Source organism: Escherichia sp. WS3227_2, from assembly GCF_046486495.1.
Classification (GTDB): Bacteria; Pseudomonadota; Gammaproteobacteria; order Enterobacterales; family Enterobacteriaceae; genus Escherichia; species Escherichia coli.
This window is the reverse complement of sequence record NZ_JBJQLG010000005.1, coordinates 226,609-284,279: the sequence shown is the minus strand read 5'-3', so window position 1 is coordinate 284,279 and position 57,671 is coordinate 226,609. Positions and strand designations below refer to the sequence as shown.

General features: G+C 48.1%; 56 protein-coding genes. 34 read left to right on the top strand and 22 right to left on the bottom strand.

What is annotated here, in order from left to right:
* Nucleotides 1-231: 231 nt before the first annotated feature.
* The 3 genes from pth (at nt 232) to ACJHXB_RS09790 (ending at nt 5,736) form a co-directional block, all read left to right on the top strand.
* The gene (gene pth, locus ACJHXB_RS09800; RefSeq protein ID WP_000152957.1) at nt 232-816 is read left to right on the top strand and encodes an aminoacyl-tRNA hydrolase; all 585 of its coding nucleotides are present in this window, start codon (nt 232-234) and stop codon (nt 814-816) included.
* A gap of 116 nt (nt 817-932) precedes the next feature.
* Nucleotides 933-2,024 (top strand): redox-regulated ATPase YchF, encoded by a 1,092-nt coding sequence (ychF, locus tag ACJHXB_RS09795; protein WP_000505866.1) that lies wholly within the window; start codon nt 933-935, stop codon nt 2,022-2,024.
* Between the two features lie 844 nt (nt 2,025-2,868).
* Nucleotides 2,869-5,736 carry an autotransporter outer membrane beta-barrel domain-containing protein gene (locus ACJHXB_RS09790; protein ID WP_001605299.1) on the top strand — a complete coding sequence of 956 codons (2,868 nt, stop codon included), beginning with the start codon at nt 2,869-2,871 and terminating at the stop codon, nt 5,734-5,736.
* 99 nt (nt 5,737-5,835) lie between these two features.
* On the opposite strand, the gene dhaR is transcribed toward ACJHXB_RS09790, so the two are convergent.
* The gene (dhaR, locus tag ACJHXB_RS09785) at nt 5,836-7,755 is read right to left on the bottom strand and encodes a dihydroxyacetone kinase operon transcriptional regulator DhaR (RefSeq protein ID WP_001469091.1); all 1,920 of its coding nucleotides are present in this window, start codon (nt 7,753-7,755) and stop codon (nt 5,836-5,838) included.
* Nucleotides 7,756-7,982: 227 nt separating this feature from the next.
* On the opposite strand from dhaR, the gene dhaK reads away from it, so the two are divergent.
* The 10 genes from dhaK (at nt 7,983) to ACJHXB_RS09735 (ending at nt 19,898) form a co-directional block, all read left to right on the top strand.
* Nucleotides 7,983-9,053 (top strand): dihydroxyacetone kinase subunit DhaK, encoded by a 1,071-nt coding sequence (dhaK, locus tag ACJHXB_RS09780; protein ID WP_000733737.1) that lies wholly within the window; start codon nt 7,983-7,985, stop codon nt 9,051-9,053.
* A 10-nt stretch (nt 9,054-9,063) separates the two neighbouring features.
* Complete coding sequence (dhaL, locus tag ACJHXB_RS09775; RefSeq protein WP_001307735.1) at nt 9,064-9,696, top strand: dihydroxyacetone kinase subunit DhaL; 633 nt, start codon at nt 9,064-9,066, stop codon at nt 9,694-9,696.
* A 10-nt stretch (nt 9,697-9,706) separates the two neighbouring features.
* Nucleotides 9,707-11,125, top strand: a complete 1,419-nt coding sequence (gene dhaM, locus ACJHXB_RS09770; RefSeq protein ID WP_001309456.1) for a dihydroxyacetone kinase phosphoryl donor subunit DhaM — start codon at nt 9,707-9,709, stop codon at nt 11,123-11,125.
* Between the two features lie 319 nt (nt 11,126-11,444).
* Nucleotides 11,445-13,142, top strand: coding sequence for an alpha,alpha-trehalase (gene treA, locus ACJHXB_RS09765; RefSeq protein WP_000841693.1), 1,698 nt, complete (start codon nt 11,445-11,447; stop codon nt 13,140-13,142).
* A 329-nt stretch (nt 13,143-13,471) separates the two neighbouring features.
* Nucleotides 13,472-14,494: an iron ABC transporter substrate-binding protein gene (locus ACJHXB_RS09760; protein ID WP_000060139.1), complete on the top strand. Its 1,023-nt coding sequence runs from the start codon at nt 13,472-13,474 to the stop codon at nt 14,492-14,494.
* Nucleotides 14,494-15,474: a FecCD family ABC transporter permease gene (locus ACJHXB_RS09755; RefSeq protein WP_001261251.1), complete on the top strand. Its 981-nt coding sequence runs from the start codon at nt 14,494-14,496 to the stop codon at nt 15,472-15,474. Before ACJHXB_RS09760 ends, ACJHXB_RS09755 begins: the two co-directional genes overlap by 1 nt.
* A complete protein-coding gene (locus ACJHXB_RS09750; RefSeq protein WP_000173311.1) occupies nt 15,471-16,229 on the top strand; it encodes an ABC transporter ATP-binding protein in 759 nt (252 codons plus the stop codon). Before ACJHXB_RS09755 ends, ACJHXB_RS09750 begins: the two co-directional genes overlap by 4 nt.
* Nucleotides 16,230-16,238: 9 nt before the next feature.
* Entirely contained in the window at nt 16,239-17,051 is an 813-nt protein-coding gene (locus tag ACJHXB_RS09745; RefSeq protein WP_000903983.1) for a class I SAM-dependent methyltransferase, read from the top strand.
* A complete protein-coding gene (modD, locus tag ACJHXB_RS09740; RefSeq protein ID WP_000576817.1) occupies nt 17,048-17,902 on the top strand; it encodes a ModD protein in 855 nt (284 codons plus the stop codon). Before ACJHXB_RS09745 ends, modD begins: the two co-directional genes overlap by 4 nt.
* Nucleotides 17,903-17,927: 25 nt before the next feature.
* On the top strand, nt 17,928-19,898 hold the full coding sequence (locus ACJHXB_RS09735) for a TonB-dependent receptor plug domain-containing protein (protein ID WP_001469090.1): 1,971 nt from the start codon (nt 17,928-17,930) through the stop codon (nt 19,896-19,898).
* Nucleotides 19,899-19,947: 49 nt separating this feature from the next.
* Here ACJHXB_RS09735 and ACJHXB_RS09730 read toward each other — a convergent pair whose 3' ends face one another.
* Complete coding sequence (locus ACJHXB_RS09730; RefSeq protein ID WP_001330447.1) at nt 19,948-20,202, bottom strand: GlsB/YeaQ/YmgE family stress response membrane protein; 255 nt, start codon at nt 20,200-20,202, stop codon at nt 19,948-19,950.
* Between the two features lie 200 nt (nt 20,203-20,402).
* Between ACJHXB_RS09730 and ACJHXB_RS09725 the strand changes: the two genes are divergently transcribed.
* Nucleotides 20,403-21,137, top strand: coding sequence for a flagellar brake protein (locus tag ACJHXB_RS09725; RefSeq protein WP_000020135.1), 735 nt, complete (start codon nt 20,403-20,405; stop codon nt 21,135-21,137).
* Nucleotide 21,138: 1 nt separating this feature from the next.
* On the opposite strand, the gene emtA is transcribed toward ACJHXB_RS09725, so the two are convergent.
* Nucleotides 21,139-21,750 carry a membrane-bound lytic murein transglycosylase EmtA gene (emtA, locus tag ACJHXB_RS09720; RefSeq protein ID WP_001295616.1) on the bottom strand — a complete coding sequence of 204 codons (612 nt, stop codon included), beginning with the start codon at nt 21,748-21,750 and terminating at the stop codon, nt 21,139-21,141.
* Between the two features lie 99 nt (nt 21,751-21,849).
* On the opposite strand from emtA, the gene ldcA reads away from it, so the two are divergent.
* The 4 genes from ldcA (at nt 21,850) to ACJHXB_RS09700 (ending at nt 26,703) form a co-directional block, all read left to right on the top strand.
* Nucleotides 21,850-22,764: a muramoyltetrapeptide carboxypeptidase gene (gene ldcA / locus ACJHXB_RS09715; RefSeq protein ID WP_000051549.1), complete on the top strand. Its 915-nt coding sequence runs from the start codon at nt 21,850-21,852 to the stop codon at nt 22,762-22,764.
* 94 nt (nt 22,765-22,858) lie between these two features.
* Complete coding sequence (locus tag ACJHXB_RS09710) at nt 22,859-24,595, top strand: potassium/proton antiporter (protein ID WP_000340203.1); 1,737 nt, start codon at nt 22,859-22,861, stop codon at nt 24,593-24,595.
* Nucleotides 24,596-24,715: 120 nt separating this feature from the next.
* Entirely contained in the window at nt 24,716-24,913 is a 198-nt protein-coding gene (locus ACJHXB_RS09705; RefSeq protein ID WP_410233488.1) for a hypothetical protein, read from the top strand.
* A gap of 350 nt (nt 24,914-25,263) precedes the next feature.
* On the top strand, nt 25,264-26,703 hold the full coding sequence (locus ACJHXB_RS09700) for a hypothetical protein (RefSeq protein ID WP_001469089.1): 1,440 nt from the start codon (nt 25,264-25,266) through the stop codon (nt 26,701-26,703).
* A 166-nt stretch (nt 26,704-26,869) separates the two neighbouring features.
* Here the strand turns inward: ACJHXB_RS09700 and dadX are convergent, their stop codons facing one another.
* Together dadX and dadA are read right to left on the bottom strand one after the other, a co-directional pair.
* A complete protein-coding gene (gene dadX / locus ACJHXB_RS09695; RefSeq protein ID WP_000197824.1) occupies nt 26,870-27,940 on the bottom strand; it encodes a catabolic alanine racemase DadX in 1,071 nt (356 codons plus the stop codon).
* Nucleotides 27,941-27,949: 9 nt separating this feature from the next.
* Nucleotides 27,950-29,248 (bottom strand): D-amino acid dehydrogenase, encoded by a 1,299-nt coding sequence (gene dadA / locus ACJHXB_RS09690; protein ID WP_001266908.1) that lies wholly within the window; start codon nt 29,246-29,248, stop codon nt 27,950-27,952.
* 329 nt (nt 29,249-29,577) lie between these two features.
* Between dadA and ACJHXB_RS09685 the strand changes: the two genes are divergently transcribed.
* Nucleotides 29,578-31,110 (top strand): SpoVR family protein, encoded by a 1,533-nt coding sequence (locus ACJHXB_RS09685; RefSeq protein WP_000190855.1) that lies wholly within the window; start codon nt 29,578-29,580, stop codon nt 31,108-31,110.
* Nucleotides 31,111-31,160: 50 nt separating this feature from the next.
* On the opposite strand, the gene fadR is transcribed toward ACJHXB_RS09685, so the two are convergent.
* Nucleotides 31,161-31,880, bottom strand: a complete 720-nt coding sequence (gene fadR, locus ACJHXB_RS09680; protein WP_000234823.1) for a fatty acid metabolism transcriptional regulator FadR — start codon at nt 31,878-31,880, stop codon at nt 31,161-31,163.
* A gap of 221 nt (nt 31,881-32,101) precedes the next feature.
* On the opposite strand from fadR, the gene nhaB reads away from it, so the two are divergent.
* Complete coding sequence (gene nhaB, locus ACJHXB_RS09675) at nt 32,102-33,643, top strand: Na(+)/H(+) antiporter NhaB (RefSeq protein ID WP_000406373.1); 1,542 nt, start codon at nt 32,102-32,104, stop codon at nt 33,641-33,643.
* A 145-nt stretch (nt 33,644-33,788) separates the two neighbouring features.
* The gene (gene dsbB, locus ACJHXB_RS09670; protein WP_000943459.1) at nt 33,789-34,319 is read left to right on the top strand and encodes a disulfide bond formation protein DsbB; all 531 of its coding nucleotides are present in this window, start codon (nt 33,789-33,791) and stop codon (nt 34,317-34,319) included.
* Nucleotides 34,320-34,364: 45 nt separating this feature from the next.
* Here dsbB and umuC read toward each other — a convergent pair whose 3' ends face one another.
* Both umuC and ACJHXB_RS09660 read right to left on the bottom strand, forming a co-directional pair.
* Nucleotides 34,365-35,633 carry a DNA polymerase V catalytic protein gene (gene umuC / locus ACJHXB_RS09665; protein ID WP_000457602.1) on the bottom strand — a complete coding sequence of 423 codons (1,269 nt, stop codon included), beginning with the start codon at nt 35,631-35,633 and terminating at the stop codon, nt 34,365-34,367.
* Nucleotides 35,633-36,052: a translesion error-prone DNA polymerase V autoproteolytic subunit gene (locus ACJHXB_RS09660; RefSeq protein ID WP_000897378.1), complete on the bottom strand. Its 420-nt coding sequence runs from the start codon at nt 36,050-36,052 to the stop codon at nt 35,633-35,635. The genes umuC and ACJHXB_RS09660 overlap by 1 nt, the downstream gene beginning before the upstream one ends.
* A 371-nt stretch (nt 36,053-36,423) precedes the next feature.
* Between ACJHXB_RS09660 and hlyE the strand changes: the two genes are divergently transcribed.
* On the top strand, nt 36,424-37,335 hold the full coding sequence (gene hlyE, locus ACJHXB_RS09655; protein WP_001306826.1) for a hemolysin HlyE: 912 nt from the start codon (nt 36,424-36,426) through the stop codon (nt 37,333-37,335).
* A gap of 206 nt (nt 37,336-37,541) precedes the next feature.
* Here hlyE and ACJHXB_RS09650 read toward each other — a convergent pair whose 3' ends face one another.
* The 3 genes from ACJHXB_RS09650 to ACJHXB_RS09640 form a co-directional block, all read right to left on the bottom strand.
* Nucleotides 37,542-37,988, bottom strand: a complete 447-nt coding sequence (locus tag ACJHXB_RS09650) for a YcgN family cysteine cluster protein (RefSeq protein WP_001306825.1) — start codon at nt 37,986-37,988, stop codon at nt 37,542-37,544.
* A gap of 91 nt (nt 37,989-38,079) precedes the next feature.
* Entirely contained in the window at nt 38,080-38,739 is a 660-nt protein-coding gene (locus ACJHXB_RS09645; protein WP_000284277.1) for a fumarylacetoacetate hydrolase family protein, read from the bottom strand.
* Between the two features lie 71 nt (nt 38,740-38,810).
* Nucleotides 38,811-39,104 (bottom strand): YcgL domain-containing protein, encoded by a 294-nt coding sequence (locus ACJHXB_RS09640; RefSeq protein WP_001295992.1) that lies wholly within the window; start codon nt 39,102-39,104, stop codon nt 38,811-38,813.
* 240 nt (nt 39,105-39,344) lie between these two features.
* Here ACJHXB_RS09640 and pliG point away from each other — a divergent pair, with 240 nt between their 5' ends.
* A complete protein-coding gene (pliG, locus tag ACJHXB_RS09635; RefSeq protein ID WP_000693755.1) occupies nt 39,345-39,746 on the top strand; it encodes a g-type lysoyme inhibitor PliG in 402 nt (133 codons plus the stop codon).
* Between the two features lie 119 nt (nt 39,747-39,865).
* Here the strand turns inward: pliG and ACJHXB_RS09630 are convergent, their stop codons facing one another.
* Complete coding sequence (locus tag ACJHXB_RS09630; RefSeq protein WP_001056841.1) at nt 39,866-40,234, bottom strand: YcgJ family protein; 369 nt, start codon at nt 40,232-40,234, stop codon at nt 39,866-39,868.
* A 519-nt stretch (nt 40,235-40,753) separates the two neighbouring features.
* Between ACJHXB_RS09630 and minC the strand changes: the two genes are divergently transcribed.
* The 3 genes from minC to minE are packed head-to-tail and all read left to right on the top strand — an operon-like array spanning nt 40,754 to nt 42,555.
* Complete coding sequence (minC, locus tag ACJHXB_RS09625; RefSeq protein ID WP_000072536.1) at nt 40,754-41,449, top strand: septum site-determining protein MinC; 696 nt, start codon at nt 40,754-40,756, stop codon at nt 41,447-41,449.
* 23 nt (nt 41,450-41,472) lie between these two features.
* Entirely contained in the window at nt 41,473-42,285 is an 813-nt protein-coding gene (gene minD, locus ACJHXB_RS09620; RefSeq protein WP_000101055.1) for a septum site-determining protein MinD, read from the top strand.
* Between the two features lie 3 nt (nt 42,286-42,288).
* A complete protein-coding gene (minE, locus tag ACJHXB_RS09615) occupies nt 42,289-42,555 on the top strand; it encodes a cell division topological specificity factor MinE (RefSeq protein WP_001185665.1) in 267 nt (88 codons plus the stop codon).
* A gap of 365 nt (nt 42,556-42,920) precedes the next feature.
* On the opposite strand, the gene ypjA is transcribed toward minE, so the two are convergent.
* The 3 genes from ypjA to ymgJ all read right to left on the bottom strand — a co-directional run bounded on the left by ypjA (nt 42,921) and on the right by ymgJ (nt 46,637).
* Nucleotides 42,921-46,307 (bottom strand): adhesin-like autotransporter YpjA/EhaD, encoded by a 3,387-nt coding sequence (gene ypjA / locus ACJHXB_RS09610; protein ID WP_024186571.1) that lies wholly within the window; start codon nt 46,305-46,307, stop codon nt 42,921-42,923.
* Between the two features lie 64 nt (nt 46,308-46,371).
* Nucleotides 46,372-46,491: a hypothetical protein gene (locus ACJHXB_RS09605; RefSeq protein ID WP_001131445.1), complete on the bottom strand. Its 120-nt coding sequence runs from the start codon at nt 46,489-46,491 to the stop codon at nt 46,372-46,374.
* Nucleotides 46,452-46,637 (bottom strand): protein YmgJ, encoded by a 186-nt coding sequence (gene ymgJ / locus ACJHXB_RS09600; RefSeq protein WP_071556296.1) that lies wholly within the window; start codon nt 46,635-46,637, stop codon nt 46,452-46,454. The genes ACJHXB_RS09605 and ymgJ overlap by 40 nt, the downstream gene beginning before the upstream one ends.
* A gap of 100 nt (nt 46,638-46,737) precedes the next feature.
* On the opposite strand from ymgJ, the gene ACJHXB_RS09595 reads away from it, so the two are divergent.
* Genes ACJHXB_RS09595 through ACJHXB_RS09585 form a run of 3 tightly spaced genes read left to right on the top strand, consistent with a single transcriptional unit; the run spans nt 46,738 to nt 47,596 of the window.
* A complete protein-coding gene (locus tag ACJHXB_RS09595) occupies nt 46,738-46,911 on the top strand; it encodes a hypothetical protein (protein ID WP_000120099.1) in 174 nt (57 codons plus the stop codon).
* Nucleotide 46,912: 1 nt separating this feature from the next.
* On the top strand, nt 46,913-47,257 hold the full coding sequence (locus tag ACJHXB_RS09590) for a YMGG-like glycine zipper-containing protein (RefSeq protein ID WP_000726974.1): 345 nt from the start codon (nt 46,913-46,915) through the stop codon (nt 47,255-47,257).
* Nucleotides 47,258-47,260: 3 nt separating this feature from the next.
* On the top strand, nt 47,261-47,596 hold the full coding sequence (locus ACJHXB_RS09585; RefSeq protein WP_000979977.1) for a YmgD family protein: 336 nt from the start codon (nt 47,261-47,263) through the stop codon (nt 47,594-47,596).
* 55 nt (nt 47,597-47,651) lie between these two features.
* Here the strand turns inward: ACJHXB_RS09585 and ycgH are convergent, their stop codons facing one another.
* From ycgH to ycgZ, 7 genes are all read right to left on the bottom strand, one after another.
* The gene (gene ycgH, locus ACJHXB_RS09580; protein ID WP_000768550.1) at nt 47,652-50,315 is read right to left on the bottom strand and encodes an autotransporter YcgH; all 2,664 of its coding nucleotides are present in this window, start codon (nt 50,313-50,315) and stop codon (nt 47,652-47,654) included.
* A 399-nt stretch (nt 50,316-50,714) separates the two neighbouring features.
* Nucleotides 50,715-50,933 carry a cell division-associated protein YmgF gene (gene ymgF / locus ACJHXB_RS09575; RefSeq protein WP_001306821.1) on the bottom strand — a complete coding sequence of 73 codons (219 nt, stop codon included), beginning with the start codon at nt 50,931-50,933 and terminating at the stop codon, nt 50,715-50,717.
* 131 nt (nt 50,934-51,064) lie between these two features.
* The gene (locus ACJHXB_RS09570; protein ID WP_001246467.1) at nt 51,065-52,588 is read right to left on the bottom strand and encodes a cyclic diguanylate phosphodiesterase; all 1,524 of its coding nucleotides are present in this window, start codon (nt 52,586-52,588) and stop codon (nt 51,065-51,067) included.
* A gap of 335 nt (nt 52,589-52,923) precedes the next feature.
* Nucleotides 52,924-53,172, bottom strand: a complete 249-nt coding sequence (gene ymgC, locus ACJHXB_RS09565; protein ID WP_001065758.1) for a protein YmgC — start codon at nt 53,170-53,172, stop codon at nt 52,924-52,926.
* 112 nt (nt 53,173-53,284) lie between these two features.
* Nucleotides 53,285-53,551 (bottom strand): biofilm/acid-resistance regulator AriR, encoded by a 267-nt coding sequence (ariR, locus tag ACJHXB_RS09560; RefSeq protein ID WP_000888777.1) that lies wholly within the window; start codon nt 53,549-53,551, stop codon nt 53,285-53,287.
* Nucleotides 53,552-53,579: 28 nt separating this feature from the next.
* Nucleotides 53,580-53,852 (bottom strand): hypothetical protein, encoded by a 273-nt coding sequence (locus ACJHXB_RS09555; protein WP_000858017.1) that lies wholly within the window; start codon nt 53,850-53,852, stop codon nt 53,580-53,582.
* 42 nt (nt 53,853-53,894) lie between these two features.
* Nucleotides 53,895-54,131: a regulatory protein YcgZ gene (ycgZ, locus tag ACJHXB_RS09550; RefSeq protein WP_000554146.1), complete on the bottom strand. Its 237-nt coding sequence runs from the start codon at nt 54,129-54,131 to the stop codon at nt 53,895-53,897.
* Nucleotides 54,132-54,444: 313 nt separating this feature from the next.
* Between ycgZ and bluF the strand changes: the two genes are divergently transcribed.
* From bluF to ACJHXB_RS09525, 5 genes are all read left to right on the top strand, one after another.
* Entirely contained in the window at nt 54,445-55,656 is a 1,212-nt protein-coding gene (gene bluF, locus ACJHXB_RS09545; RefSeq protein WP_001469311.1) for a blue light-responsive regulator BluF, read from the top strand.
* Between the two features lie 204 nt (nt 55,657-55,860).
* Nucleotides 55,861-56,592, top strand: a complete 732-nt coding sequence (gene bluR / locus ACJHXB_RS09540; RefSeq protein ID WP_000332298.1) for a DNA-binding transcriptional repressor BluR — start codon at nt 55,861-55,863, stop codon at nt 56,590-56,592.
* A 220-nt stretch (nt 56,593-56,812) separates the two neighbouring features.
* Nucleotides 56,813-57,217, top strand: a complete 405-nt coding sequence (locus ACJHXB_RS09535) for a DUF1398 domain-containing protein (RefSeq protein ID WP_000373096.1) — start codon at nt 56,813-56,815, stop codon at nt 57,215-57,217.
* A gap of 52 nt (nt 57,218-57,269) precedes the next feature.
* The gene (locus ACJHXB_RS09530) at nt 57,270-57,380 is read left to right on the top strand and encodes a hypothetical protein (protein WP_019843048.1); all 111 of its coding nucleotides are present in this window, start codon (nt 57,270-57,272) and stop codon (nt 57,378-57,380) included.
* A gap of 236 nt (nt 57,381-57,616) precedes the next feature.
* Nucleotides 57,617-57,661: a protein YmgK gene (locus tag ACJHXB_RS09525; protein WP_120795380.1), complete on the top strand. Its 45-nt coding sequence runs from the start codon at nt 57,617-57,619 to the stop codon at nt 57,659-57,661.
* The last annotated feature ends 10 nt before the right edge of the window (nt 57,662-57,671 follow it).

The window sequence follows — 57,671 nt, the reverse complement described above, 5'->3', positions numbered from 1 at the left end:
TCCTTATGTGTAAAGTATAGACAACACCCTGTGGGTTATGTGCGGGCGTGATCACAATTACAACCCTTATTTCAACAAAACTTTACAAATAAACGCCTGAACACCTTGACTTTCTAATAGTCCACTCAGGCAATTATTACGTTATCTGCATTTGATACGCAGTTTTTTGTCAAGCGGGGCCGCAACCAGTAAACTACGCGCCAGTTATGTACACACTCAGGACAAAAAAACGTGACGATTAAATTGATTGTCGGCCTGGCGAACCCCGGTGCTGAATACGCCGTAACGCGACATAATGCTGGTGCCTGGTTCGTTGACTTACTGGCAGAGCGTTTGCGCGCTCCGCTGCGCGAAGAGGCTAAATTCTTTGGTTATACTTCGCGAGTCACCCTTGGAGGTGAAGATGTCCGCCTGTTAGTCCCGACTACATTTATGAATCTCAGCGGCAAAGCCGTTGCGGCGATGGCCAGTTTTTTCCGCATTAATCCGGACGAAATTCTGGTGGCCCACGACGAACTGGATCTGCCTCCTGGCGTCGCCAAATTTAAGTTGGGCGGTGGCCATGGTGGTCACAATGGACTTAAAGACATCATCAGTAAATTGGGTAATAACCCTAACTTTCACCGTTTACGCATCGGAATCGGTCATCCGGGCGATAAAAATAAAGTTGTTGGTTTTGTATTAGGCAAACCGCCTGTTAGTGAACAGAAGTTAATTGATGAAGCCATCGACGAAGCGGCGCGTTGTACTGAAATGTGGTTTACAGATGGCTTGACCAAAGCAACGAACCGATTGCACGCCTTTAAAGCGCAATAAGTCGTTGTCTGCGGCATTTTTGCCGAGTGCCGTGTATAATAGGCAAAGTTATTTCCATTTCTGCAATCTGTTAGCAATAACAGGTTGATTATTAAGATATTAAGGTGATTTAAATCATGGGATTCAAATGCGGTATCGTCGGTTTGCCCAACGTCGGGAAATCTACCCTGTTCAACGCGCTGACCAAAGCCGGTATTGAAGCGGCCAACTTTCCATTCTGCACCATTGAGCCGAACACAGGCGTCGTACCAATGCCTGACCCTCGCCTGGATCAACTGGCTGAAATCGTAAAGCCGCAGCGTACGCTTCCCACGACCATGGAATTTGTCGATATCGCCGGTCTGGTAAAAGGCGCATCGAAAGGCGAAGGTCTGGGTAACCAGTTCCTGACCAACATCCGTGAAACTGAAGCGATCGGTCACGTTGTTCGCTGCTTTGAAAATGACAACATCATTCACGTTTCCGGCAAAGTTAACCCGGCGGATGATATTGAAGTTATCAACACCGAACTGGCGCTGGCGGACCTCGACACCTGCGAACGTGCGATTCATCGCGTACAGAAGAAAGCCAAAGGTGGCGATAAAGACGCGAAAGCCGAGCTGGCGGTACTGGAAAAATGCCTGCCGCAGCTGGAAAACGCAGGTATGCTGCGCGCGCTGGATTTAAGCGCTGAAGAGAAAGCGGCTATTCGTTACCTGAGCTTCCTGACGCTGAAACCAACAATGTACATCGCCAACGTCAACGAAGACGGTTTTGAAAACAACCCGTATCTTGACCAGGTGCGTGAAATCGCGGCGAAAGAAGGTTCTGTTGTGGTTCCGGTTTGTGCTGCTGTTGAAGCAGACATTGCCGAACTGGACGACGAAGAACGTGACGAGTTTATGCAGGAGCTTGGGCTGGAAGAGCCGGGCCTGAACCGTGTGATCCGTGCCGGTTATAAGCTGCTGAACCTGCAAACTTACTTCACCGCTGGGGTGAAAGAAGTACGTGCATGGACCATTCCGGTTGGTGCAACCGCGCCGCAGGCCGCTGGCAAAATCCATACTGATTTTGAAAAAGGCTTTATCCGTGCACAAACCATCTCGTTTGAAGATTTCATCACTTACAAAGGTGAACAAGGCGCGAAAGAAGCAGGCAAAATGCGTGCAGAAGGCAAAGATTACATCGTTAAAGATGGCGATGTAATGAACTTCCTGTTCAATGTCTAATTAATTTGTTGTCTCATGAGGTTTCGCTAAATCTCATGAAGAGCGCAAAAGTATATAAAATCCACGCAATTGCGTGGATTTTTCATTTTACCGAGTCCTAACCATTCTTATAACATCCTACACTTTTGTGCTTATTGCCTATAGTGAACCACCAGAATAATTAAAGACATAAGTGTTCAGATGAGGGATATCTCATTAGCAATGAGATAACGTAAGTTTGTGTTCCACTGCACATCAGACACCTTTTACAGCTGATCAATATTGATCACGCTCCAATATGCTGGCGAGAAAAGGACTTGCCTGAAGGGCAATATCCAGCAGATAAAGCCCCCGAATAACGTGATTACGTGCGATCCTGGCAAGATGAAAATGATAACCAGTAGCACGATAATAACGATAAGCCAGAAAATCCATTGTTCAAAAATGAATATCGATGTTTTTTGCTTTTTCTTATTAGTAATGCAAAAATGGCTCATATTGTTTTTGTTATGCAGATACATCAAGCGAAAATCCCATAACTAATTAGGATTATTACCAAAAATATTCACCAAATTATTTAACCGCTGTTTGTTGTAATGTTTTTGTCATATTCATAGTAACGATTTGGAATAAGTAACGACAACTTAGGGAATAACTCGATCTAAACTCACCTTTGTAAGGAGGATGTTAAATATATATTAATTCCTGTGTTCCTGATTTTGCCCGGTAATAGAGAATTATTCTCAGAGCAGCTCATCATGATTGCACCATACAAATATCATGATGATAAGAGGATATTATTCATTGACTTAAACAAAATGACAAAATCCATAGACCCATAGCCTGGGTACTATATAGGAGTGGTATGGGCATCAAACAACACAATGGGAATACCAAAGCCGATCGTCTCGCTGAATTAAAAATCCGTTCGCCCTCCATTCAACTGATAAAATATGGCGCTATTGGTTTGAATGCAATTATCTTTTCCCCCCTGCTGATAGCTGCTGATTTAGGAAGTCAAGATGGCACCAATATTACTATTAGTGATGGTGACAGAATTATAGGAGATACCGCCGATCCATCAGGAAACCTCTATGGTGTAATGACCCCAGCAGGAAACACGCCTGGCAATATCAACCTGGGTAATGATGTCACCGTCAATGTCAACGACGCCTCTGGATATGCAAAGGGAATCGTTATTCAGGGCAAGAACAGCTCCCTGACAGCTAACCGACTTACAGTAGATGTTGTTGGTCAAACCTCTGCCATCGGCATTAATTTAATTGGTGACTATACCCATGCTGACTTAGGCACAGGCAGCACCATTAAGAGTAACGATGACGGCATCATTATTGGACATAGCTCAACACTAACAGCCACTCAATTCACCATTGAAAACTCGAACGGTATAGGCCTAACCATCAATGACTATGGCACCAGTGTCGATCTTGGAAGCGGAAGTAAAATCAAGACCGATGGAAGTACAGGTGTTTATATCGGTGGTCTCAACGGCAATAACGCCAATGGTGCTGCGCGTTTTACGGCGACAGACCTGACAATCGATGTTCAGGGCTACAGCGCCATGGGAATAAACGTACAGAAAAACTCTGTTGTCGATCTCGGAACAAACAGTTCCATTAAAACCAATGGCGATAATGCACACGGCCTCTGGAGCTTTGGCCAGGTGAGCGCGAATGCACTCACTGTTGATGTAACTGGAGCCGCGGCCAATGGCGTCGAAGTTCGTGGTGGTACAACCACTATCGGTGCTGATAGCCATATTTCTTCCGCGCAGGGCGGTGGCCTCGTAACCAGTGGTTCAGACGCGACAATCAATTTTTCTGGCACGGCAGCGCAACGAAACAGCATCTTTTCCAGCGGTTCTTATGGTGCCTCAGCCCAGACGGCAACGGCTGTTATCAACATGCAAAATACCGATATTACGGTTGATCGTAATGGCAGTCTGGCGCTGGGTTTGTGGGCGCTCAGCGGCGGTAGAATAACCGGAGACAGTTTGGCTATCACCGGCGCGGCAGGAGCCAGGGGAATTTATGCCATGACCAACAGCCAGATCGATCTCACGAGCGCTCTGGTCATTGATATGAGTACACCCGACCAGATGGCCATCGCAACGCAACATGACGATGGTTATGCTGCCAGCCGCATCAACGCTTCGGGTCGTATGCTTATCAACGGTAGCGTTCTCTCCAAAGGTGGGCTAATCAATCTGGATATGCACCCTGGGTCGGTTTGGACAGGTTCCTCCCTCAGCGATAATGTCAATGGCGGGAAACTGGACGTTGCAATGAATAACAGCGTCTGGAACGTAACAAGTAATTCTAATCTCGACACGCTGGCGCTGAGCCATTCAACTGTCGATTTTGCCAGCCACGGGTCAACTGCCGGCACATTTACCACATTAAACGTAGAGAACCTGAGCGGTAACAGTACCTTTATTATGCGTGCTGATGTTGTTGGCGAGGGTAATGGCGTTAATAATAAAGGGGATTTATTGAATATCAGCGGGAGTAGTGCTGGTAATCACGTATTGGCTATCCGTAACCAGGGCAGCGAGGCCACAACGGGAAATGAAGTTCTGACAGTGGTAAAAACCACTGACGGTGCGGCCTCGTTCAGCGCGTCTTCTCAGGTTGAGTTGGGGGGATATCTGTACGATGTGCGTAAAAATGGCACTAACTGGGAGCTTTACGCTTCCGGGACAGTTCCGGAACCCACACCAGCTCCCGCTCAGCCTCCCATAGTCAACCCCGATCCTACGCCTGAACCCGATCCTACGCCTAACCCCGCTCCCACGCCTAAACCCACCACGACCGCAGATGCTGGCGGCAATTATCTCAATGTCGGTTACTTATTGAACTATGTTGAAAACCGTACGCTGATGCAACGGATGGGTGACCTGCGAAATCAGAGTAAAGACGGAAATATCTGGCTGCGCAGTTATGGGGGAAGTCTGGACTCCTTCGCCAGTGGCAAACTGAGCGGCTTTGACATGGGTTACAGCGGTATCCAGTTTGGTGGGGATAAACGTATCTCTGATGTAATGCCGTTGTATGTCGGTCTGTATATTGGCTCAACACATGCATCGCCGGACTATAGCGATGGCGACGGTACCGCACGTTCAGACTACATGGGAATGTACGCCAGTTACATGGCACACAACGGTTTTTACAGCGATCTCGTTGTAAAAGCATCGCGCCAGAAAAATAGTTTCCACGTACTGGACAGTCAGAACAACGGCGTTAACGCCAACGGCACTGCGAATGGATTGAGTATCTCTCTGGAAGCCGGGCAGAGGTTCAACCTGTCCCCTACTGGTTATGGGTTCTATCTAGAGCCGCAAACCCAGCTCACATACAGCCACCAGAATGAGATGGCTATGAAGGCGAGTAATGGCCTCAATATACATCTGAATCACTACGAATCGCTGCTGGGGCGTGCCAGCATGATACTGGGATATGACATCACCGCAGACAACAGCCAGCTGAATATGTATGTGAAGACTGGCGCTATCCGCGAGTTTTCAGGGGATACCGAATATCTGTTGAACAACTCCCGGGAGAAGTACAGTTTCAAAGGTAATGGCTGGAATAACGGCGTGGGAGTCAGTGCACAGTATAACAAACAGCACACATTCTATCTCGAAGCGGATTACACGCAGGGTAACCTCTTTGATCAGAAGCAAGTCAACGGAGGATATCGCTTCAGCTTTTAAGTGGGGGATAGACAAGCCCTTAAACGATGCTGAAAATTGTTAGCGTACGCCGGAATGAAATACAGATCACTCTGATGTATCAGAAATCGTTTCTGTCTTTCATACCCGGCGCTTAAACTGCCCTGCATCAATGCCATGTTGCTTCATTTTCCGCCACAGCGTAGTGCGGCCGATCCCAAGTAAAGCCGACATTTCCTGAATGCGACCGCCTGTGACCTGGGCTGCGTTAATAATTGCCTCTTTTTCAACTTCCGCAAATGACAGACTGGTGGAAAGGCGGGTGGCGCTGACATCATCTGTCGCCTGCTCGGTAAACAGATGTTCAGGTAAATCACTGACGTGAATGCGCCCGTTATCACTACTCAGAGCAAGATTCTCGATGACGCTGTAAAGTTCAAAATCGTTGCCTGGCCATGCACAAGAAACCAGGCGAGCGAGGGCATCGTCATCAATTTTCAGACGCGTAGAGAAGCGTTTTTCAAGACTGCGTAATTTGTTATTCACCAGCGCCGGAATGCTGCCACGCCGCATACGCAGAGGCGGGATGGTAATTTCAAATGCATGCAGCGCGTAATACAGCTGGCGACTAAAGCGATTTTGTTCCACCAGCATTGCCAGGTCCGCGGTCGTTGTGGCAATCACTTTGACATCAATGGGTATTAAACGCCGCGCATCCAGTCGCGTGATAACACCCTGCTTGATAACCTGAAGCAAAGCAGACTGTAACTCCACCGCCAGATATTCAATCTTTTCAAGAAACAGCGTGCCGCCGTGCGCCAGTTCCAGCCGACTCAGACGACCATTTTCACTGTCCGTGCGATCACCGCCAATAAATTCTTCCGCCAGCGCCGCATCACCATATAACTCACAATTGACGGCGATATAAGGCCCCGCTGCACGCTCACTTTCATTATGAATTGCCTGACTTAGCAGTGCCTTGCCCACGCCCTCTTCTCCACAAAGCAGGACAGGAAAGCTACTACGCGCCGCCTGGCGACCAAAATGAATCAAGCGGCGGGTTTGCGGATCGTCCTGTGGCATATGAGCGAAAGTATGGCTGACTTTTCCTAATTGACTGGTCATTAACTGCCGCATCTGTTCCACAGGATGGAGCAACAAAATAAAGCTGGTTCCCTGCGTTTCTATTATCGGTTTAAGGGTTATCACCGCATCAATAAACTGGTGCTGACTTTCAAAGGTTGCTTCTACGTGTTTGAGCGGATGTGCCTGTTTTATTGCTTGTTGCAATACGGCGGGTAACGTTAAGAGTTCAGTGATCGCCCTTCCCTGACTTGCCGTCGCGTCAAGGCGCAAGACCCGCGCCGCCTGGGCATTGATAAATTGCAAATGACCCTGCTCGTCCCAGCTAATCACGCCATCATCCATACTTTCTAACAGGGCATTAAGTTGATTTAAATGACGGTTAGTTTCAGCGAGCAAACTGTCCGTCAGCAGTAAATTACCGACCTCTCGGGCGATTGCCAACGTCAACGGCAAATCAGCTGCGGTAGTTTGCTCAACCGGACACGCCAGCGCTATTGTTCCCGTCAATCGGCCCTTGCTGTCAAACAACGGCGTTGCACAAAAGGCCCAGTTCCAGAGTGCCTGTTTGAAATGTTGATCGGCCATCGTTTTCACGGCCTGACCAGAGATAGCCGCTAACGATAGCGCACAAGTACCAATAATTCCCTCGGCGCAATACGTGCCGTCATTGAATCCCAGTGTACTTAGTTGCTGCAAGGTTTGCGGATCGCCATTACGGCTGAGAATGCAGGCGGTTTCATCGAGGATAAGCAACGCACACTCTCGCGGTGCCATATATTCCCAGGCATCTTCCAGCGCAGCCTGCCCGAGCGTCAGCATCGCTTTCTTACGCCGATAAATAGACGCAAATGTCACGCCCTGGGCCTGGTGTGGTACGTTCCATGTCTCCCGTTTCATCAGCTTATTGCATCTCTCCCAGGAGGTTGCAATTAAGGGAGATATGCCCCGACCATCGTTGTTAAAAGCGCCACTCATATCCCGCATCCCTTATGACAAAAGGTGTTCCGGCTCGCAATTTTAAGTATTAATACACGTAAAAGTTTCAATATGGAACATTCATTAAAGCATATGTTTCACTATGAAACATAATTTGGGCTAATTTTCTTTTCCCTTGCCTGATGCACAATGGATTCATCGGCAGTCAGTGGTCGCCGTGTCGTTGAACATCATCCATGCCCTACCGTAATTGCTGGAGCAAAATAATGAAAAAATTGATCAATGATGTGCAAGACGTACTGGACGAACAACTGGCAGGACTAGCGAAAGCGCATCCATCGCTGACACTGCATCAGGATCCGGTGTATGTCACCCGAGTTGATGCCCCCGTTGCAGGTAAAGTCGCCCTGCTGTCGGGTGGCGGCAGCGGACACGAGCCGATGCATTGTGGTTATATCGGTCAGGGGATGCTTTCGGGGGCCTGTCCGGGCGAAATTTTCACCTCACCGACGCCCGATAAAATCTTTGAATGCGCCATGCAAATTGATGGCGGCGAAGGTGTACTGTTGATTATCAAAAATTACACCGGCGATATTCTTAACTTCGAAACAGCAACCGAGTTACTGCACGATAGCGGCGTAAAAGTGACCACTGTGGTCATTGATGACGACGTTGCAGTAAAAGACAGTCTTTATACCGCCGGGCGGCGCGGCGTTGCCAACACCGTATTAATTGAAAAACTCGTAGGCGCAGCGGCGGAGCGTGGCGACTCACTGGACGCCTGTGCGGAACTGGGGCGTAAGTTGAATAATCAAGGCCACTCAATAGGTATTGCTCTCGGTGCCTGTACCGTTCCTGCCGCGGGCAAACCTTCTTTTACCCTGGCGGACAATGAGATGGAGTTTGGCGTCGGCATTCATGGTGAGCCAGGTATTGACCGCCGTCCCTTCTCTTCCCTTGATCAAACCGTCGATGAAATGTTCGACACCCTGCTGGAAAATGGCTCATACCATCGCACTTTGCGTTTCTGGGATTATCAACAAGGCAGCTGGCAGGAAGAACCACAAACCAAACAACCGCTCCAGTCTGGCGATCGGGTGATTGCGCTGGTTAACAATCTTGGCGCAACTCCGCTTTCTGAGCTATACGGCGTCTATAACCGCCTGACCACACGTTGCCAACAAGCGGGATTGACTATCGAGCGTAATTTAATTGGCGCGTACTGTACCTCACTGGATATGACCGGTTTCTCAATCACCTTACTGAAAGTTGATGACGAAACGCTGGCACTCTGGGACGCCCCGGTCCACACCCCGGCCCTTAACTGGGGTAAATAAGGAGAAAGCAATGTCACTGAGCAGAACTCAAATTGTTAACTGGCTCACTCGTTGTGGCGATATTTTCAACACCGAGAGCGAGTATCTTACCGGACTGGATCGCGAAATTGGCGACGCTGACCACGGGCTAAATATGAACCGAGGCTTTAGCAAAGTGGTGGAAAAACTCCCTGCTATCGCAGATAAAGATATCGGTTTCATTCTCAAGAATACCGGTATGACGCTACTTTCCAGCGTCGGTGGTGCCAGTGGTCCGCTTTTCGGTACCTTCTTTATCCGCGCCGCACAGGCGACCCAGGCACGGCAAAGCCTGACGCTGGAAGAGCTTTATCAGATGTTCCGCGATGGCGCGGACGGCGTAATCAGTCGCGGTAAAGCCGAACCTGGCGATAAAACCATGTGTGATGTGTGGGTGCCGGTGGTGGAATCGTTACGTCAGTCCAGCGAGCAAAATCTCTCTGTTCCGGCGGCGCTCGAAGCTGCCAGTAGCATCGCCGAGTCCGCTGCACAAAGTACGATTACGATGCAAGCCCGCAAAGGCCGCGCCAGTTATCTCGGTGAACGCAGTATTGGTCACCAGGACCCCGGTGCGACCTCGGTGATGTTTATGATGCAAATGTTGGCGTTAGCCGCAAAAGAGTAAGGAATTGGTGATGGTAAACCTGGTCATAGTTTCACATAGCAGCCGACTGGGAGAAGGTGTCGGTGAACTAGCCCGTCAGATGTTAATGAGTGATAGTTGTAAAATCGCCATTGCCGCGGGAATTGACGATCCACAAAATCCCATTGGTACCGATGCCGTCAAAGTGATGGAGGCCATCGAATCTGTTGCCGATACCGACCATGTGCTGGTCATGATGGATATAGGAAGCGCATTATTGAGTGCTGAAACTGCGCTGGAATTGCTGGCTCCCGAGATCGCCGCAAAAGTACGTTTGTGTGCTGCGCCGTTGGTCGAAGGTACACTGGCAGCAACGGTCAGCGCGGCCTCGGGGGCGGAGATCGACAAAGTTATCTTTGACGCCATGCATGCGCTGGAAGCCAAACGTGAACAACTGGGTTTACCCTCCTCCAACACTGAAATCTCTGACACATGTCCTCCGTACGATGAAGAAGCCCGTTCTCTGGCGGTGGTCATAAAAAACCGTAACGGCCTGCATGTACGTCCGGCCTCCCGGCTGGTTTATACCTTATCGACATTTAATGCCGATATGTTGCTGGAGAAAAACGGCAAATGCGTCACACCGGAGAGTATTAACCAGATTGCGTTACTACAAGTTCGCTATAACGATACGCTGCGCCTGATTGCGAAAGGGCCAGAAGCTGAAGAGGCACTGATCGCTTTCCGTCAGCTGGCTGAAGATAACTTTGGTGAAACGGAGGAAGTTGCTCCACCTATTCTGCGTCCCGTTCCGCCTGTTTCGGGTAAAGCCTTTTATTATCAACCGGTTTTATGTACGGTACAGGCAAAATCAACCCTGACCGTGGATGAAGAACAAGAACGATTACGCCAGGCCATTGACTTCACGTTATTAGATCTGATGACGTTAACAGCGAAAGCAGAAGCCAGCGGGCTTGACGATATTGCCGCAATCTTTTCTGGTCACCATACACTGTTAGATGATCCGGAACTGCTGGCGGCGGCAAGCGAACTCCTTCAGCATGAACATTGCACGGCAGAATATGCCTGGCAGCAAGTTCTTAAAGAACTTAGCCAGCAATACCAGCAACTGGATGATGAATATCTACAAGCTCGCTATATTGATGTGGACGATCTTCTGCATCGCACCCTGGTCCACCTGACCCAAACGAAAGAAGAACTCCCGCAGTTTAACTCGCCAACTATTCTACTGGCGGAGAACATCTATCCCTCCACAATACTGCAACTGGATCCGGCGGTTGTAAAAGGTATCTGCCTTAGCGCCGGAAGTCCGCTATCCCACAGCGCCCTGATCGCCCGTGAACTGGGGATTGGCTGGATTTGCCAGCAAGGTGAGAAACTGTATGCGATACAACCAGAAGAAACGCTAACGCTGGACGTTAAAACGCAACGTTTCAGCCGTCAGGGTTAAACCACCGTTCGGATGGCATCGTTCTGATGCCATCTGGCTATTTACTCTGCACTAATGTTTTTTAACTACCTGTTATATTTTTCACCAATTTATGATGATTTTTCTTCGCTAATCGCGAACCCAACGCCGCTGACTGGCTAACAAACAGACGTTATTTGATCACTCTATTTCGCCGTTATTTATCCCTTTAATTCCCTTTTCTAAAATGCCTGACCGTTCGCAGAATGAGATTTCGATCATGCAGCTAGTGCGATCCTGAACTAAGGTTTTCTGATACTTGAATACCGTTTTATTCGGTTTCGCCAAAGGAGAATGATTGATGAAATCCCCCGCAGCTTCTCGCCCGCTAAAAATGGCGTTAATTCCAGCCTGCATTTTTTTGTGTTTCGCTGCGCTATCGGTGCAGGCAGAAGAAACACCGGTAACGCCACAGCCGCCTGATATTTTATTAGGGCCGCTGTTTAATGATGTGCAAAACGCCAAACTTTTTCCGGACCAAAAAACCTTTGCCGATGCCGTGCCGAACAGCGATCCGTTGATGATCCTTGCTGATTATCGGATGCAGCAAAACCAGAGCGGATTTGATCTGCGCCATTTCGTTAACGTCAATTTCACCCTGCCGAAAGAGGGCGAGAAATATGTTCCGCCAGAGGGGCAATCACTACGCGAACATATTGACGGACTTTGGCCGGTATTAACGCGTTCTACCGAAAATACCGAAAAATGGGATTCTCTGTTACCGCTGCCGGAACCTTATGTCGTGCCGGGCGGACGTTTTCGCGAGGTATATTACTGGGACAGTTACTTCACCATGTTAGGGCTTGCCGAAAGCGGTCACTGGGATAAAGTCGCGGATATGGTAGCCAATTTTGCTCATGAAATAGACACTTACGGGCATATTCCCAACGGCAACCGCAGTTACTATTTAAGCCGCTCGCAACCGCCCTTCTTTGCCCTGATGGTAGAGTTACTGGCGCAGCATGAAGGCGATGCCGCGTTGAAGCAATACCTGCCGCAAATGCAAAAAGAATATGCTTACTGGATGGACGGTGTTGAAAACCTGCAAGCCGGACAACAGGAAAAACGCGTTGTCAAACTTCAGGATGGTTCCCTTCTCAACCGCTACTGGGACGATCGCGATACGCCACGACCAGAGTCATGGGTGGAAGATATTGCCACCGCCAAAAGCAATCCGAATCGACCTGCCACTGAAATTTACCGCGACCTGCGCTCTGCCGCTGCGTCTGGCTGGGATTTCAGCTCGCGCTGGATGGACAATCCGCAGCAGTTAAATACCTTACGCACCACCAGCATCGTACCGGTCGATCTGAACAGCCTGATGTTTAAAATGGAAAAAATCCTCGCCCGCGCCAGCAAAGCTGCCGGAGATAACGCGATGGCAAACCAGTACGAAACGCTGGCGAATGCCCGTCAAAAAGGGATCGAAAAATACCTGTGGAACGATCAACAAGGCTGGTATGCCGATTACGACCTGAAAAGTCATAAAGTGCGCAATCAGTTAACCGCTGCCGCCCTGTTCCCGCTGTATGTCAATGCGGCAGCGAAAGATCGCGCCAACAAAATGGCGACGGCGACGAAAACACATCTGCTGCAACCCGGCGGCCTGAACACCACGTCGGTGAAAAGTGGGCAACAATGGGATGCGCCAAATGGCTGGGCACCGTTGCAGTGGGTAGCGACAGAAGGATTACAAAACTACGGGCAAAAAGAGGTGGCGATGGACATTAGCTGGCACTTCCTGACCAATGTTCAGCACACCTATGACCGGGAGAAAAAGCTGGTGGAAAAATATGATGTCAGCACCACCGGAACGGGGGGCGGCGGTGGCGAATATCCATTACAGGATGGCTTTGGCTGGACCAATGGCGTGACGCTGAAAATGCTGGATTTGATCTGCCCGAAAGAGCAACCGTGCGACAATGTTCCGGCGACGCGTCCACTCAGTGAATCAACAACACAGCCGGTAAAACAAAAAGAGGCGGAACCTACGCCTTAACTTTGCTGTATATCGAGCAATGCCATTATGTGCATAAAATTGGCATTGCTCTTTTTTCGCCACGAAATGCCCCCCATTCTACGGTCTATGCCTTTATTTTCTTTTATTAGAGAAGATTTTAATTTTATTTTATCAACTTGTTAATCATTACACCTCTATTTATATTTTCCCCCACTCCCCATTCTCCCTGACAATTTTCTTGTGGAACAAAGTGTTATTTAAGAAACAAGCAAATCATTCTGTCTCTTTAGACAAATTTTGACATCAAACATGATCTTTTTCGCTATATGTGTAAGTATATAGCGGTTTTAATTATCAGGATATTACTTATGTCACTAACCAGACGGAGGTTTACACAGATTCTTGCGTCGACATTGTTCCTGCATCATCTGCCGTCCTTTGCACAATCAGTCAAATTCTGGGCCTCACTGACGCTTCCCGAAGCCCAAAACATTACACGCATCGTCAGCGCAGGCGCGCCCGCCGATTTACTATTGCTGGCTGTCGCGCCAGAAAAAATGGTCGGTTTTTCCTCTTTTGATTTTGCCCGTCAGGCATTAATTCCATTGCCAGAGCACATTCGCCAGTTCCCCAGGCTGGGACGACTCGCCGGGCGCGCCAGCACACTCTCGCTGGAAGGGCTTATGGCGTTACATCCCAATTTGGTCGTTGATTGCGGCAATACGGATGAAACCTGGATCTCCCAGGCACGGCAGGTTAGCGAACAGACACAAATACCCTGGTTATTGCTTAACGGGAAACTGGAACAATCAGCAGAACAGTTAACAACGCTTGGCAAAACGTTAGGCGAAGAGCACCGCGCCGCAGAACAAGCCAATCTCGCCAGCCGCTTCGTTGGTGAAGCTCAGGCATTCGCCACCTCACCCGCCGCTAACCTCAGCTTTTATGCTGCGCGCGGTCCTCGAGGGCTGGAAACGGGCTTACAGGGTTCGTTGCATACCGAGGCGGCGGAATTATTAGGTTTGCACAACGTCGCGCAAATAGCCGATCGCCACGGTCTGACACAGGTTTCCATGGAAAATCTCCTGCGCTGGCAGCCGGATATTATTCTGGTTCAGGAGGCCGTTACTGCAGATTTTATTCGTCGTGATCCTCTCTGGCAGGGCGTGAAAGCGGTTGCAGAACAACGCATCTTATTTTTAAGTGGCTTGCCCTTTGGCTGGCTGGATGCCCCACCGGGAATCAACCGTCTTCTGGGATTACGCAGACTTCACGCCTGGCTGGATCCCGCCATCAATCGCCAGTTTAAAAGTGACATGCAGCATTACGCCCAACTGTTCTGGCATTGTTCACTCAGTGACGCCGACTATCAAAAATTGGTGGCGAGCTAATGAGAACCGTAAACGGATGTATTTTGCTGCTGGCAGCTATCAGTATCACTTTTGCCGCCGTAAGTGGGGCTTATCATCTCGATATACAGCAACTGCTGGCGCTCATTCTTCGTCAAGAAAATGTTCCTGTGCAGGAACAAATTGTCTTCTGGCAAATCCGCGTGCCGCGTATTCTTGCTGCGCTGTTTCTGGGCGCGGCGCTGGCAGGGGCCGGAACCACCTATCAGGGAATGTTCCGTAATCCCTTAGTGTCACCGGATATTTTAGGCGTCTCCGCCGGTGCCGGACTTGGTGCCTGCGCGGCAATCCTGTGGGGATTATCCATTGTTTACATCCAGCTGTACGCATTTTGCGGCGGGCTGATGGTGGTCGCGGGCGTCTGGTTGATTACGTGTCGGGTGACCCGCCACGATCCGATCTTAACCCTGGTGCTGGTAGGCATTGCGTTAGGAACGTTGTGCGGAGCGGGGATATCGCTAATAAAAACGCTGGCCGATCCTTACACCCAGTTACCGTCAATTACCTTCTGGTTGCTGGGGGGGCTGTCCACCGTGACCTTACGCGATCTCTGCTATGCTGCACCGATCATTCTCACAGGCTCCTTGCCCCTGTTTTTTCTCCGCTGGCGCATGAATTTACTCACGCTTTCCGACGACGAAGCCCGTTCGCTGGGACTGAACGTGACACGTCTGCGCTTTGGATTAATTGTCTGCGCCACACTAATCACCGCCAGCACGGTAGCAATAGCGGGCATAATTGGTTGGGTCGGCCTGGTCGTTCCGCACATTGCCCGCTTGTTGACCGGTCATAACCATCAGCAGCTGTTGCCCATGGCAATGTGTACTGGCGCGATTCTGCTCCTGCTTACCGATACGCTGGCACGCAGCATTGGAACAACAGAAATCCCACTTGGCATTCTGACCGCTTTTGTTGGTGCACCGTTTTTCCTGTTTTTGTTGTTACGCGGAGGTCGCCAGTGACTTTGCTTGCCGTCCGTCATGCGTCTCTGGGTTACTCCCGCCATCCGGTGCTACGCGACGTGTCCTTCACCCTGTCGCAAGGAACAATTTGTTGTCTGTTAGGAGCCAATGGTTGCGGCAAAACCACACTCATGCGCTCCATTCTTGGCGTTATACCGTTATTAAAAGGCGAGATCTTACTGGATAGCCTCCCTGTGCAGACACTCAGCCATCGCCAGCGCGCGCAGGCCATTGCCTGGGTGCCGCAGGCGCACGACGGTATTTTTGCTTTTAGTGTGCTGGATATGGTGTTGATGGGCCTGGCCCCCACCATAGGCGCTTTTTCCGTTCCCGGTAAGCAAGAACGCCTGAAAGCAACGGAGCAACTGGAAAAGCTGGGCATTTTGCATCTGGCGACACGACGCTGGAATACGCTTAGCGGCGGTGAACGTCAGCTGGCTTTAATCGCCCGTGCACTCGTCCAGCAACCGCGCTTGTTATTACTGGATGAGCCTGCCTCCAGCCTCGATTTCGGTCATCAGATCCAACTACTGGACACGCTGGCGCAGCTCAAAAATAACGGCATGACAATGCTAATGTCGACTCATCATCCGCTCCATGCCAACGCCATTGCCGACAGCATTATCCAGGTAGAGCCAGATGGACGAGTAACACAAGGCTTACCGACCGAACAGTTAACAACGAACAAACTGGCTGCCCTGTACCGGGTTTCTGCCGACCAGATTCATCATCACCTCTCTGCAATTAGCCACTAAGGAACAATCATGCTCATTGATGATATTGATTTTGCGGACCTTTACCTGCAGCAACTCAAACTGGCCCACCGCACAGAAAAAACGCCGGCTCACTGGGATCAACGGGCGGAAAAAATGGCGGAAAATTGCGCCTCGCCTACGGACAGCTACCTGCAACAACTGACCGCTAAAATTGATCTGCAAGGCGCGCAGACCTTATTCGATATGGGCTGCGGACCGGGTACCGTATCGCTGGCGCTGGCTGACAAACTCACGACGATTTATGGCGTTGATTACAGTCAGGGGATGCTGAAGGTTGCCGCCCGTCGCGCCGCCGCGCTAAAGGCAGACAATGTCCACTGGATCCAGCGCGCCTGGGAAGAGGACTGGAGTGACCTGCCACGCTGCGATATTGCCGTGGCTTCCCGCTCCACTCTGGTGGCTGATATGCGCCAGGCAATGAGCAAACTGAATAATCAGGCACGGCTTCGCGTCTATACGACTCATCTGGTCAGCACCTCGTTCGTCTCTCCAGCCATTCAGCGGGCGGCTGGTCGGGAAGTGATCGAATTACCCAACTATATCTTTGCGCTCAACGTCCTGTATCAGATGGGAATTTATGCTCACGTTGATTTTATCCGTGGACAAAATTGCCAACAGGATAACAGCACCTGGGAACGTTTTGAGCAGAACGTCAGCTGGAGTCTGGGCGCGCTTAACGACGATGAGCGTGAGCGGTTATATCGCTGGTATCAACAACAAGATGCTCGTGCCCTCGCCCCTGCCAGCCGCGACTGGGCGCTCATCTGGTGGGATAGCGTACCGCAAGAGGCACTGCGATGATTTTCCTTTCTCAGGCACAAATCGATGCGTTACTTCTGGAAGATATCCAGGGCGGTGACCTGACCACGCGAGCATTAAATATTGGACACCAGCATGGCTATATAGAGTTTTTTCACCGTCAGGGCGGCTGCGTCAGCGGAATTTCTGTCGCGTGTAAGATGTTAACTACGCTGGGATTAACTATTGATGACGCAGTCAGCGACGGTTCACAAGCGAACGCGGGTCAGCGGCTAATCCGTGCGCAGGGTAATGCCGCAGCACTTCATCAGGGATGGAAGGCAGTCCAGAATGTGCTGGAGTGGAGTTGCGGTGTTTCTGATTATCTCGCTCAAATGCTGGCGTTACTTCGTGAACGTTACCCTGATGGCAATATCGCCTGCACCCGAAAAGCAATTCCGGGCACCCGCTTACTGGCCTCGCAGGCAATTCTGGCTGCCGGAGGACTGATTCATCGTGCCGGATGTGCGGAAACCATATTATTGTTTGCCAACCACCGTCATTTTCTTCATGACAATCAGGACTGGTCAGGCGCAATCAATCAGTTACGTCGCCACGCACCCGAGAAGAAAATAGTTGTTGAAGCCGACACGCCGAAAGAGGCAATCGCCGCGTTACGCGCGCAACCAGACGTACTTCAGCTCGACAAATTTAGTCCACAACAGGCAACTGAAATTGCGCAAATAGCACCGTCGCTGGCTCCCCACTGCACGCTGGCTCTGACCGGCGGAATTAATCTGACAACACTCAAAAATTACCTCGACTGCGGCATTCGCCTTTTTATTACCTCCGCGCCTTATTACGCGACACCAGCTGACATTAAAGTCAGTCTGCAACCCGCAGCCTCTATTTAATTCTTTGTTAAACGGAATTTATTCTATGAGACTCAAAAAACGTTATCTCTGCACAGCATTATCACTTGCCTTTACCCAGCAGGCCGTAGCGGCTCAGGAGAGTGACACGCTGACCGTATGGTCCAGTCCGGTATCATCAACGACGACCACCGTTCTCGATCAACCCATCATGAAGGCCCTGGATAAACAGAATGTCGCTCAGGCATTAAGTGTCGTCCCCGGCGTGGTGCTGCAAAAGTCAGGTAGCCGCAACGAAGAACAGGTCAAAGTTCGTGGCTTTGATAGTCGTCAGGTGCCGGTCTATTTCGACGGTGTGCCCATTTATGTTCCCTATGACGGCAACCTCGATCTGGCGCGGATTCTGACCAACAATTTGGGGGCAGTTGAAGTTTCCAAAGGGTATTCGTCGCTGCTTCAGGGGCCTAATCAGATGGGCGGAGCCATTAATATCACCACCCAGAAGCCAACAAAACCTCTGGAAGCAAGTCTGGGATATCGCCAGGGATGGAGCCGTAGCCAGGACAATGCCTACGATATGCATGCTTCATTTGCCGCCAGCAGCGATCTGGGGTATTTGCAAGTCAGCGGTAGCCAGCTAAAGCAGGATTTTCTCGGCCTGCCGCATGGTGTAAATAATGATATTGCAGGCAAACACGGCAAGATGATTAATTCATCGGCTGATGATAAACGCGGCATTGTGAAGCTCGGTTTTACACCACGCGAAAACGATGAATACACATTGACTTACATTAAGCAGGATGGTGAAAAAGATAACCCGCCATACAGTGGAAATAGTGGTCAAAAATCACGCTACTGGCAGTGGCCAGAGTATGACAAAGAAAGTTTTTATTATCAGGGAACGACCCAACTAAACGATCGTTTTACCCTGAAAAGTCGGCTATATCGCGACACCTTTGAAAATACGCTGATGATGTACAACTCGCTGGCTGATTTGAAAAATAAAAAAGGCAGCTACAGCCATTATTCCGATTACAGCGACGGTGCCGGGTTACAACTGGCAGCCGATGTGCGTGAAAACGATCTGCTGTCGTTTGCCGTTAACTGGAAAGATGACGTACACCGGGAAAAAAGTGCGCCGCACGCCGCTTACGATCGCTATGAAGATCGTACCTGGTCGCTCGCCAGTGAATATCAATGGGCTGCTGCCGATAATGTCGATGTCGTGGCTGGAATCAGCTATGACTGGCGCGATAGCGTAGAAGCGAAAAAACATGAGAAAGATGGAAGCATCACCCATTATGACGACAACAATCAGTCAGCTTTTAACTGGCAGGTGATGGGGAAATACCACTTTGCCAATGAAGACACGCTGGCGCTTTCGTACTATGACCGCACACGCTTTCCGACGCTGAAAGAACGCTATACCACGTCCAAACCTGCGTATAACCAGATAGCGATTGTTAACCCGCAGCTCAAACCGGAACGCGCGCGCGGGGTGGATTTAACCTGGAATGGTGCCTTCACGCACGACTGGGGGTTTGAGGTCAGCTTTTACTATAACCGGGTGAGTGATGCCATCCTCTCGCACAATATCGATGCCGATACCATTCAAAATCAGAACAGCGGCACGGTGGATTACAGCGGTCTGGATGCCGGTATTAAGGGGAAAATCAGCAATATACTGGATGTAGGATTGAGCTATGCCCTGATCCACGCTGATGCCAAACGCAAAGACATCGGCAAGATAACCGATCTGCCAACGCAGACAATGACCGCATGGATGACTCTCAAACCGTGGGAGCCGTTAAGCGTAACGCTGTCGGAAGAGGCGCGTTCCTCCAGCTACAGCAACAGTGACGGTTCACAAAAAGCCGCCGGTTTTGCGGTGACCCACATTCGAGCCGATTACACTTTAGGTCATGGCTTCAGCGTCAATGCGTCGGTCAATAACCTGTTTGATACCAAATATGCCTACAGTGAAGGGTTTATTGAAGAAGGTCGCAATTTCTGGGCAGGTATCGAGTATACGTTCTGATGTGAAAGCGGATAGCGGCATCTGTATCGCTATCCGCCTTATGAAAATCTTATTCTCTTCGCAGGAGGCGGAATACGCCCAGCACCAGGATAGCGCCCACCACCGCCACCAGGAAGCTGTGCAAATTAAAACCGCTGATGGTGCCACCAATGCCAAACATGGTCGCCAGCCAGCCGCCGACCACCGCACCGACTATCCCGAGAATACAGGTCAGGAAAAATCCACCACCATCACGCCCCGGCATGATTAGCTTGGCGATAATGCCGGCTATCAGGCCAAAAATAATCCAGGCAATAATTCCCATGTTCAGGCCCTCGTTTCGATGAATCGGACGCAAGAAATGCTTACGTCAACGCTCTAAGTATAGGCAAGGGCGGAATCGATGCTGGGCGTATGTCGGCTGATTTAAGAACAACATGTAAAAAATATTCATGCATTTGTATTAAGTTTTGTTAACTGTGACCGATAAACCAAAGACAGTTTGTCAGTCAGGAGTTTTTCCGCGTGAGTCATTACCATGAGCAGTTCCTGAAACAAAATCCGTTAGCCGTCCTGGGCGTGTTACGCGATTTGCACAAAGCCGCAATTCCTTTGCGTATCAGTTGGAATGGCGGGCAGCTGATCAGCAAAATACTGGCAATAACCCCGGATAAACTGGTGCTGGATTTCGGCAGTCAAGCCGAAGATAACAACGCTGTGTTAAAGGCGCAGCACATTATCATTACCGCCGAAACCCAGGGCGCGAAAGTCGAATTTACTGTTGAACAACTACAGCAGAGTGAATACTTGCAGCTTCCGGCATTTATTACCGTACCGCCTCCCACCTTGTGGTTTGTACAACGACGCCGATATTTCCGCATCTCCGCCCCACTCCATCCGCCTTATTTTTGCCAGACCAAACTGGCGGATAACAGTACGTTACGTTTCCGCCTGTATGATTTGTCGTTAGGCGGCATGGGCGCATTACTGGAAACAGCAAAGCCTGCCGGATTGCACGAAGGCATGCGCTTCGCTCAGATTGAAGTCAACATGGGGCAATGGGGTGTTTTTCACTTTGACGCCCAGTTAATCTCAATCAGCGAGCGCAAAGTGATTGATGGCAAGAATGAAACCATCACCACTCCCCGTCTGAGCTTCCGTTTTCTTAACGTCAGCCCGACGGTGGAGCGGCAATTACAGCGGATTATTTTCTCTCTCGAGCGGGAAGCCCGGGAGAAAGCGGACAAAGTGCGCGACTGATTTACATCGCGTCCAGTGCCTGCTCAAGTTTGTAGATATAGCGCGGAGCCTGCGGCGCAGGATGATTTCGCGCTACGTGATCGAGGAACTCGTCAGCATCCAGATCGTTGATTTTGCTGATCGCCTTTTTCCGATCTGACGAGAAAGTCCGTAGCAGCGCACCTGCCCCGTTAGCATATGACACCACCAGCGCATATTGCAGTACCTTCGGATCTTCAATGCCTGCCAGCGGGCCGGTTTCCAGAATATTCAGGTAAGCCGCGCCCATTGAAATATTACGCTCCGGATTCTTCAGCTCGCTGGTCGTCGGCTCACCACTCCAGCCCATTCGGCGATAAACATCACGTCCGGAGGTTGAAGCTTTTAACTGCATCAAACCAATGGCATTCGATTTACTCACCGCATTCGGATTACCACCCGATTCGATAGCGATAATCGCTGTGATCAATTGTGGATCGACGCCCCAGGCTGCACCGGCTTTCTGGCTTATTGGCATCCACTGCATCGCACGTTGCACCGGAACTTTCGCGTTCCACGGCGGGTTCGTGTAGTCATGCTTTGATGAACAACCTGCTAATAACACAATCAAAAAGGCAAACCATCTCAATTTCACTTCTTCTATCCTTATAGCCTGGAATCGCCGTTGAGGTGACAACGGCACACCTAAGCGGCATGATATACATTTCGTTTCTGTTGTCAGCAAGGAATTGCCATGTCTCTGTTTCACTTAATTGCCCCATCGGGTTACTGCATTAAACAGCACGCCGCGCTGCGTGGTATCCAGCGCCTTACCGACGCGGGGCATCAGGTCAATAACGTCGATGTTATTGCCCGTCGTTGTGAGCGTTTTGCGGGTACGGAAACGGAGCGTCTGGAAGATCTCAATTCCCTTGCCAGACTGACTACCCCCAACACTATCGTGCTGGCTGTACGCGGTGGTTACGGTGCCAGTCGTTTACTGGCGGATATTGACTGGCAGGCACTGGTGGCTCGCCAACAACATGACCCGTTGCTCATTTGCGGACATAGCGATTTTACCGCCATTCAGTGCGGTCTTCTGGCGCATGGCAATGTCATCACCTTTAGCGGCCCCATGCTGGTAGCAAACTTTGGCGCGGATGAACTGAACGCCTTTACCGAGCACCATTTCTGGCTGGCGTTACGCAATGAAACCTTCACCATTGAATGGCAAGGGGAAGGCCCGACATGTCAGACCGAAGGCACGTTATGGGGAGGCAATCTCGCGATGCTGATTTCACTGATTGGTACACCGTGGATGCCGCAAATCGAAAACGGTATTCTGGTGCTGGAAGATATTAACGAGCACCCTTTCCGCGTCGAACGTATGCTGTTGCAGCTCTATCATGCTGGAATTTTGCCACGTCAGAAGGCGATTATTCTCGGTAGCTTTAGCGGCAGCACGCCCAATGATTATGACGCAGGTTACAACCTGGAGTCAGTGTACGCGTTTTTGCGTTCCCGCCTGTCGATTCCACTCATTACCGGCCTCGATTTTGGTCATGAACCACGCACGGTTACGCTGCCGTTGGGCGCACATGCCATTCTTACTAACACCCGGGAAGGCACTCAGTTGACGATTAGCGGTCATCCTGTTCTTAAAATGTAAAAAAATCACGCTTCAGGGCTAAGTAAAACGCTGTCTCTGCCGCTAATATGGTAGGGTTTATATAAGAGACAGCGTAATCAGGAGTAACCGACCGTTGGATGCCACAACAATAATTAGCCTTTTCATCTTAGGATCCATCCTTGTCACCAGCAGTATATTACTTAGTTCATTTTCTTCCCGTCTTGGCATTCCTATTCTGGTTATTTTTCTGGCGATCGGCATGCTGGCAGGAGTCGATGGCGTCGGCGGTATCCCGTTTGATAATTACCCCTTCGCCTACATGGTAAGTAACCTGGCGCTGGCGATTATTTTGCTCGACGGTGGGATGCGCACTCAGGCCAGTTCCTTTCGTGTGGCGTTAGGACCGGCCCTGTCGCTGGCGACGCTGGGCGTGCTTATCACCTCTGGTTTAACCGGCATGATGGCGGCGTGGCTGTTTAATCTTGATTTGATTGAAGGCTTATTAATCGGCGCTATCGTCGGCTCCACCGATGCTGCAGCGGTCTTTTCTCTGCTGGGTGGTAAGGGGCTTAACGAACGTGTTGGCTCGACGCTGGAAATTGAATCCGGCAGTAATGATCCAATGGCGGTCTTTCTGACGATTACCCTGATTGCGATGATCCAGCAACATGAAAGCAGTGTCAGCTGGATGTTCGTGGTCGATATTTTGCAGCAATTTGGCCTCGGGATTGTCATCGGTCTTGGCGGTGGTTATTTACTGCTGCAAATGATTAATCGCATCGCCCTGCCCGCCGGTTTATATCCATTGCTGGCATTAAGCGGCGGTATTTTAATTTTTGCTTTAACCACGGCGCTGGAAGGCAGCGGTATTCTGGCTGTTTATCTGTGCGGTTTTCTGCTGGGTAATCGGCCGATTCGCAACCGCTACGGCATTCTGCAAAATTTCGACGGCCTCGCCTGGCTGGCACAAATCGCCATGTTCCTGGTGCTGGGGCTGTTGGTTAACCCAAGCGATCTGCTGCCTATTGCCATTCCGGCGCTCATTTTGTCCGCATGGATGATTTTCTTCGCTCGTCCTCTTTCGGTATTTGCCGGATTGCTACCGTTCCGTGGTTTTAATCTGCGTGAGCGCGTGTTTATCAGCTGGGTGGGATTACGCGGCGCGGTGCCAATCATCCTGGCCGTGTTCCCGATGATGGCGGGGCTGGAGAATGCGCGACTGTTCTTTAATGTCGCCTTCTTTGTGGTTCTGGTTTCACTGCTCTTGCAGGGAACATCTCTCTCGTGGGCGGCGAAAAAAGCCAAAGTGGTGGTTCCGCCCGTCGGACGTCCGGTGTCACGCGTTGGCCTGGATATTCATCCGGAAAATCCATGGGAGCAGTTTGTTTATCAATTGAGTGCCGATAAATGGTGCGTAGGTGCGGCACTGCGCGATCTGCATATGCCAAAAGAGACGCGTATTGCGGCACTGTTTCGTGATAACCAGTTGCTTCATCCCACCGGCAGCACCCGACTGCGCGAAGGCGATGTGTTGTGTGTAATTGGTCGGGAACGCGATCTCCCGGCGCTCGGTAAACTGTTCAGCCAGTCGCCACCTATCGCGCTGGATCAACGCTTCTTTGGTGACTTCATTCTCGAAGCCAGCGCTAAATATGCTGATGTGGCGCTGATATATGGCCTGGAAGACGGGCGAGAATATCGTGATAAGCAGCAAACGCTGGGTGAAATTGTCCAGCAGTTGTTAGGCGCGGCACCGGTTGTCGGTGACCAGGTAGAGTTTGCCGGGATGATCTGGACGGTGGCCGAGAAAGAAGATAATGAAGTGTTGAAGATTGGCGTACGGGTGGCTGAAGAAGAAGCTGAATCTTAAATTTAATGCAGCATCTATCCCCGGATGCGATGCTTTGCAGAACGCAGCCTGAGCCTGCATATAAACTTGTCATTTCCTGATTTTGATATGCTCATCCCAACATCAGAAGAAGGTTAAATTATGGATGACAAACCATTGCAGGCTCTGGCTAATAAATTCAAAACACCGGCTCAAGAAAGTCAGCGTAAGGGCTTCTTCCGACTGCAACAGGTGAAGAAAAACCTGTCCCATATTATCTGTATACCCGTCAACCATCAGGGGCCCCTGCCTGACATCGCCCGAACATATTCCCCCACGCGACCTGCCGCGCTGACGTAGCCCACAGAATACGCGTTTCAGGCTGCCCTGTATCTGCAGTGGCGTTTCATCCGCCTGTAGCACCGGATGCATGAGCGATTTCTTATAGTTATTCCTTTGCTTAATAACGATTATTTCCGGGTCGTTCGCTTTCGTATTTTCACTAATACGTCAGAGCTGCCTGGGCCGTAATAAAACTGATTCAGGTCTGTTACGCATGTACCAGACCCGACACGGCATTTCTGACCAGGGAAAAAGTCAACGATGAGTCGTTATATCAGCGCAAATGACGTCCTGTGGCTCCTTTGCGGTGACCACATTCACGTCTCCGGCGCTGCCAGAGGATATTTATTTCAAGGATACGTAGCACTATGGCCAGCTTTAAAGACATCCACCCCTTCGCCCCCGCCATTTCCCCATCTTCCGTTAACCCAGGCGTACGACGCCCGCCAGGGCGGCTCTTCCTGTCGGTGGAACTCAAGAATGAAATTTTGCGGAACATGAAGTATATCGGCCCGCAAATATTTAGCTGGGGTGATGACCACCGGCAGATCATTGACCTCAGTACCGCGGGCGAAGTGAAAATACATATGGTAGACAATACCATCATCATGTTGGAGCGCCTGAATCCGAATCCGCAACATAACGAGTTCATGATGGTCGCCGAATGGTGCCAATGGGCTATGGAGCGGGATGGTTTGCAAGAAAACCTGCAAAAAAACCTGTACGAAATCCTGGAAGAAAACCAGCAAAACAAACAGTCAGAAATTCCCCAAGAAGACCTGAAAGAAAGTCTGGAAGAAATCAAGGTAAATATCCTGGAAGAAAACCTGCCAGCAAGCCGGATTGAAAACCGGGCAGAAGCATTGCGCAGAATGAAGGAATGTCTCATTACAAGACGGAGTATGCTCAATCTTAGCAACCTTGGATTGACTTCACTCCCTGAAAATTTGCCTCCACATCTGATTGAATTTTATTGCAGTAAAAACGTGTTGACCGCGTTACCGAAGGTGATGCCAAAGTGGCTGCTGGTGCTTGACTGTACAGATAACGTCTTGATCTTGTTACCGAAGGTGCAGCCCTCAAAACTGATGGTACTGAATTGCTATGACAACTGTATTATCTGGCTGCCTGAGCTGTCGACTAACCTGAGAGTGATTAACTGTTCTGCAAACTTCTTGCAATTTTTACCGCCGTCGATGCCCCAGTACCTGTATAAACTATCCTGTGCTGGCAACAATATTCACTCAATACCTGATGAGATGCTGGAGAACTTGACTCGCCTGAAAGTATTTGACTGTTCTAGTAACGATTTGATCTCTTCACCACGGCTGCCGCCCAAACTAATAATTTACTACTGTGGAGAAAACAATTTTAAAACGGTACAGGTGCCGCAGCCCCAGAGCCTGAAGGTGTTTGACTGTAATGGTAACCCGTGGGACAAAGACAATTTACCGACGCTGCTCAAAGCCGTCGAGGGCCTGAAAAAACAGCAGGGCCTGAAGGACCTTTTGGGCTTTTTGCACAAGGAGGGCCAGATGAAGCTGGAGAAGCTGGAGAAGCTGGAGGATCTGGATGACCTTATGGATCTGGAGCTCCTGGATGACCCGGTACTCCTGGAGCGCGTGAAGGTACAGGAGGACCTGGAGCTCCTGAATCAGCAGTTGGGCCTGTTGAGTCTGGAAAGACAACAGGACTCGCAGCCTGTTAATCAACATTCTGAACATGAACCCGAACCTGCATCAAGGGTGAAGCGTGATTTATCTGAAGTCGATTCCGAGTCAACAATGAAGCGTAAGCGTTTTATGTAGAACGCCTGTGCGGTGAGTTCAGGTTCCGGGGAAATAGTGTCCATCATTTTAATGGACACTATCATGGGAAATGGCTCTGTCACATTAACAACTACAGTTGTTGCCCAGCCGGATGGATGTTTTTTTGCAACCAGAAGACGTTGCCTCCGATCCGGCTTACAACAAGTTACACCGTCACAACCGGGACACGTAACGCCAGCGCGCACATCAACTCATAGCCCACCGTTCCGGCAGCGGCGGCGACATCATCAATTTTGATCTCCTTGCCCCACAGCTCAACCGGCGTACCAATACCCGCCTGCGGGCAAGGCGTTAAATCGACCGCCAGCATATCCATCGAAACTGTCCCTACTGTCATGGTGCGCACGCCGTCAACTAAAACAGGGGTGCCGGTAGGCGCATGGCGCGGATAACCGTCGGCGTATCCTGCGGCGACAATGCCGATTCGCTGTTCATCTCGCGCAGTATAGCGACCGCCGTAGCCCACACGCTCGCCCGCTTTTAGCGTCTGGACACCAATAATCTCACTGCTTAGCGTCATCACCGGACGTAATCCGGTATTGGCGATATCACGCCACTGACCGGACGGCGAAGCGCCATACAAAATAATGCCAGGCCGAACCCAGTCAAAATGCGCTTCCGGGTGCCACAGAGTCGCCGCCGAATTGGACAACGAACGCCGACACTCCAGCCCTTCCGCCGCCTGTTCAATACGCTCCATCGCGCCGGAAATTCCATCAGGATGTTCCGCCTCGGCAAAATGCGACATCAGGGTCATTTCGCCAACATTCGCCATCGCCCGCAACTGCTGCCAGACGGTAAGCACGCGATCGGGCTGGAAGCCCAACCGATTCATCCCACTATTCACTTTAAGATAAATATCCAACGGTGCTTTTAGCCGCGCATTTTGCAGTGCTTTGAGCTGCCAGTTGCTGTGTATGCAGGTGGTCAGGCGGTGCTGGTCATAAATCTCCAGATCCTGAGCATGGAAAAATCCTTCCAGCATCAGGATCGGTCCTTTCCAGCCGCGCTCACGTAACGTTATTGCCTCTTCCAGGTTAAGTAATGCAAAGCCATCGGTGGCCCCGAGCGCGCTCCAGATACGCTCAATACCGTGCCCGTAAGCGTTCGCTTTTACCACTGACCAGACGCGCGCGTGCGGCGCGGCCTGGCGGACAATGGACAGATTCTGTTTTAATGCCTGCAGATCGAGGCTGGCCTGTATCGGACGGGTCATCTCGTTTCCTTAGCTGTGCGCGCCATGTAAATGGCCCGGGCGTGATGGCGTAAATCCACGGCTGTAGCGCGCTACGCTTAGATCTTCATACGGGATCGCTGGCGTGCGACCAGAGAGCAGATCGCTTAACAACTGACCGGAACCGCAAGCCATCGTCCAGCCGAGCGTGCCGTGACCGGTATTCAGCCACAGATTTTTAAAGCGTGTACGCCCGACAACCGGCGTGCCGTCTGGCGTCATCGGGCGCAGACCCGTCCAGAAAGTCGCCTGCTCGACATGACCGCCGCGTGGATAGAGATCGCGAACCACCATCTCCAGCGTTTCACGACGCGGTTGCAACAGCTCGGTATTAAAACCAACAATTTCCGCCATTCCGCCAACACGAATGCGGTTATCGAAACGGGTAATGGCGATTTTGTAGGTTTCATCAAGAATGGTGGATACCGGCGCACCATCTTCCTGCGCAATGGGAATGGTCAGCGAGTAGCCTTTCAGCGGATACACCGGAATATCAACAATGCCTTTGAGCATCGCCGTCGAGTAAGAACCAAATGCCATCACATACGCATCGGCCTTAATCACTTCATCGCCACACTTCACGCCGTAGATTTGCTCGCCGTCGCAAAGCAGTTGGTCAACGGGCGTATTAAAGCGGAATTTAACCCCCGCCTGCTCCGCCATCCGCGCCAGATTCTGGGTAAACAGCTGGCAGTCTCCGGTTTCATCATTGGGCAGTTGCAGACCACCCGTCAGTTTGTGCGCCACTTCTGCCAGCGCGGGCTCCACTTCCGCCAGACGGCTGGATTCCAGCAGCTGGTACGGTACGCCGGCATCTTCCAGCACGGCGATATCGCGGGTCGCATTTTCATACTGTTGTTCGGTACGGAACAGTTGCAGCGTCCCACCCTGACGCCCTTCATACTGAATATTGGTTTCGGCGCGCAATGCTTTCAGGCAATCACGGCTGTATTCCGCCAGACGCACCATCCGCCCTTTGTTTTCCATGTAGTGGCTGGTGTCGCAGTTACGTAACATTTGCCACATCCATTTCAACTGGAACTGCGTACCGTCGAGACGAACCGCCAGCGGCGCATGGCGCTGGAACATCCATTTAATCGCTTTTAAAGGCACACCTGGTGCCGCCCACGGTGCTGCATATCCGGGGGAGATTTGCCCGGCATTCGCGGCACTGGTTTCCAGGGCGGCCCCCGGCTCCCGATCAATGACGGTGACCTCATGTCCTGCCTGATTTAAGTACCAGGCGCTGGCAACGCCTACCACACCACTTCCCAGTATGACAACTCGCATAGCCACTCCGATAACGGTAGATACAGTAAAAGAATAATAATCTAATTACATCTTGATAACTCAGTTGAAAATATTATTCAACATACGGCTTTTTTATGGTGAGCTGGCTCACATCTCCCTGACTCTGCGGCAATATGACGTCTTTAGTATCTCCTGCTGAACGCCCTTTTTATCCAGCATAAAATTCCGTTCAGAAGCGGATTAGTGGCACTCTGATAATAAGAAATCGCAAAGAAAAAAATTCTCCGGCGACGCGGTTTTTAACAGGTGTTCTATGCTTGAAATGAGGTGCTCCACACAGAGAGCGCCGACAACAATGAGGTGCGCGTATGGCGACGATCGATTCTATGAATAAGGACACCACACGTTTGAGCGATGGACCCGACTGGACGTTCGACCTGCTGGATGTTTATCTGGCAGAGATAGACCGGGTGGCGAAACTCTACCGGCTGGATACCTACCCGCACCAGATTGAAGTGATAACCTCAGAACAGATGATGGATGCCTACTCCAGCGTCGGCATGCCAATTAACTATCCGCACTGGTCATTCGGTAAAAAGTTTATCGAGACTGAACGGCTGTATAAGCACGGTCAGCAAGGACTGGCCTATGAAATCGTCATTAACTCTAACCCGTGTATCGCTTACCTGATGGAAGAGAACACCATTACCATGCAAGCGCTGGTGATGGCTCATGCCTGCTATGGGCATAACTCTTTCTTCAAAAACAATTACTTATTTCGTAGCTGGACCGACGCCAGTTCGATTGTCGATTATCTGATTTTTGCCCGGAAATATATTACCGAGTGCGAAGAGCGCTATGGCGTTGATGAAGTAGAACGGCTTCTGGACTCGTGCCACGCGCTGATGAACTACGGCGTGGACCGGTACAAACGCCCGCAAAAAATCTCGCTGCAAGAAGAGAAAGCCCGGCAGAAAAGTCGCGAAGAGTATCTGCAAAGTCAGGTCAATATGCTCTGGCGTACCCTGCCGAAGCGCGAGGAAGAGAAAACGGTTGCTGAAGCGCGCCGCTATCCGTCCGAACCACAAGAAAACCTGCTCTATTTTATGGAGAAAAATGCGCCACTGTTGGAATCATGGCAGCGTGAAATCCTGCGTATTGTGCGTAAGGTGAGCCAGTATTTTTATCCGCAAAAACAGACTCAGGTGATGAACGAAGGCTGGGCGACCTTCTGGCACTACACCATCCTTAACCATCTGTATGATGAAGGGAAAGTAACGGAACGTTTTATGCTGGAGTTTTTGCACAGCCACACCAATGTGGTCTTCCAGCCGCCCTATAACAGCCCATGGTACAGCGGCATCAATCCGTATGCCCTCGGGTTCGCCATGTTCCAGGATATTAAACGGATTTGTCAGTCGCCAACGGAAGAAGACAAATACTGGTTCCCGGATATCGCCGGTTCCGACTGGCTGGAAACGCTGCATTTCGCGATGCGTGATTTCAAAGATGAGAGTTTTATCAGCCAGTTCCTGTCACCGAAAGTGATGCGTGATTTCCGCTTCTTCACCGTGCTGGATGACGATCGGCATAATTATCTGGAGATATCCGCTATTCATAATGAAGAAGGTTATCGGGAGATCCGTAACCGGTTATCGTCGCAATATAACTTAAGTAATCTGGAGCCGAATATTCAGATCTGGAACGTGGATTTGCGCGGCGACCGTTCGCTGACGCTGCGTTACATTCCACATAATCGCGCACCGCTGGATCGGGGGCGCAAAGAAGTGCTGAAGCATGTGCATCGCCTGTGGGGATTTGATGTGATGCTGGAACAGCAAAACGAAGACGGCAGCGTCGAGTTGCTGGAACGTTGCCCGCCGAGAATGGGAAATCTGTAAAAACAACAAAAACCCCTCGTTTGAGGGGTTTGCTTTTTAAACGGAAGGGATTATCGCCCCTGAATGGCTAAATCACCCGGCAGATTTTTCTGCATCCGGTGCCAAATCTCGCCGCTCTCATGCCCATAGCGACGCACTGTTTCGTATACCTGATCGTGCGCGCCTTCACTGCACAACGCCGACAGTTTGTGGTAGAAGCCCAGCGCCAGACTGCGCGCTTCCGGATTGGCGAAATAGTGACGACCAATGCGCGTATACAGTCCTTTCATCCCGTTAAGGATCAGACCGTAAATCGGGTTGCCGGAAGCAAACGCCAGACCGCGGAATATGTTGTAATCCAGCTCGGCAAAGGCATCGGCGTGATCGGCCACTTCATTAGCGGTAGCCAGCACTTCCTGCGCTTTATCGGGATGTTGACGAAACGCGGTGCGAATAAAAATAGTTGAAATATTGGTACGCACCGACAGCAAATTATCAATAAGCTGCGGCACACTTTCGTGATCCAGTCGCGCCAGTGTTTCAAGGATATTTAAACCGGAGGTTTCCCAGAAATTATTCACCTTCGTCGGCTTGCCATGTTGAATGGTCAACCAGCCATCTCGTGCCAGACGCTGTAACACTTCACGTAACGTAGTACGCGTTACGCCAATTAATTCTGAAAGTTCACGTTCTGCGGGCAAAATAGTCCCGGGAGGGAAGCGGTTATTCCAGATACTTTCAATAATGTACTCTTCCGCGAAACCCGCCGGGCTTTGCGCCTTAATGACCATAGTGAGATTTCCATAACACAGCAAAACAAAGTTGGACTCATCATACCAGAGGGCTAACTACGCTGATAGCAGACAAAAAGAAGAAAAAAGGGATCAAGGCTTCATTTTCCGCATCTCTTTCCCCTTGACTATCAAGACTTGCCTCACTCCGGCCTGACCGTTAAGCTTTGCGTTTAAACATAAAAACATCATTGATTATTTGTAAGGTAAGGGAAACCATCATGGAGATCTCCTGGGGCCGCGCGCTATGGCGCAATTTTTTGGGCCAGTCCCCCGACTGGTACAAACTCGCCCTCATCATTTTCTTAATCGTAAATCCGTTAATTTTCCTCATCAGCCCTTTCGTCGCTGGCTGGTTGCTGGTAGCGGAATTTATTTTCACTCTGGCGATGGCCCTGAAATGCTACCCGCTGCTCCCCGGTGGTCTGTTGGCTATCGAAGCGGTATTCATCGGCATGACCAGCGCGGAACACGTCCGTGAAGAGATAGCGGCAAATCTTGAAGTCTTGCTGTTACTGATGTTTATGGTGGCGGGTATCTATTTTATGAAACAGCTGTTGCTGTTCATATTTACCCGTTTGCTGTTAAGCATTCGCTCCAAAATGCTGCTGTCGCTCTCTTTTTGCGTGGCGGCGGCGTTCCTCTCCGCGTTCCTCGATGCCTTAACCGTCGTGGCGGTGGTGATCAGCGTTGCAGTCGGTTTTTATGGGATTTATCACCGCGTAGCCTCTTCCCGTACCGAAGATACCGACCTGCAAGACGATAGTCATATCGACAAGCATTACAAAGTGGTTCTGGAACAGTTCCGTGGCTTTCTGCGTAGCCTGATGATGCATGCCGGTGTCGGCACCGCATTAGGCGGCGTGATGACCATGGTGGGCGAACCACAGAACCTGATCATCGCTAAAGCGGCTGGCTGGCATTTTGGCGATTTCTTCCTGCGCATGTCGCCGGTGACCGTTCCGGTTCTGATTTGTGGCCTGTTAACCTGCCTGCTGGTAGAGAAGCTGCGTTGGTTTGGCTATGGTGAAACGCTGCCGGAGAAAGTCCGCGAAGTGTTGCAACAGTTTGACGATCAAAGCCGCCACCAGCGTACCCGTCAGGATAAAATCCGTCTGATTGTCCAGGCGATTATTGGCGTCTGGCTGGTGACTGCGCTGGCGTTGCATCTGGCGGAGGTTGGCTTGATTGGTTTGTCGGTCATTATTCTGGCGACATCATTGACCGGTGTCACCGATGAACATGCTATCGGTAAAGCCTTCACCGAATCTCTGCCATTCACCGCACTGTTGACGGTGTTTTTCTCGGTAGTCGCGGTGATTATCGACCAACAACTGTTTTCGCCGATTATTCAGTTTGTGTTGCAGGCATCGGAACATGCTCAGCTGTCGCTGTTCTATATTTTCAACGGTCTGCTGTCATCCATTTCGGATAACGTCTTCGTGGGGACGATTTATATCAACGAAGCGAAAGCGGCAATGGAAAGTGGCGCTATCACGTTGAAGCAATACGAGCTGCTGGCGGTCGCCATTAATACCGGTACCAATCTGCCCTCCGTCGCTACGCCGAACGGTCAGGCTGCGTTCCTGTTCCTGCTGACCTCTGCACTCGCGCCATTGATTCGCCTCTCTTATGGGCGCATGGTGTGGATGGCCCTGCCTTACACCCTCGTCCTGACACTCGTCGGACTACTTTGCGTCGAGTTTACGCTTGCCCCTGTAACCGAATGGTTTATGCAAATGGGCTGGATAGCAACGCTTTGATAACAACTTACCGGGCATATAAATGCCCGGTTTGCCTTTTCGCCCGATAATTGTCCAATTGCGTCCTATTTTTGCTGCCTCCTGGTGGCGCAGCGAATGAATTGGTTTAAACTGCGCACTCTATGCATATTGCAGGGAAATGATTATGTTGCGATTTTTGAACCAATGTTCACAAGGCCGGGGCGCGTGGCTGTTGATGGCGTTTACCGCTCTGGCACTGGAACTGACGGCACTGTGGTTCCAGCATGTGATGTTACTGAAACCTTGCGTGCTCTGTATTTATGAACGCTGCGCATTATTCGGCGTTCTGGGTGCTGCGCTGATTGGCGCGATCGCCCCGAAAACTCCGCTGCGTTATGTAGCGATGGTTATCTGGTTGTATAGTGCGTTCCGCGGTGTGCAGTTAACTTACGAGCACACCATGCTTCAGCTCTATCCTTCGCCGTTTGCGACCTGTGATTTTATGGTTCGTTTCCCGGAATGGCTGCCGCTGGATAAATGGGTGCCGCAAGTGTTTGTCGCCTCTGGCGATTGCGCCGAGCGTCAGTGGGATTTTTTAGGTCTGGAAATGCCGCAGTGGTTGCTCGGTATTTTTATCGCTTACCTGATTGTCGCGGTGCTGGTGGTGATTTCCCAGCCGTTTAAAGCGAAAAAACGTGACCTGTTCGGTCGCTAATCCATTCAGCGCTCCTGCGGGAGCGCTTTTTTCCTGCCGCTATGTTTATTTGACCCGCAGTAAATCAGAACTTCGCGTTGTATAACGTGGTGAAAGCATGGCACGCTTCATCTGCCATTGTTGCTGGATCCCCTGCCCGGCAAAATAGAGTGTTCCTCTGCCCTCTTTAGCATTTAGCGTATCCATTACCGCCATCAATTGCTCACTCCCGGGGCGCGGTGCGTTGTCATCGAATAAATTGAGCTGCGCGACTCCCTGACTGAAGAAATCTCCCAGCATCACGCCCGCTTTTTGGTAGCGATGGCCCGCTTGCCAGATGGCATCCAGAGATCGCGTAGCGGCGTTAATGATATCCCTGCTGTCCTGAGTGGGCGTCAGCAGTTTTACCGACGCGCTATTGCCGTAATAAGGTTCATTGAGCGCAAATGGTGACGTCTTAATAAACGTGGAAATAAACCGACAATATTGATGCTCACTGCGAAGTTTTTCCGCCGCCCGGGCAGCGTAACTACAAATGGCCTGCCGCATCGACGTATAATCCGTGATGCGTTCACCAAACGAACGGGAACAGATAATTTCCTGCTTTGTCGGTGCAAACTCTTCCAGTTGCAAACAGGGTTCACCGCGCAGTTCACGCACCGTTCTTTCGAGCACGACATTAAAATGTTTACGGATAAACCGGATATCTGTATCCGCCAAATCGAGAACGGTTTTGATCCCCATCGCGTCCAGTTTTTTGCTGATCCGCCGTCCAATCCCCCAGACTTCATCCACGGGGAGAGCAGACATTAATTTACGCTGGCGTTCCAGATTTGATAAATCCACCACCCCACCCGTCTGCCGCTGCCATTTTTTTGCCGCATGATTGGCAAGCTTAGCCAGCGTTTTGGTCTGGGCGATCCCCACGCCAACAGTAAGATGGGTACGTTGTAGCACCTTTGCGCGAATTTCTCTGCCAAAATCAGTCAGATCGCGACAATTACGCACACCGGTCAGATCGCAGAATGCCTCATCAATGCTGTAAATCTCGACGCGGGGCGATAACTCTTCCAGCGTCGACATCACCCGATTGCTCATATCGGCGTAAAGCTCATAGTTACTGCTAAAGCAAACCACGCCACAGCGGCGAAACAGATCTTTTTGTTTGAACCAGGGATCGCCCATTTTAACGCCCAACGCCTTTGCCTCAGCGTTTCGGGCGATAACGCAACCGTCATTATTCGATAGCACAACCACCGGTTTACCCCATAAATCAGGGCGAAACACCGTCTCACAGCTGGCATAAAACGCGTTTACATCACAGAGGGCAAACATCAGCGCATCGCCTTAACGACGTGGATCACCACACCAAAGACATCCAGCGTATCTTCGCTACTGATGGTAATGGGTGAATATGCACTGTTCATGGGAATAAGCTGCACTGTCGGGCGTAGTTGCAATTTTTTCACCGTAAACTCGCCGTCAACAGCAGCGATGACAATATCACCATGGCTGGCGGTAATAGCGCTATCGACAATCAGTAAATCACCGTCACTAATCCCACCGTCAATCATAGAATCACCACTTGCTTTGACGAAGTAAGTCGCGCTGGGATGCTGGATCAACAGTTGATTCAGATCGATGCGCTGTTCAACGTAATCTGCGGCCGGTGAAGGAAAGCCACACTGAACAAGATCGCTAAATAGCGGAAAAGTCACAATTTCGCGGAGATCCGCAGGCTTGATAAACAACATAATAATCTGCCTGAAGTTATACTGTTTTTATATACAGTAGTCTGTTCTTGCCAGCAGATCAATACTGATTCAGGCTATCAATATTTGTCGCTGCATAGACTGCTGATTTTTCGTTCTCTTATCCTGTGCTCACGCGCCTTCTGGCGACGACGCTCATCCAGCAGAAATGAAAAATATCACCTGGCTAAAAAATAGAATAGAAGCATTCGCCATAATGACATTAAACATTGTTTGATATTTATCATATTAATAGAAATAAAGACATTGACGCATCTCGCCCGGCTAACTATGAATTAGATGAAGTAAAATTCATTAATAGTTGTAAAACAGGAGTTTCATTACAATTTATATATTTAAAGAGGCGAATGATTATGACTGAAATCGTTGCAGATAAAACGGTAGAGGTAGTTAAAAACGCAATCGAAACCGCAGATGGAGCATTAGACCTTTATAATAAATATCTCGATCAGGTCATCCCCTGGCAGACCTTCGATGAAACCATAAAAGAGTTAAGTCGCTTTAAACAGGAGTATTCACAGGCAGCCTCCGTTTTAGTTGGCGATATTAAAACCTTACTTATGGATAGCCAGGATAAGTATTTTGAAGCAACCCAAACGGTGTATGAATGGTGTGGTGTTGCGACGCAATTGCTCGCAGCGTATATTTTGCTATTTGATGAGTACAATGAGAAGAAAGCATCCGCCCAGAAAGACATTCTCATTAAGGTACTGGATGACGGCATCACGAAGCTGAATGAAGCGCAAAAATCCCTGCTGGTAAGCTCACAAAGTTTCAACAACGCTTCCGGGAAACTGCTGGCGTTAGATAGCCAGTTAACCAATGATTTTTCAGAAAAAAGCAGCTATTTCCAGTCACAGGTAGATAAAATCAGGAAGGAAGCGTATGCCGGTGCCGCAGCCGGTGTCGTCGCCGGTCCATTTGGATTAATCATTTCCTATTCTATTGCTGCGGGCGTAGTTGAAGGGAAACTGATTCCAGAATTGAAGAACAAGTTAAAATCTGTGCAGAGTTTCTTTACCACCCTGTCTAACACGGTTAAACAAGCGAATAAAGATATCGATGCCGCCAAATTGAAATTAACCACCGAAATAGCCGCCATCGGGGAGATAAAAACGGAAACTGAAACAACCAGATTCTACGTTGATTATGATGATTTAATGCTTTCTTTGCTAAAAGAAGCGGCAAAAAAAATGATTAACACCTGTAATGAGTATCAGAAAAGACACGGTAAGAAGACACTCTTTGAGGTACCTGAAGTCTGATAAGCGATTATTCTCTCCATGTACTCAAGGTATAAAGTTTATCACATTTAAAAATACAGCCGTTTTTTAAAGATTGAGAGTTACCTGCTGATAATAAGGTATCGGGTAACTCTCATTATGACAGAGCGCTTTCAAAAACAGGGCTACGAAATGGCGAGCATCCAGACGTATATTAAGAAAGCCCCCATCAACATCTATTAAATTTATCACTGCGCCCAGTCAGGTTTATTTAAGATATGATCCTGCCAGTCAATCACTTCTGATTCTTTCACTGCGATATGACGCACAGAGATACGTTCGCCATGCATTGCCGCTTTCGAACCAGTAAGCAGCGGATGCCACGCAGGTAAATCTTTACCTTCCGCCAGCAAGCGATAAGCGCAGGTCATTGGCAGCCATTCGAATGTTGGCAGATTTTCACGGGTTAATTTAATGCAGTCAGGTTCAAACTCGAAACGACGTTCGTAGTTCCGACATTGACAGGTTTTAATATTGAGCTGGCGACAGGCGACGTTAGTGAAGTAGATTTCGTCGGTGTCTTCATCCATCAGTTTATGCAGGCAACACTGACCGCAACCATCACACAACGACTCCCATTCCGCATCGCTCATTTCGTCCAGGGTTTTACTTTGCCAGAAAGGTACATCGCTCATCAGGTGTTCCGCCATTACGTTAAAACGCACCTTATAACCAGTCTGGCACAGCGATGCAAGTTTTGCCGCCGCTTTCAGGCGGCAAAAAGTATTACAAAACGCGAGTTGTCAAAGAATGCCCATCGAAAGTGACTGTCAGCTCATCACCACTTTGCAACGGGCCGACGCCATCAGGCGTGCCTGTCAGCACAACGTCACCGGCCTTGAGGGTAAAGAACTTGCTCATATAAGCGATCAGCGGAACGATTTTATGGATCATGTCCGCAGTCGTACCTTGCTGGCGTTGTTCGCCGTTTACGCTCAGGCCCAGCGTTGTATTTTGCGGATCGCCGGTGAATTCCGCCGCGGGAATAAACCCGGAAAGCGGACAAGAGTTATCAAACGCTTTGGCCTTTTCCCACGGCTGCCCGGCTTTCTTCATTTTTCCCTGAACATCACGCAATGTCAGATCGAGCGCCACGCCGTAACCGGCAATGGCTTTACGGACATGCTCTTCCGTAGCCTGACGCAGCGTCGCGCCAATCAATACCGCCAGTTCGACTTCATGATGAACTGAACCGAAATCGGATGGGATCGCCAATGGCTGCCGCAGATCGCACAGTGCCGTTTCTGGTTTAATAAACAGCACTGGCTCTTCGGGCACTGCGCTGCCCATCTCTTTGATATGTTTGGCATAGTTACTGCCAACACAGACTACTTTACTCACCGGATAATCCAGCAGCGCACCTTGCCAGTTGTGATGTTGATACATAACGTTCCCCTCACCTTATCGTGGATATGAAAACCCGCGCCGACAAAGATAATACCACCGCCGGATATCGGTTATTTGTTCGTGTCGTCTGTTTTCTGCCCCATGACGGAAAGATGTTGCTTCAGCAAATCTTCGGGTGGTGGCGGTAACTGCAAATAGTAACCTTGCTCGGTTAATGCCTGTTTAACCTTTTCAATATCGGCATTGACCAGTTTCTTCCGCCCATCCAGCGGCAGAATCATCGCTAACTGAGGCTGACCAAAACCTTTCATCAGTTCCTCAGGTACACGCGAAAAATCGTCTTTTTTTTCGACATATAAATAGGTCTGGTCACGCTTGCTGCTTCGATAAATCACACAAAACATACTTTTACTCTTTAAGATGCCAAGTTTTGGCATAAGCTAACATCAATGAAACCCGCGCCACAAGCCAGCCAGCTGTAGATTTCTGCGGTTTGTTCAGTCCATGCGCCCTTAATAAGTGATCCCCCGGCAAAAATGCCGCGCCGGGATTTAACCGAACGCAGGAAAGCCACTGGAATTCTCCTGTGATGAATTGTTATATTATAACAGTTCATCATCCTCATTCTGAACAGGAGACTACCTATGAAAATCAAGGGCATCAGTAAGGCTGTATTATTGCTTGCACTGCTAACCTCCACGAGCTTTGCTGCGGGTAAGAATGTCAATGTTGAGTTCAGAAAAGGCCATAGCAGCGCTCAGTACTCCGGCGAAATAAAGGGATACGATTACGATACATATACCTTCTATGCCAAAAAAGGTCAGAAAGTGCATGTGAGTATCTCTAATGAAGGCGCTGATACTTACCTCTTCGGGCCAGGAATCGATGATTCTGTTGATTTATCCAGATATTCCCCAGAACTCGATAGTCACGGACAATACTCACTCCCTGCTTCTGGCAAATATGAGCTGCGAGTGCTGCAAACCCGAAACGACGCCCGTAAAAACAAAACCAAAAAATATAACGTCGATATTCAAATTAAGTAAATGTCAACCGACGGGGACTCTCCCCGTCATAAACGTTAACGCCCCACTCCTCTCTGTCGCTCAAGAGGTTAATGACGAATAGCAGACAATGCCGAATAGAACATAATGTAAACAAGGCATCACTCACGACACATAAATAACATCTTTGTGGTGGTTTGATTGATTTTTCCACTCCGATTACCATCCACACCAAAATAACGATCATCACGACATAATTTTTCTTTAACATCGCAAAATACACCGTTAGCGAATGTAAATTCGCTGGGATCGTAGCCTTGTAATGATTGTAAGTTTTCAGCGGCTTTTTCGCCGAGATATTTCCTTGTTAACTCTGGGGAAATGCCATCTGAGTTCACACAAATATACGGGTCGCAAACAACGCCGCACGCCGGAGATTGAAGTCCGCCAGCGTCATTTCCAGACGCCATTGATGAGAACATCATCCCCACACCTGACAATCCGATATAAAAAATACGCATCATATTCATAGCACATCCTGATAATCCAACCGTACAACACTTATGCTCATTTCATCATCAATCCGTAATCAAAACCGCTGACCTGGACGAGTTACGATGACCTGACAGAAGTATCAGACGTCTTCTGCGGTTTCTATGATAGAGCAATTCTGTGGCGGATATTAAGATAACGGGTATCTGTTCTTTAATGATGCCGCAAAAAATGGAAAGTTAAGAAAGCCTGGCGTGGTGAAAAAATACACTCGCCTCAATACTGGATATTTAAACAGTTCTGAAGATGCTGTCACGATTAGGGTGCGGAAAAAGGAAGCGTAAATAAGAACAATCAAAAGTACGACGGCAATGGGTTGATTGACAAGGGTATTTTTTAAGCTATGAATCAGCGCCATTTATCACAGAATAGACTTTTACTCTGAATAAATGGGAGGGTGACTTGCCTCAATATAATCCAGACTATAACATGCCTTATAGTCTTCGGAACATCATCGCGCGCTGGCGATGATTAATAGCTAATTGAGTAAGGCCAGGATGTCAAACACGCCAATCGAGCTTAAAGGCAGTAGCTTCACTTTATCTGTGGTTCATCTGCATGAGGCAGAACCTAAGGTTATCCATCAGGCGCTGGAAGACAAAATCGCTCAGGCCCCCGCATTTTTAAAACATGCCCCCGTTGTACTCAACGTCAGTGCACTGGAAGACCCGGTAAACTGGTCAGCGATGCATAAGGCGGTTTCGGCAACCGGTTTGCGGGTTATTGGCGTAAGTGGCTGCAAAGATGCGCAACTTAAAGCCGAAATTGAAAAAATGGGGCTGCCTATCCTGACGGAAGGAAAGGAAAAAGCGCCGCGTCCAGCTCCCGCACCGCAGGCTCCAGCGCAAAATACAACGCCGGTCACAAAAACGCGTTTAATAGATACCCCGGTGCGTTCCGGTCAGCGTATTTATGCTCCACAATGTGATCTGATTGTTACAAGCCACGTTAGCGCTGGGGCCGAATTGATTGCCGATGGGAACATTCATGTCTATGGCATGATGCGCGGTCGTGCGCTGGCAGGGGCAAGTGGTGACCGGGAAACGCAAATATTTTGTACGAACCTGATGGCGGAATTGGTGTCCATCGCAGGTGAATACTGGCTGAGTGATCAAATCCCAGCAGAATTTTATGGCAAAGCGGCGCGACTGCAGTTAGTCGAAAACGCTTTGACCGTTCAACCGTTAAATTGATCCCTTTTTAACAAGGAATTTCTATGGCACGCATTATTGTTGTTACTTCGGGCAAAGGGGGTGTTGGTAAGACAACCTCCAGCGCGGCCATCGCCACTGGTTTGGCCCAGAAGGGAAAGAAAACTGTCGTGATAGATTTTGATATCGGCCTGCGTAATCTCGACCTGATTATGGGTTGTGAACGTCGGGTCGTTTACGATTTCGTCAACGTCATTCAGGGCGATGCAACGCTAAATCAGGCGTTAATTAAAGATAAGCGTACTGAAAATCTCTATATTCTTCCGGCATCGCAAACTCGCGATAAAGATGCCCTCACCCGTGAAGGGGTCGCCAAAGTTCTTGATGATCTGAAAGCGATGGACTTTGAATTTATTGTTTGCGACTCCCCGGCAGGGATTGAGACCGGTGCGCTAATGGCACTCTATTTTGCAGACGAAGCCATTATTACCACCAACCCGGAAGTCTCCTCAGTACGCGACTCTGACCGTATTTTAGGCATTCTGGCGTCGAAATCACGCCGCGCAGAAAATGGCGAAGAGCCTATTAAAGAGCACCTGCTGTTAACGCGCTATAACCCAGGCCGCGTAAGCAGAGGTGACATGCTGAGCATGGAAGATGTGCTGGAGATCCTGCGCATCAAACTCGTCGGCGTGATCCCAGAGGATCAATCAGTATTGCGCGCCTCTAACCAGGGTGAACCGGTCATTCTCGACATTAACGCCGATGCGGGTAAAGCCTACGCAGATACCGTAGAACGTCTGTTGGGAGAAGAACGTCCTTTCCGCTTCATTGAAGAAGAGAAGAAAGGCTTCCTCAAACGCTTGTTCGGAGGATAAGTTATGGCATTACTCGATTTCTTTCTCTCGCGGAAGAAAAACACGGCCAACATTGCAAAAGAACGGCTGCAGATTATTGTTGCTGAACGCCGTCGCAGCGATGCAGAACCGCATTATCTGCCGCAGTTGCGTAAAGATATTCTTGAGGTCATTTGTAAATACGTACAAATTGATCCTGAGATGGTAACCGTACAGCTTGAGCAAAAAGATGGCGATATTTCTATTCTTGAGCTGAACGTGACCTTGCCGGAAGCAGAAGAGCTGAAATAGGCCCGCTGTAAAAGCGCATTTCTCTTCAAGGCAGAGTCATCTCTGCCTTGCGTTTTTCATCCCCCTCATCCACGTTTGATAAGAGCGGCGAGTATTCTTGCTGATGCTACTCATTGCTTCCCCCCCTTTACACCTTAATGCCGTTCCCCCCACACAGAACAAATTGTTTATACCTGGCTGAGTAAATAACCTTATTGTTAGTATGGGTATACTGGGTGATGATAACCCCGCAATTTCATTATTCATTGTTCTCCCATAGGATGAGGTTTCCCGCCGTAACTGGCGGGCTTTTTTTGCCGCAGAATTTTTCCTTTTAACACCCTGTAAACGAAAACTGCGCCGAAGCGCAGTTTAATCGTTGATGGTCAGAACGACCAGTTCGCACCAGCCACCGCGTTCCACGGGGATTCCACACCGGCACCATGGCTATACCCCACCCCGAGATGCCCGCTTAACGAACTGCTGAATGAGGCTTTAATACCTGCCTGATATATTCCACGTCTGCCCGACAAATCATTGACAAAATTACCGTCATTATTCACTTTCACCCGGTTATCATCGACAAATTCTTTGCGCACAGCCGCCTTCAGCCACGGCTCAACTTCCATGCCGTTCCCCAGACGCATGTTGTAACTCAGCGTTGCGCCCAGTTCACGATATATACTGCGGGTATCGACTGATTTCGATTCCATGCCATTGGATAAATGATATTCGGGGTTATCAGCGGTGAACCCCGTTAACGATGCATACGGCGTCAGGTTCCAGTTACCATCGGTAAATCGCATCCCGGTTTCAATGTGCCCCCCCAGCCCGTTGCTATGATAACTGCCGTTGGCGGCTCCACCGCTGCTCATTTTACCGGCTACGTTACTTTCAAAGCGGTTCAGCTTCACGATACCGTCCAGATAGAAACCACTTTCATGTTCCCAGCTGGCATAGCCCCCCAGAGAATAACTGCCCACACTGCCATGTCCTCCACGATCAAAACCGATATGTGAATGGGAATAACCCATAAAAGCGCCCAGCGTCGCAATCCCCTCAGGAATATCATTACGACTGTCGATCCCCACTGTCATTCCGGTCAGCGTCTGCTCAAACCCAGCCCCCGCATCGGTGGTGACATTATTACGGGTGTTATACGTCGCCCCCCAGACATTATTGTTGTGTGGACTCGCTTTCATTATGTTCAACCGCTCGCGAATACTGTTTAGCTCAGCATCAAAGACCAACGGTAATGTTGCTGCCATATTGAGTACGGCAGCCGTAGAAGGCGTGATGCGTTTCTCCGGAACGGGTGTCGGCGTTGGCTCGGGAGTCGGGTCTGGATTTGGATTTGGATTTGGATTTGGATTTGGATTTGGGTTCGGATTTGGATTTGGATTTGGGTTCGGATTTGGGTTCGGATTTGGGTTCGGATTTGGGTTCGGATTTGGGTTCGGGTTCGGGTTCGGATTTGGATTTGGGTTGACATTATTAGTCAGGTTCCAGTTGCTGTTGCCGTCGCTTTTCAGGACATACTCATAGGTCCCAAGATCAACGAAACCGCCGGTATTGCCCAGCGTAAACGACGCATCCCCTCCCCCTGTTTTCACCAGCGTCATCGCATCGTCAGACTGAGGGCTGACGCCGGTATCCTGAACAAAGATTTTAAAATTACCAGTGGCGTTGTTGTTGACGATCAGTTGATCGCCCCGGGAGCCTGCAACGTTGGTATGCAGGTAGAAATTACCGCTGCCGGAAAGTTCACTGGTGGTCAGCGTATTGTAGATACCGTTAGTTGTGGCAGGCGCTGATAAATAAACATCACCGTCGTTGAGTAGCAAACTGTTTACTCTATATTCGCAGTTGCTGGTGCCTGCACAGGAATTATTGCTGTTAAGCCAGACACTGCCCCGGCTGGCAGCCGTCAGGTCGGCAAGCGTCGTATCGACGCCATTTCCGATAGTTAATGTCGCGCTATCGGTAATCCGGACCACCCCTTCAAGTTTAACTGGCGTAACATTATCCCGTGGCGTCATTAACGACAGGCTTCCTGTCGCGCCACTGACCGATGCATTCGCCAACGTACCTGCGTAGACGATTGCCGTCCCACCAGAGACCTGTAGATCTTCTGCCCGGGCCAGAGCCTGAAACTCATCTTTTGACCGCCCAAGGGTATATTGCCCACCAGAGTTAACCTTTGTGGCGGAGTCCTGACCCAGGTTTTGCATTGCACCACCCTTGTCAACCGTGGAGTCACGGGCTTCGGTACCTGCTAATACCAATAAATTACCGCCATTTTCCAGCAACATATTGGTCGCTAAATTGCTGGCAATGGAAAAGGTGCCGTACTGGTGCGTACCGCTGATTTCAATACCGTTAGCCGTGCTCGTCTGGAGAGCGGCACCGCTGTTCTGGACGATATCTGTCGCTTTGCCATTATCGTTGACTGTCAGCGTTCCGCCTTCATTGATCGTTGTTTTTATTGCCTCTCCGTTAGCTGAAACTGTTTGTATTCCGCCGTCGTTAATTGTTGTCTCATTTGCCACACCCTCGACGATTTGTTCACCGCCAGTGAGCGTCGTGCCTGTCGCAGTGGCTTTTGTTTTGACGATCTCCCGACCGCCCGCATTGACCTGTGTTTTGGCGGAAGTGGTGTCTGACTCCACGGTTAACACGCCGCCATTTGTCAGCAGGATATTGTTCGCCGCACCCTGCTCGATGCTGAACGCGACGCCATCAGCGCGTGTCCCTGTGACCCGCGTCGCCCTGGTGGTTGCAACCAACGCGCCCTGACTACTCTGCTGTATCCCCGTTGCGCTGCCTTTCTCCCGCACATCGAGTATGCCGCCATTGTTAAGTCTGGTGGTATATGCTACGGCCTCCTCGTGGACAATCAGCTTACCGCCAGCATCAACGATGGTATCTACCGCCGAGGTTTGAGCTACGACCGTCAGTTGGCCGGTATTTTCCAGCACAACATGCTCAGCCCTGCCTCCGGTAATAGTGAAGTGAGATGACCTCTGGTATCCATCAATATCAGTCCCCGCGCCCGTATTGGCAACTAAAGCGCTCCCCGTGTCCAGGTAAACCCCATGTGCGATACCGCCGGTATCGACAATCAGCGTGCCTCCGGCGCGAATATTGCTGCCAGTTGCCGTACCTCCTTTCTCAACAACCTGCTTGCTCCCGGAAGAGATATTTGTTGTGTCAGCTTTCCCGCCGCTCTTGATATTTTGCGTGCCACTGTTGATATTAGTTCCCGTAGCAATACCATGATTATAAATATTCTGTGTACCACCATTAATGATGGTATTAGTCGCGTTCCCGGCAACATCCATGGCCCCGCCGTTATCTATTCGGGTCGCATCAGCTTTAGCATTCGTTAAAACTGACATTGTTCCTTTATCGTTAATTATCGTCCCTGTAGAAATTCCTCCCTCACTAATTGTCTGGCTGCCACCGTTAATGACTGTATTATTAGCCTGCCCCTGATAAGAGCCATGACCAGATACCTCTTGATGTCCACCAGTATCAATAACACTTCCATTAGAAATCCCGCCATATACCTCCTGATTGCCGTGATTGATGATATGAGCATTATTTGTTGTACCTCGTTCATCTACTCTTTGGCTGCCGTCTACAGTCTCATCATTTACAACACCAATAACATTAGAAGTGAAAGCCGTCATCCCGGGAGGGGCATATATCATGGCAGCTATCAATAAGGAAAGTACTGAGCGGTGAAAATAATAGCGACTGGTTCTGTTCATAAATTTCATCCTCTGAAAAATGAATACTGAGTAGCGTCTAAGTGACCTAAGCTCTGCTGCAACATCAGCCCGCAGGCACCAGACCAGGGGATTCATCCTGAAGAGACAGCGCAGGTGTATTGTGTTCACCGCTCATCAAAGACATCATGATGAAATGATGATATCCCGCATAAGAAAGAGGCACTTTTTAAACGCAGTGCGCTGAAGTGTAGTTGGATAAAAAATCACTCTTTTCTGATAATACTGTCGTACGCTTATTTTTCGACAATGAGGCCGTCGGCAAAATAAAATGACTAATGTAATCGTTGCTGATGAATATCTTCTGCTCACATAAAAATCACACAATAATATTGATAAATCAGATTATCTTACCTTTACAACATTGTATTAACAGTCAATAACACTTCTTGAATAAAAATATTGTCAATCAATGAGTTATTTCTCATTTGAGATTATTCTCATTCCCGTAAAAAACATAATTCCTATCATCACAGTCACGCTCATTTTGAATTATCTGAATAATAGCGAGCGTTCTTTAGTTAAGCAGATCTTAATTGAAGACGAAATTATTGTGTGTGCAACTTACTTAATACCGGACATCTAAGTTGAAGAAAAAAATACTTGCCTTCGGGCTTATCTCAGCATTGTTCTGCTCCACGCCAGCGATGGCGGATATGAATCGCACCACGAAAGGTGCATTGCTAGGCGCAGGCGTTGGTTTACTTACTGGCAATGGTGTTAATGGCGTACTGAAAGGTGCAGCTGTTGGCGCTGGTGTTGGTGCAGTAACAGAAAAAGGCCGCGACGGTAAAAATGCGCGTAAAGGTGCAAAAGTGGGTGCCGCCGTTGGTGCTGTCACTGGCGTTCTGACCGGCAATGGCCTCGAAGGGGCGATTAAAGGTGCCGTGATTGGCGGTACGGGTGGTGCAATTCTGGGTAAAATGAAATAAGGAATGATGATGAAAAAATTTGCTTTACTGGCGGGTCTGTTTGTTTTCGCACCAATGACCTGGGCGCAGGACTACAATATTAAAAACGGTTTGCCGTCAGAAACCTATATTACTTGCGCAGAAGCCAACGAAATGGCAAAAACTGACAGCGCACAGGTTGCAGAAATTGTTGCGGTAATGGGTAATGCCAGCGTTGCCAGCCGTGATTTAAAAATTGAGCAATCTCCGGAACTGAGCGCCAAAGTGGTAGAAAAACTGAATCAGGTTTGCGCTAAAGACCCGCAAATGCTGTTGATCACGGCAATTGATGACACCATGCGTGCTATCGGCAAAAAATAATATTTAATATGTTACCGCGTCGATGAATTCGACGCGGTATTTTAGCTAACGGGGATCAGAACTTATATTTCAGGCCCACCATCACTGCGGTGTCATTGTAGCCATTATCACCCAGCTGCACGCCCACATTACCCCAGACGCTGGCCGCCGGATTCAGATTGCCATTTACGCCAAGTTTAATTTCCCCCAGATTACGCGCCCCGTCTTGTTCGACTTTCACACCGTTCATTGAGACAGCAAAATCTTTACTGTTATGGATCCAGTTCATTTCAACAAAAGGTTCAAAGTCGTCACCGTGCGGACCGCTGTTTTTCTCCTGAGTACGAATAAAGGAGCGGAAACCAAGTCGGGTCTGGATGTTGTTATTTGCGTCATTCTCAATACGTGAGCCATTGGCTTCCGTGTGCGCATTATGATCGACGCCCATCCAGATAGCCTGTGCCTGTGGCTGGAAGATCCACGTATATTTCGCCGCTTCCAGACCAAAGGATTTATTCAGGGCAAAACCGTAACCCGCTTCCAGCGAGACGGTTGCACCTTTCGCGCTATAGGATTCATAGGCTAATTCATCTCCTTTCACCGAGTTTTTAAACCAGCTATATTGCGCCCAGGCGTCAATGTATGCGCCTTTTTTACTGATGTCATCGGCAAACCAGGTGGCATACAGCCCTGCGCTATAGCCTCTGACACTCCCTTTCGAACGATAATCCGACACGCTGGAATGAGTTGAGTTGTAGTCGCGGGCATAACCAACCATCACTCCCAAACGCCAACTGTCACTGTCGGTAAAACCACCGGTTAACAGATCCGCCCCTAACTGCGAGACGTAGCGATGCGAGGTCGTTCTCAACTGTCCGTTGCTGTCACGCCAGGCATTATGCCCGCCAATTTGACGTAGCCAAAGTCGGCTTGAACGCTCCTGTTCAGTTACAGGATCGATGTAGCGCGTTTCACCTGCACGATCGTTCAGACGCATAACAAAAAGAGTGTTAGCGGCTGCCAGGTTGGCGACGTAACTTCCAGCTTCGGGGCGCAGAACGGGGGTAGGCGTTTCTGTTGATTCTGAATTTCCCTCTGAGCTGTTATCCTCCTCATTCACTGACTGATAACTTGTCAAATACCAGTTTTTGCCTTGTTGTTTTAGTTGATATTCGAAAGCTCCAGCTGCAATCCTTGCATCACCTTGTCTGAAGGCATCTGCTGGAGATTCATCGCCATTCACAGTTATGAGTTCGATCCCATTTAGCGTGGCCGCGCCGCTTCCTCCAGCATTTTTCACATAGACGGTAGTTGAACCCGAAGTATTACCCTCAACAATAAGTCTGTCAGTAGCCGATTTATCATCACCTAATACGGTGCGGATATTAAGCTGACCATTATTACCGACATAATTACCTTTTACGGTTAACGTTTTTCCCTGGGTAAATGTTTGACCATCATCATACGAAAGATTGATAATACTGTCTGAATTAGTCAGATGGGTAACAACGGAGTCATCTTTCATATTCCAGATTGTGTTTTCTGAAAGCTTCAGTGTAGTTGTGCCGCTAACGAGTTTAGTCGCTCCATTTAGAGTAGAGTCGGACGAAATTATGTTTAAGCCACCTCCAGTATTATTAACCAGAATATTATTACCAGGCGTGATAATACTTCGATTAAGGATGCTTACATCCGTTGTAGTTTTGTTAACATCAATACTATCCAAAGCACTTGAAAGTTCGACACTTGATAGTGCTATTTTGGCTTGAGAATCGATATTTGATGCATCAATTGATATTCCTTTATCTTGTTCTGATACCGCGGTGACATTGGAAAAAAATAACTCTCCACCATTGTATATTTTTGCAATGGGGGCTTTAGTGCCTTTTGTTGTAATAGAACTATTTTTTATATCAATGTTACCTTGTCGAATAGCAACTGCATAACTTCCATGCTCCCCGGTTTCAAGTGCCACATAATCTAAATTAATATATGCTTTTTCCCCATTAGCATAAGCACCATAGCTATTAGTGCCATTAGTTGTTATGGAACCACCATTCATTTTTAAATCAGCACGGCTAATAACTTCGTAACTGTTAGAATCACTAACTTCATCATCTACAGCATCGACACATGTTCGAGACTCTCCAGGACTTGAACATGCAAGAACACCTACTGCATTTTCCCCATAGGTAACAATGTTCGTTTTATCTGTGGTTTCAAGACGGGTGTTATTTTCCACAATCCCAGAATCATTAACCTGACTTAAAAGTCCCGCTGAATATGCCCCCCTCGTCTCGACTGAATTATCACCATTCATAACGATGGTGCCACCAAATTCACTGACTACTGCGCTGGCTGTTATCCCTCCATTAACATCTTGGTTATTTCCTTTGTCAGATACGCTTCCAGAGGTCTTAATATCGCTATCGCTTATATATAATACTTTGTTATGACTATCAACAGAAATACCATAAGATCCATCACCACTAGTCATCACACTGGCATTATTTATATATCCAGTTACACCGTCATCCACTTTCACAGCATGGCTTTCGTCTTTAGTGGTTAGATACTCTCCATTACTTATCGAATTATTATCTTTGATTTCAATCGGCGATTCTTCATCAGTTATATAGGAAAGTATACTATAATCATCCAACAATTGTGTTGCATATGCATTACCCACCGCCAAAGCAATAAGTCCTAAACTAAACCCGGGGAGTTTTTTCAGTTTCATAGATTAACCATCCATTCATTGGATTAACAAACATTCCTGGTCAAATAACCTATGAGTTCAGATTACCAAAACGGAGGGTAAAGACAAAAACAAAAGCACAAAAAATTTAAATAGATAAACAGCGACAATATATAAATGATAAATAAGGCGGCATTATCATTTTTCACCTTATTTTCATGACATTGATCACTTTGGGGTGACGATTTTGTTTAACAAATAACTCTTCGACATCAAAATTATTAATAGTTGCCATAGAAATTATTTCAATGATATATAAAACCAACTGTGATAACACCAGGGTTGACAACTATTTGCGCAATAATTCCTTTCCTTCAATGATCCAGGCGTTCACTGTCAGCACCCCATTCAGCCGCATACTGACAGTGAGAAACTGAAAGATTATTGCTGATCCCTGTGGCTGACGAGTCTTTCCCTTAATCGATTAATCAGATTGATCGCCAGCCAAACAAGGGCATTAAGCAAATTTATCGTCACAAGCACTTCTCCCAGCCCGGTACTGGGTTTTGCAATAAGGATGACCAGGAGAGTGATCAGCATAAATGCAATGGAAAAGATGATATAGAGAGTGAAATAATCCAGATTATTACTATTGTTCATGCTACTAATGGCAATCCTGTCAAAACTTTCAAACAATTATAGCAAACAAAATAATGAACAATAGTAACAAGAGGCAACGAGCTAATTAGCTGTCTATAATTACACCGCACTATGGCCTTACTGATCGATTTTCACTCAACCACAACCTTCACCTTCGGTTTAGAAAGGATAATTTTGACCAGGTCGATGTATGTTACCGGTTTATAGAAATAATAACCCTGTTGAAATGTGATATTATTTTGATTCAGATAGTCAAGTTGTTCTTTCGTTTCGACACCTTCAGCGACGATACTGATCGAAAGTTTACGCGCCAGATCCAATACACAATCCAGAATCCGAGTTGATTCTGGGTCTGCGTTTACGCGGCCAACGAAACTGTGATCAATTTTGATATAATCAATATGCAGGTCATGCAGATAAGAAAGCCCTGAGTAGCCAGTACCGAAATCATCCAGCGCGATGACAAAACCATTTTCATGCAGAATGTTCAACCGCTGAACCAGACTTTCATCAACATTTAATGGCTCACGCTCGGTAACTTCCAGAACGAGGTTTAAATCGCGACGGGTAAAACTGTCACGGTAATTTAAGCACTCGTCGACAAATGTCGGCGAAATAATATGCGAGGCGCTAAAATTAATCCCAATATGAAAACCTTCCGGCAGTTTACTCGCGATAGCGTTCATCTGTCTGGCAACCTGATTCATCAGGCTTTGCGTAAGCGGAACGATTAATCCGGATTTTTCAGCAAGTGGAATAAATGCCGCGGGTGATATATATCCACCGTGAGGTTGTTTCCAGCGGGCTAACACCTCAACTCCCCGCAATGTCCCTTCCCGACCATTTACCACAGGTTGGTAAAATGGGACGATCTCCCCATTATTTATAGCCCGTCGCAGGATCTCTTCAGGCGTTGCGCTTTTATTGAAATACCTATCAAGCAGGAAGGCAGCGGCGCAGGCGATTAACAGAATAAATATCAAAATCCCAAAGCCTTTATCGATAAGTCTGTAGAAGCTAAAGAGTGGCGGCGGGTTAAAGATAATAGTGAAATGATATTTTGTGGAGTGAACCTTCTCGGTATAGGGATAGTGTCCATTAAGCGTCATCACATCACCCGTAGGTCCAATAATGTCATCTGCCACGCGTAATACATACCTTACCCCTTTCAAGGGTACATTAAGCGCCCCGCGAATATGCTGATCACTTATCGTAACCAAAATGCGCGTATCTGCAAATTGGCTCTGATAGAGCAGGATAGGTAATCTATTAACGGTGTCGATTGCCGGAGCCAGCAGTAAATTACTGTCCGGGAAAACAGGAATACGAGACAGCAAGACCCGATTCCCCGGTAAGGATGTACACCAGACCGTTCCCTGTTTGAGAATGATGATTGTGCGCAGGTGAGGTTTCAGAGCTGCTTCAGTGCCAAGCTTATATTGCTCCTCGAGGTCGCATTCCTTCCCGGCAATGTTAACCGCCGTTTGAGTCGCCTGTGACGCTTCTTCAAGTATATGATTGATATTGTTGGCGGCATATCTCGCTCCCGCCAGGTACTCTGCTTTTGCGGAATACCAGAGCTGGATGTTCAAAATAGCGACACCGGTTATAAACAAGCATATCGCAATGAGGATGGGTATGAGTGTATTGCGCATTCACTTGTCCCGGCCAAAGGGTTTAATACATAAAAATGACATTCATTCGCTCGCGCTGGCGTCTACAGAGAGCATGGTAGAGAGCATCACAAATATCCACGCCCAAGATAAAATTTTCTCCATCTTCATCTAACCTATTAATTATTGAGCATAATGTAGGCAGAATTAAACAAATTAGGCGGGATATCAGGCGTCAAGAATGGAAAACGAGTGCTCTCCATTCTTGTTTGCTCCCTGATATTGTGGATATATTAAGAAAGCATAACGCCTGAAATGCTCACTTTGCACCAACATGGTGATACATCAGATCTGTATTCTGAAAACTTACACAAGTTCTAAGAGAGCACGGATTCCCTGTCATTAATAATGATATCCGTTAGTGTAGTCTTATGCATTTCAATGTACTGCAAGATTTGCAGATAGAGATCAGAAAGAATCACACTAGTTTCATCTTTTAAACGCAAGCGTAAAGCCTGATCAATAATATGACTATCAACATATCCATGCGTCATGAACACCTCCCTCTCGAGATTTTTAAACAACGCACATTGCAAAATAAATCTCTCTGGGATTGAATTATTCATGTCAGCCTCGTAGAAATATTAACCCAATAAAATTATGCTGTGTATAGTCTAAAGCGACAGACAAAAATAAGATGAATGAGTTTTCTATAAACTTATACTTAATAATTAAAAGTCACATATCATCCGCTGTGTATCGCAACACGATTTCCAGTGTTTTTCTGATCACATCAGCTTTGAGGATATCATTTGTTGTTTCCAGGGAGTGTATCAGACTTAAGATAATATTTTTATTATTAACATTATCGCCTGAAAGCATTAAATTGGTCACAGCCTGCCCTAACACAGCTGACTCTTCTTCTAACAAATTACCCGAACTGCGAAAGTAGCTTGATAACGCTTTATCAGTTATTGCATTATGAATTGTAGTATCTTCAAGCATGGTAACCTCTCATCTTACTTATGAAATTTTAATGTATTCTGTTTATTTTCTTACCATTGAACATACTTTTATTGTCAGCTATCGCTGTTCTTCTGTTTGGCTCTCCTGTATCACTGTTGCTAAAATCACGAATTATGCTGTCAATTAAATCTCGTCGGAAAGCATTTTCCTCAGCCGATTTCATTACGAGTAATTGCTTAATAAGAGTCTGCAACGAAAAATTTATCTTCATGCGCAGTATATGGAGCACCGCCTGGCCAGTAATTTCATATTTTGTACTTTCATTATCAGATGTCTTCATAACGACTTCATAGCTAACCTGTTAAATAATCAGGCTGTTGCATTATTCAAAAAGCAACCCAATTAGTGCATTATAATGTTTCTGTTCCTCTTCCCCTGTCGCTTGTTCCAGTCGGCATAGAAGTTTGGCACAAAGCGACTTTCGACTCAGATTACGTCCATCTTTCAAAATCTCAGTCACAATTTCCCCGAGAGTTTCCTGCTGAGTAGGCAAGTTAGCTTTTGCAAAGTAACGAGTGATTGCTCCCGCAGAATCTAAAGTCACTGAATTTTGATGCATGCTACGCCTCTGTTAAAAATGTTAATCAATGTTAAGTGAGGTAACAATAGCAAACTTGTACGAAATATGTGTACAGAATGATAAATTAATTTTTTGCATTTAGTGCTAATACATATAAAACAACAGCTTATGATAAAAAATATTGCATCATTTAAATGACAACCTATACAAGAATTTTCGCTAACTCATCTTCAACTTTTTCCATTTTTTATCAATGTAAAGAAACAGTTATGTTTTGGTATTAAAAGAAAGACACCGGAAGATATGTCTGTTACCGTCTTACTCTCGCCTCTCCCATTACCCTGGACAGTTAATGCTTACCACCCTTATTTATCGTAGCCATATACGTGACGACGAACCTGTCAAAAAAATCGAAGAAATGGTTTCGATAGCAAATCGCAGGAACATGCAGTCTGACGTAACAGGGATCTTACTGTTTAATGGTTCTCATTTTTTCCAGCTTCTGGAAGGTCCGGAAGAACAGGTTAAAATGATATATCGGGCTATATGCCAGGATCCACGGCACTATAATATTGTTGAGCTGATGTGCGATTACGCGCCTGCTCGCCGTTTTGGCAAAGCGGGAATGGAATTATTTGATTTGCGCCTGCACGAGCGAGATGACGTTTTACAGGCCGTATTCGACAAAGGCACATCAAAATTTCAGCTAACTTATGATGACAGAGCGCTACAATTTTTTCGTACTTTTGTCCTTGCAACCGAACAAGCAACCTATTTCGAGATCCCTGCCGAAGACTCCTGGCTTTTTATCGCTGACGGATCTGATAAAGAACTTGATTCCTGTACCCTTTCACCAACTATAAACGACCACTTTGCCTTTCATCCTATTGTCGATCCCTTATCGCGGCGGATAATCGCTTTTGAAGCCATTGTGCAAAAAAATGAAGATAGCCCATCAGCTATAGCGGTTGGGCAGCGTAAAGACGGGGAAATCTACAAAGCGGATCTCAAAAGTAAGGCGCTTGCATTCGCGATGGCACACGCACTTGAGCTCGGTGATAAAATGATATCAATCAATCTATTACCTATGACCCTGGTTAACGAGCCTGACGCAGTCTCTTTTTTACTTGATGAAATAAAGGCCAATGGTCTGGTGCCTGAACAAATCATCGTTGAATTTACTGAAAGTGAAGTCATATCTCGGTTTGATGAGTTTGCCGAAGCGGTTAAATCGCTAAAGGCTGCCGGTATCAGTGTAGCAATTGATCATTTTGGCGCAGGTTTTGCTGGTTTGTTACTCCTGTCACGCTTCCAGCCTGACAGAATTAAAATCAGTCAGGAATTGATTACCAATGTTCATAAAAGCGGACCACGACAGGCAATTATTCAGGCGATCATGAAATGCTGTACATCACTTGAAATTCAAGTCTCTGCTATGGGCGTGGCAACACCAGAAGAGTGGATGTGGCTTGAATCTGCAGGAATTGAGATGTTTCAGGGAGATCTGTTTGCAAAAGCTAAATTGAATGGTATCCCTTCAGTTGCGTGGCCGGAGAAAAAATAATTTTCAGCACATTATTTTGCATGTTTTCTAGAAATTATCGTGAAAATGAATACGTTATGTTTTAATTTAATCCACATTAAAAATAATGTTTCATCCAATTTAGCTGAAATCTTATTTATACTTTGTACAATTTTAGCGTATATTGTACAAAGTATTATTGGGTCGTGTACAGGCGACGGAGATTTATGACCGCAAGGAGGAATTGTGGCTTATTACAGCATTGGTGATGTTGCTGAACGTTGCGGGATTAATCCTGTCACTCTCCGGGCCTGGCAACGCCGCTACGGTTTGTTAAAACCACAGCGCAGTGAAGGCGGACACCGACTCTTTGATGAAGAAGACATACAACGCATCGAAGAGATCAAGCGTTGGATAAGTAATGGCGTCCCTGTAGGCAAAGTTAAAGCATTACTGGAAACCACCAGCCAGGATACGGAAGATGACTGGAGCCGCCTGCAAGAAGAGATGATGTCAATTCTTCGTATGGCTAATCCTGCCAAACTACGCGCGAGAATTATTTCACTGGGTCGAGAGTACCCGGTAGATCAATTGATTAATCATGTTTACCTTCCTGTTCGTCAGCGTCTCGTGCTTGATCACAACACCTCCCGCATTATGAGCAGTATGTTTGACGGCGCATTAATTGAATACGCAGCAGCCTCGCTTTTCGAAATGCGCCGTAAGCCCGGTAAAGAAGCCATTCTGATGGCGTGGAATGTTGAAGAGAGAGCACGATTGTGGCTGGAAGCATGGCGTTTATCATTGTCAGGATGGCACATTTCTGTTCTTGCTGATCCCATTGAAGCGCCGCGCCCGGAACTGTTCCCAACGCAAACATTGATTGTCTGGACAGGCATGGCACCAACGAGAAGGCAAAACGAACTTTTACAACACTGGGGTGAGCAAGGTTATAAAGTCATCTTTCATGCCCCCTAATTTCACCTTTATCCCGCCCCTTAGACAGAATCTTATAATCTGAACCCACAACAGCGTTTGTACCGGAGCTGGTCCGTTGCAAAATGCTCACCGGGAGAATTCAGGTAATCCCCCTTTCACACTTTGTACATATCACAGCCAAAGGACAGACCAGATTGAAGTGGTAAAACCGATCGTGCACACTACGCAGTCTCACAACTAACAAGAGGTTATTATCCTGATGGATCAGGTTGTTGTTTTTCAAAAGATGTTTGAGCAAGTGAGAAAAGAGCAAAACTTCTCCTGGTTTTATTCAGAATTAAAACATCACCGTATTGCACATTACATTTATTATCTGGCTACGGATAACATCAGAATTATTACTCACGATGACACGGTTTTGTTATTAAGAGGAACCAGGAACCTGTTAAAAGTTAGTACGACCAAGAACCCTGCTAAAATAAAAGAGGCCGCATTGCTTCATATTTGCGGAAAATCAACATTTCGGGAATACTGTTCAACACTGGCAGACGCGGGCGTTTTCCGGTGGGTTACTGATGTTAATCATAACAAACGCAGTTACTACGCCATTGATAATACGCTTTTATATATTGAAGATGTAGAAAATAATAAACCATTAATCTAGCTAAAGTTGGATGCTTAAAAAATACTTCATAATTCAGTAAGGCATTAGCATAATGGAAATAAAAGTGCAGAGACTATTCATATGGATGAGTAATACTATCTTTTTATTGCCACCCATAAATAATCACCAGATCAATACTATCAAATTGATATTTGAAATGTGATTACTTGACTTTCTATACGTTATTTTATAACGGTTAACATATTTATAAAAACAACGGGCGTGCCATACGTCCGTTTCAATACTTAACGCACATGTGTTTTGGTTTAGTCATCATCCGGTTATATGTATTTTAGCCAGGAACAGGTTAAATCATTCCTATATAACTCAAAAATTGAAACCTTATTCTCATGTCATGCTTATATTCATCATTATCGTTATATAAAAAGGCCAATCATAATGTTTAGCAAATTAGCGCAAAGTAGCATAAAGGCTATGTTTTAATTACAGGATG

Excerpts from the sequence above, each read along its gene's own strand:
- ychF (WP_000505866.1), top strand. The coding sequence starts at position 933 with ATGGGATTCAAATGCGGTATCGTCGGTTTGCCCAACGTCGGGAAATCT.
- ACJHXB_RS09790 (WP_001605299.1), top strand. The coding sequence starts at position 2,869 with ATGGGCATCAAACAACACAATGGGAATACCAAAGCCGATCGTCTCGCT.
- dhaR (WP_001469091.1), bottom strand. The coding sequence starts at position 7,755 with ATGAGTGGCGCTTTTAACAACGATGGTCGGGGCATATCTCCCTTAATT.
- dhaK (WP_000733737.1), top strand. The coding sequence starts at position 7,983 with ATGAAAAAATTGATCAATGATGTGCAAGACGTACTGGACGAACAACTG.
- dhaL (WP_001307735.1), top strand. The coding sequence starts at position 9,064 with ATGTCACTGAGCAGAACTCAAATTGTTAACTGGCTCACTCGTTGTGGC.
- dhaM (WP_001309456.1), top strand. The coding sequence starts at position 9,707 with ATGGTAAACCTGGTCATAGTTTCACATAGCAGCCGACTGGGAGAAGGT.
- treA (WP_000841693.1), top strand. The coding sequence starts at position 11,445 with ATGAAATCCCCCGCAGCTTCTCGCCCGCTAAAAATGGCGTTAATTCCA.
- ACJHXB_RS09760 (WP_000060139.1), top strand. The coding sequence starts at position 13,472 with ATGTCACTAACCAGACGGAGGTTTACACAGATTCTTGCGTCGACATTG.
- ACJHXB_RS09755 (WP_001261251.1), top strand. The coding sequence starts at position 14,494 with ATGAGAACCGTAAACGGATGTATTTTGCTGCTGGCAGCTATCAGTATC.
- ACJHXB_RS09745 (WP_000903983.1), top strand. The coding sequence starts at position 16,239 with ATGCTCATTGATGATATTGATTTTGCGGACCTTTACCTGCAGCAACTC.
- modD (WP_000576817.1), top strand. The coding sequence starts at position 17,048 with ATGATTTTCCTTTCTCAGGCACAAATCGATGCGTTACTTCTGGAAGAT.
- ACJHXB_RS09735 (WP_001469090.1), top strand. The coding sequence starts at position 17,928 with ATGAGACTCAAAAAACGTTATCTCTGCACAGCATTATCACTTGCCTTT.
- ACJHXB_RS09730 (WP_001330447.1), bottom strand. The coding sequence starts at position 20,202 with ATGGGAATTATTGCCTGGATTATTTTTGGCCTGATAGCCGGCATTATC.
- ldcA (WP_000051549.1), top strand. The coding sequence starts at position 21,850 with ATGTCTCTGTTTCACTTAATTGCCCCATCGGGTTACTGCATTAAACAG.
- ACJHXB_RS09705 (WP_410233488.1), top strand. The coding sequence starts at position 24,716 with ATGGATGACAAACCATTGCAGGCTCTGGCTAATAAATTCAAAACACCG.
- ACJHXB_RS09700 (WP_001469089.1), top strand. The coding sequence starts at position 25,264 with ATGGCCAGCTTTAAAGACATCCACCCCTTCGCCCCCGCCATTTCCCCA.
- dadX (WP_000197824.1), bottom strand. The coding sequence starts at position 27,940 with ATGACCCGTCCGATACAGGCCAGCCTCGATCTGCAGGCATTAAAACAG.
- dadA (WP_001266908.1), bottom strand. The coding sequence starts at position 29,248 with ATGCGAGTTGTCATACTGGGAAGTGGTGTGGTAGGCGTTGCCAGCGCC.
- ACJHXB_RS09685 (WP_000190855.1), top strand. The coding sequence starts at position 29,578 with ATGGCGACGATCGATTCTATGAATAAGGACACCACACGTTTGAGCGAT.
- fadR (WP_000234823.1), bottom strand. The coding sequence starts at position 31,880 with ATGGTCATTAAGGCGCAAAGCCCGGCGGGTTTCGCGGAAGAGTACATT.
- nhaB (WP_000406373.1), top strand. The coding sequence starts at position 32,102 with ATGGAGATCTCCTGGGGCCGCGCGCTATGGCGCAATTTTTTGGGCCAG.
- dsbB (WP_000943459.1), top strand. The coding sequence starts at position 33,789 with ATGTTGCGATTTTTGAACCAATGTTCACAAGGCCGGGGCGCGTGGCTG.
- umuC (WP_000457602.1), bottom strand. The coding sequence starts at position 35,633 with ATGTTTGCCCTCTGTGATGTAAACGCGTTTTATGCCAGCTGTGAGACG.
- ACJHXB_RS09660 (WP_000897378.1), bottom strand. The coding sequence starts at position 36,052 with ATGTTGTTTATCAAGCCTGCGGATCTCCGCGAAATTGTGACTTTTCCG.
- hlyE (WP_001306826.1), top strand. The coding sequence starts at position 36,424 with ATGACTGAAATCGTTGCAGATAAAACGGTAGAGGTAGTTAAAAACGCA.
- ACJHXB_RS09650 (WP_001306825.1), bottom strand. The coding sequence starts at position 37,988 with ATGAGCGATGTACCTTTCTGGCAAAGTAAAACCCTGGACGAAATGAGC.
- ACJHXB_RS09645 (WP_000284277.1), bottom strand. The coding sequence starts at position 38,739 with ATGTATCAACATCACAACTGGCAAGGTGCGCTGCTGGATTATCCGGTG.
- ACJHXB_RS09640 (WP_001295992.1), bottom strand. The coding sequence starts at position 39,104 with ATGTTTTGTGTGATTTATCGAAGCAGCAAGCGTGACCAGACCTATTTA.
- pliG (WP_000693755.1), top strand. The coding sequence starts at position 39,345 with ATGAAAATCAAGGGCATCAGTAAGGCTGTATTATTGCTTGCACTGCTA.
- ACJHXB_RS09630 (WP_001056841.1), bottom strand. The coding sequence starts at position 40,234 with ATGAATATGATGCGTATTTTTTATATCGGATTGTCAGGTGTGGGGATG.
- minC (WP_000072536.1), top strand. The coding sequence starts at position 40,754 with ATGTCAAACACGCCAATCGAGCTTAAAGGCAGTAGCTTCACTTTATCT.
- minD (WP_000101055.1), top strand. The coding sequence starts at position 41,473 with ATGGCACGCATTATTGTTGTTACTTCGGGCAAAGGGGGTGTTGGTAAG.
- minE (WP_001185665.1), top strand. The coding sequence starts at position 42,289 with ATGGCATTACTCGATTTCTTTCTCTCGCGGAAGAAAAACACGGCCAAC.
- ypjA (WP_024186571.1), bottom strand. The coding sequence starts at position 46,307 with ATGAACAGAACCAGTCGCTATTATTTTCACCGCTCAGTACTTTCCTTA.
- ACJHXB_RS09595 (WP_000120099.1), top strand. The coding sequence starts at position 46,738 with ATGAGTTATTTCTCATTTGAGATTATTCTCATTCCCGTAAAAAACATA.
- ACJHXB_RS09585 (WP_000979977.1), top strand. The coding sequence starts at position 47,261 with ATGATGATGAAAAAATTTGCTTTACTGGCGGGTCTGTTTGTTTTCGCA.
- ycgH (WP_000768550.1), bottom strand. The coding sequence starts at position 50,315 with ATGAAACTGAAAAAACTCCCCGGGTTTAGTTTAGGACTTATTGCTTTG.
- ymgF (WP_001306821.1), bottom strand. The coding sequence starts at position 50,933 with ATGAACAATAGTAATAATCTGGATTATTTCACTCTCTATATCATCTTT.
- ACJHXB_RS09570 (WP_001246467.1), bottom strand. The coding sequence starts at position 52,588 with ATGCGCAATACACTCATACCCATCCTCATTGCGATATGCTTGTTTATA.
- ymgC (WP_001065758.1), bottom strand. The coding sequence starts at position 53,172 with ATGAATAATTCAATCCCAGAGAGATTTATTTTGCAATGTGCGTTGTTT.
- ariR (WP_000888777.1), bottom strand. The coding sequence starts at position 53,551 with ATGCTTGAAGATACTACAATTCATAATGCAATAACTGATAAAGCGTTA.
- ACJHXB_RS09555 (WP_000858017.1), bottom strand. The coding sequence starts at position 53,852 with ATGAAGACATCTGATAATGAAAGTACAAAATATGAAATTACTGGCCAG.
- ycgZ (WP_000554146.1), bottom strand. The coding sequence starts at position 54,131 with ATGCATCAAAATTCAGTGACTTTAGATTCTGCGGGAGCAATCACTCGT.
- bluF (WP_001469311.1), top strand. The coding sequence starts at position 54,445 with ATGCTTACCACCCTTATTTATCGTAGCCATATACGTGACGACGAACCT.
- ACJHXB_RS09535 (WP_000373096.1), top strand. The coding sequence starts at position 56,813 with ATGGATCAGGTTGTTGTTTTTCAAAAGATGTTTGAGCAAGTGAGAAAA.
- ACJHXB_RS09530 (WP_019843048.1), top strand. The coding sequence starts at position 57,270 with ATGGAAATAAAAGTGCAGAGACTATTCATATGGATGAGTAATACTATC.